The sequence below is a fragment of the Streptomyces sp. 2A115 genome (genome assembly GCF_052245575.1).
Classification (GTDB): domain Bacteria; phylum Actinomycetota; class Actinomycetes; order Streptomycetales; family Streptomycetaceae; genus Streptomyces.
Genome location: NZ_JBQQCG010000033.1, coordinates 57,672 through 112,480, shown reverse-complemented (window position 1 = coordinate 112,480; position 54,809 = coordinate 57,672). Strand labels below are relative to the sequence as shown.

The 54,809-nt window shown below is 69.6% G+C and carries 39 protein-coding genes and 3 pseudogenes (1 of these 42 only partly in view); 17 read left to right on the top strand and 25 right to left on the bottom strand.

The window, feature by feature from the left end:
• Positions 1–135: 135 nt before the first annotated feature.
• The 6 genes from ACTWQR_RS27130 to argF all read left to right on the top strand — a co-directional run bounded on the left by ACTWQR_RS27130 (position 136) and on the right by argF (position 8,459).
• Positions 136–921 carry an arsenate reductase/protein-tyrosine-phosphatase family protein gene (locus ACTWQR_RS27130; protein WP_443229783.1) on the top strand — a complete coding sequence of 262 codons (786 nt, stop codon included), beginning with the start codon at positions 136–138 and terminating at the stop codon, positions 919–921.
• The gene (locus ACTWQR_RS27125; RefSeq protein ID WP_443229782.1) at positions 918–1,301 is read left to right on the top strand and encodes a VOC family protein; all 384 of its coding nucleotides are present in this window, start codon (positions 918–920) and stop codon (positions 1,299–1,301) included. Before ACTWQR_RS27130 ends, ACTWQR_RS27125 begins: the two co-directional genes overlap by 4 nt.
• Before the next feature lie 554 nt (positions 1,302–1,855).
• Complete coding sequence (locus ACTWQR_RS27120) at positions 1,856–3,337, top strand: 3' terminal RNA ribose 2'-O-methyltransferase Hen1 (protein ID WP_443229781.1); 1,482 nt, start codon at positions 1,856–1,858, stop codon at positions 3,335–3,337.
• Complete coding sequence (locus ACTWQR_RS27115) at positions 3,334–5,946, top strand: polynucleotide kinase-phosphatase (protein WP_443229780.1); 2,613 nt, start codon at positions 3,334–3,336, stop codon at positions 5,944–5,946. Before ACTWQR_RS27120 ends, ACTWQR_RS27115 begins: the two co-directional genes overlap by 4 nt.
• Before the next feature lie 178 nt (positions 5,947–6,124).
• The gene (locus ACTWQR_RS27110; protein ID WP_443229779.1) at positions 6,125–7,351 is read left to right on the top strand and encodes an arginine deiminase; all 1,227 of its coding nucleotides are present in this window, start codon (positions 6,125–6,127) and stop codon (positions 7,349–7,351) included.
• Between the two features lie 100 nt (positions 7,352–7,451).
• Positions 7,452–8,459: an ornithine carbamoyltransferase gene (gene argF, locus ACTWQR_RS27105; protein ID WP_443229778.1), complete on the top strand. Its 1,008-nt coding sequence runs from the start codon at positions 7,452–7,454 to the stop codon at positions 8,457–8,459.
• A gap of 72 nt (positions 8,460–8,531) precedes the next feature.
• Here the strand turns inward: argF and ACTWQR_RS27100 are convergent, their stop codons facing one another.
• A complete protein-coding gene (locus tag ACTWQR_RS27100; RefSeq protein WP_443229777.1) occupies positions 8,532–8,984 on the bottom strand; it encodes an ATP-binding protein in 453 nt (150 codons plus the stop codon).
• A gap of 313 nt (positions 8,985–9,297) precedes the next feature.
• On the opposite strand from ACTWQR_RS27100, the gene ACTWQR_RS27095 reads away from it, so the two are divergent.
• Together ACTWQR_RS27095 and ACTWQR_RS27090 are read left to right on the top strand one after the other, a co-directional pair.
• Positions 9,298–10,125, top strand: coding sequence for an enoyl-CoA hydratase family protein (locus ACTWQR_RS27095; RefSeq protein ID WP_443229776.1), 828 nt, complete (start codon positions 9,298–9,300; stop codon positions 10,123–10,125).
• Positions 10,110–12,569, top strand: a complete 2,460-nt coding sequence (locus ACTWQR_RS27090) for a bifunctional salicylyl-CoA 5-hydroxylase/oxidoreductase (RefSeq protein WP_443229775.1) — start codon at positions 10,110–10,112, stop codon at positions 12,567–12,569. Before ACTWQR_RS27095 ends, ACTWQR_RS27090 begins: the two co-directional genes overlap by 16 nt.
• A 58-nt stretch (positions 12,570–12,627) precedes the next feature.
• Here ACTWQR_RS27090 and ACTWQR_RS27085 read toward each other — a convergent pair.
• The 7 genes and pseudogenes from ACTWQR_RS27085 to ACTWQR_RS27055 all read right to left on the bottom strand — a co-directional run.
• Positions 12,628–12,753: pseudogene (locus tag ACTWQR_RS27085) on the bottom strand (sulfate adenylyltransferase subunit CysD); the annotation flags it as partial.
• 15 nt (positions 12,754–12,768) lie between these two features.
• Entirely contained in the window at positions 12,769–13,320 is a 552-nt protein-coding gene (cysC, locus tag ACTWQR_RS27080; RefSeq protein WP_443229774.1) for an adenylyl-sulfate kinase, read from the bottom strand.
• Positions 13,317–14,573: a glycosyltransferase family 4 protein gene (locus ACTWQR_RS27075; RefSeq protein WP_443229773.1), complete on the bottom strand. Its 1,257-nt coding sequence runs from the start codon at positions 14,571–14,573 to the stop codon at positions 13,317–13,319. The genes cysC and ACTWQR_RS27075 overlap by 4 nt, the downstream gene beginning before the upstream one ends.
• Complete coding sequence (locus tag ACTWQR_RS27070; RefSeq protein WP_443229772.1) at positions 14,570–14,989, bottom strand: hypothetical protein; 420 nt, start codon at positions 14,987–14,989, stop codon at positions 14,570–14,572. The genes ACTWQR_RS27075 and ACTWQR_RS27070 overlap by 4 nt, the downstream gene beginning before the upstream one ends.
• Positions 14,986–15,882 (bottom strand): sulfotransferase family protein, encoded by an 897-nt coding sequence (locus ACTWQR_RS27065; protein WP_443229771.1) that lies wholly within the window; start codon positions 15,880–15,882, stop codon positions 14,986–14,988. Before ACTWQR_RS27065 ends, ACTWQR_RS27070 begins: the two co-directional genes overlap by 4 nt.
• A gap of 93 nt (positions 15,883–15,975) precedes the next feature.
• Positions 15,976–16,845: a PaaX family transcriptional regulator gene (locus tag ACTWQR_RS27060; protein ID WP_443229770.1), complete on the bottom strand. Its 870-nt coding sequence runs from the start codon at positions 16,843–16,845 to the stop codon at positions 15,976–15,978.
• Between the two features lie 15 nt (positions 16,846–16,860).
• Positions 16,861–18,666: an AMP-binding protein gene (locus tag ACTWQR_RS27055; RefSeq protein WP_443229769.1), complete on the bottom strand. Its 1,806-nt coding sequence runs from the start codon at positions 18,664–18,666 to the stop codon at positions 16,861–16,863.
• A 118-nt stretch (positions 18,667–18,784) separates the two neighbouring features.
• Here ACTWQR_RS27055 and ACTWQR_RS27050 point away from each other — a divergent pair, with 118 nt between their 5' ends.
• A complete protein-coding gene (locus ACTWQR_RS27050) occupies positions 18,785–20,059 on the top strand; it encodes an acyl-CoA dehydrogenase family protein (RefSeq protein WP_443229768.1) in 1,275 nt (424 codons plus the stop codon).
• On the top strand, positions 20,056–20,454 hold the full coding sequence (locus tag ACTWQR_RS27045; protein ID WP_443229767.1) for a RidA family protein: 399 nt from the start codon (positions 20,056–20,058) through the stop codon (positions 20,452–20,454). The genes ACTWQR_RS27050 and ACTWQR_RS27045 overlap by 4 nt, the downstream gene beginning before the upstream one ends.
• 11 nt (positions 20,455–20,465) lie before the next feature.
• Here the strand turns inward: ACTWQR_RS27045 and ACTWQR_RS27040 are convergent, their stop codons facing one another.
• Entirely contained in the window at positions 20,466–20,705 is a 240-nt protein-coding gene (locus ACTWQR_RS27040; protein WP_443229766.1) for a DUF5999 family protein, read from the bottom strand.
• Between the two features lie 308 nt (positions 20,706–21,013).
• On the opposite strand from ACTWQR_RS27040, the gene ACTWQR_RS27035 reads away from it, so the two are divergent.
• Positions 21,014–21,490 carry a DUF6299 family protein gene (locus ACTWQR_RS27035; RefSeq protein WP_443229765.1) on the top strand — a complete coding sequence of 159 codons (477 nt, stop codon included), beginning with the start codon at positions 21,014–21,016 and terminating at the stop codon, positions 21,488–21,490.
• Positions 21,491–21,610: 120 nt separating this feature from the next.
• On the opposite strand, the gene ACTWQR_RS27030 is transcribed toward ACTWQR_RS27035, so the two are convergent.
• The 4 genes from ACTWQR_RS27030 to ACTWQR_RS27015 form a co-directional block, all read right to left on the bottom strand.
• Complete coding sequence (locus tag ACTWQR_RS27030; RefSeq protein WP_443229764.1) at positions 21,611–23,374, bottom strand: hypothetical protein; 1,764 nt, start codon at positions 23,372–23,374, stop codon at positions 21,611–21,613.
• Between the two features lie 152 nt (positions 23,375–23,526).
• On the bottom strand, positions 23,527–24,849 hold the full coding sequence (locus tag ACTWQR_RS27025) for an NAD(P)/FAD-dependent oxidoreductase (protein WP_443229763.1): 1,323 nt from the start codon (positions 24,847–24,849) through the stop codon (positions 23,527–23,529).
• A 1-nt stretch (position 24,850) separates the two neighbouring features.
• Positions 24,851–26,302 (bottom strand): amidase, encoded by a 1,452-nt coding sequence (locus tag ACTWQR_RS27020; RefSeq protein WP_443229762.1) that lies wholly within the window; start codon positions 26,300–26,302, stop codon positions 24,851–24,853.
• A 26-nt stretch (positions 26,303–26,328) separates the two neighbouring features.
• Positions 26,329–27,540 (bottom strand): Nramp family divalent metal transporter, encoded by a 1,212-nt coding sequence (locus ACTWQR_RS27015; protein ID WP_443229761.1) that lies wholly within the window; start codon positions 27,538–27,540, stop codon positions 26,329–26,331.
• 233 nt (positions 27,541–27,773) lie between these two features.
• On the opposite strand from ACTWQR_RS27015, the gene ACTWQR_RS27010 reads away from it, so the two are divergent.
• Positions 27,774–28,820 carry an Lrp/AsnC family transcriptional regulator gene (locus ACTWQR_RS27010; protein ID WP_443229760.1) on the top strand — a complete coding sequence of 349 codons (1,047 nt, stop codon included), beginning with the start codon at positions 27,774–27,776 and terminating at the stop codon, positions 28,818–28,820.
• Between the two features lie 100 nt (positions 28,821–28,920).
• On the opposite strand, the pseudogene ACTWQR_RS27005 reads toward ACTWQR_RS27010, so the two are convergent.
• The 5 genes and pseudogenes from ACTWQR_RS27005 to mraY all read right to left on the bottom strand — a co-directional run.
• A pseudogene (locus ACTWQR_RS27005) lies at positions 28,921–29,096 on the bottom strand (SDR family oxidoreductase); the annotation flags it as partial.
• A 168-nt stretch (positions 29,097–29,264) separates the two neighbouring features.
• A complete protein-coding gene (locus ACTWQR_RS27000) occupies positions 29,265–30,794 on the bottom strand; it encodes a helix-turn-helix domain-containing protein (protein WP_443229759.1) in 1,530 nt (509 codons plus the stop codon).
• Positions 30,795–30,902: 108 nt separating this feature from the next.
• On the bottom strand, positions 30,903–31,100 hold the full coding sequence (locus ACTWQR_RS26995; RefSeq protein ID WP_443229758.1) for a DUF4236 domain-containing protein: 198 nt from the start codon (positions 31,098–31,100) through the stop codon (positions 30,903–30,905).
• 94 nt (positions 31,101–31,194) lie between these two features.
• A complete protein-coding gene (locus ACTWQR_RS26990) occupies positions 31,195–31,671 on the bottom strand; it encodes a hypothetical protein (protein WP_443229757.1) in 477 nt (158 codons plus the stop codon).
• Between the two features lie 118 nt (positions 31,672–31,789).
• Positions 31,790–32,857 carry a phospho-N-acetylmuramoyl-pentapeptide-transferase gene (gene mraY / locus ACTWQR_RS26985; RefSeq protein ID WP_443229756.1) on the bottom strand — a complete coding sequence of 356 codons (1,068 nt, stop codon included), beginning with the start codon at positions 32,855–32,857 and terminating at the stop codon, positions 31,790–31,792.
• A 453-nt stretch (positions 32,858–33,310) separates the two neighbouring features.
• Here mraY and acnA point away from each other — a divergent pair, with 453 nt between their 5' ends.
• Positions 33,311–36,028 (top strand): aconitate hydratase AcnA, encoded by a 2,718-nt coding sequence (gene acnA, locus ACTWQR_RS26980; RefSeq protein ID WP_443229755.1) that lies wholly within the window; start codon positions 33,311–33,313, stop codon positions 36,026–36,028.
• A gap of 102 nt (positions 36,029–36,130) precedes the next feature.
• Here acnA and ACTWQR_RS26975 read toward each other — a convergent pair whose 3' ends face one another.
• Entirely contained in the window at positions 36,131–37,150 is a 1,020-nt protein-coding gene (locus tag ACTWQR_RS26975) for a response regulator transcription factor (protein WP_443229754.1), read from the bottom strand.
• Positions 37,151–37,232: 82 nt separating this feature from the next.
• Positions 37,233–40,910, bottom strand: coding sequence for a S8 family peptidase (locus ACTWQR_RS26970; protein ID WP_443229753.1), 3,678 nt, complete (start codon positions 40,908–40,910; stop codon positions 37,233–37,235).
• Positions 40,911–41,027: 117 nt separating this feature from the next.
• On the opposite strand from ACTWQR_RS26970, the gene ACTWQR_RS26965 reads away from it, so the two are divergent.
• Complete coding sequence (locus tag ACTWQR_RS26965; protein ID WP_443229787.1) at positions 41,028–41,219, top strand: hypothetical protein; 192 nt, start codon at positions 41,028–41,030, stop codon at positions 41,217–41,219.
• A 78-nt stretch (positions 41,220–41,297) separates the two neighbouring features.
• Here ACTWQR_RS26965 and ACTWQR_RS26960 read toward each other — a convergent pair whose 3' ends face one another.
• Both ACTWQR_RS26960 and ACTWQR_RS26955 read right to left on the bottom strand, forming a co-directional pair.
• Positions 41,298–42,299 (bottom strand): response regulator transcription factor, encoded by a 1,002-nt coding sequence (locus tag ACTWQR_RS26960; protein WP_443229752.1) that lies wholly within the window; start codon positions 42,297–42,299, stop codon positions 41,298–41,300.
• A gap of 113 nt (positions 42,300–42,412) precedes the next feature.
• On the bottom strand, positions 42,413–46,111 hold the full coding sequence (locus ACTWQR_RS26955; RefSeq protein ID WP_443229751.1) for a S8 family serine peptidase: 3,699 nt from the start codon (positions 46,109–46,111) through the stop codon (positions 42,413–42,415).
• Between the two features lie 56 nt (positions 46,112–46,167).
• Between ACTWQR_RS26955 and ACTWQR_RS26950 the strand changes: the two genes are divergently transcribed.
• Both ACTWQR_RS26950 and ACTWQR_RS26945 read left to right on the top strand, forming a co-directional pair.
• The gene (locus ACTWQR_RS26950; RefSeq protein WP_443229750.1) at positions 46,168–46,701 is read left to right on the top strand and encodes an ATP-binding protein; all 534 of its coding nucleotides are present in this window, start codon (positions 46,168–46,170) and stop codon (positions 46,699–46,701) included.
• A 225-nt stretch (positions 46,702–46,926) separates the two neighbouring features.
• Positions 46,927–48,018 carry a lytic polysaccharide monooxygenase auxiliary activity family 9 protein gene (locus ACTWQR_RS26945; RefSeq protein ID WP_443229749.1) on the top strand — a complete coding sequence of 364 codons (1,092 nt, stop codon included), beginning with the start codon at positions 46,927–46,929 and terminating at the stop codon, positions 48,016–48,018.
• Between the two features lie 60 nt (positions 48,019–48,078).
• On the opposite strand, the pseudogene ACTWQR_RS26940 reads toward ACTWQR_RS26945, so the two are convergent.
• The 3 genes and pseudogenes from ACTWQR_RS26940 to ACTWQR_RS26930 all read right to left on the bottom strand — a co-directional run.
• Positions 48,079–48,258 (bottom strand): annotated as a pseudogene (locus tag ACTWQR_RS26940) (DUF397 domain-containing protein); the annotation flags it as partial.
• A 110-nt stretch (positions 48,259–48,368) separates the two neighbouring features.
• The gene (locus ACTWQR_RS26935) at positions 48,369–48,983 is read right to left on the bottom strand and encodes a Uma2 family endonuclease (RefSeq protein WP_443229748.1); all 615 of its coding nucleotides are present in this window, start codon (positions 48,981–48,983) and stop codon (positions 48,369–48,371) included.
• Between the two features lie 241 nt (positions 48,984–49,224).
• Positions 49,225–52,971, bottom strand: coding sequence for a GH92 family glycosyl hydrolase (locus ACTWQR_RS26930; RefSeq protein WP_443229786.1), 3,747 nt, complete (start codon positions 52,969–52,971; stop codon positions 49,225–49,227).
• A gap of 650 nt (positions 52,972–53,621) precedes the next feature.
• Between ACTWQR_RS26930 and ngcE the strand changes: the two genes are divergently transcribed.
• Positions 53,622–54,809, top strand: partial view of an N-acetylglucosamine/diacetylchitobiose ABC transporter substrate-binding protein gene (ngcE, locus tag ACTWQR_RS26925; RefSeq protein WP_443229747.1) — the 5' portion only. Its footprint extends 264 nt past the window's final position; the window shows 1,188 of its 1,452 coding nt (coding positions 1–1,188); its start codon is at positions 53,622–53,624; its stop codon lies beyond the right edge, outside the window.

The window sequence follows — 54,809 nt, the reverse complement described above, 5'->3', positions numbered from 1 at the left end:
GGCGGGACGGGCCGGTACGACTCGGACGCGCATTCCCGGCGTACGGCCCGAGGCGCGGGGCGCGGGGCGCCGGCCGACGGTACGGACACCATTCACCGAGGAATCCATCAAGTGGGTTTGATGTATTCTGGTGGCATGGTGCCCACAGGGCAAGTCGCCCCGGCGTTTGTGCGTCTGGCCGCCAACCCACTGCGGTGGCGGTTGCTGACCGCGCTGGCCGGAAGTGACTACCGGGTCCGTGAGCTGGTCGACCTGCTCGGCCACCCGCAGAACCTGGTCTCCTACCATCTGCGACTGCTGCGCCGCAGCGGACTGGTCACCGCCCGTCGGAGCAGCTTCGACGGGCGCGACAGCTACTACCACCTGGATCTGGAGCGCTGCGCGCACGCGCTGACAGCCGCCGGCGTCGCCCTGCACCCGGCGTTGCGCCTCGATCCCAGCCCGCCACTTCCCACGCCTGCCGAGCAGTCGGCCCGGCCCTACGTGCTGTTCGCGTGCACCGGCAACAGTGCCCGCTCACCGATCGCCGAGGCCCTGCTGCGCCACCGCACCAGCGGCCACGTGGAGGTGATCAGCGCCGGCAGCCAGCCCAAACCGCGTATCCATCCGAACGCCGTACGGGTCCTGGGCGAGCACTACGGCATCGACATCGCCGACCAGAGGCCGCGCCATCTGGACACGGTGGCCCACCACCGTTTCGATCACCTGATCAGCCTGTGCGACAAGGTTCGTGAGGTCTACCCCGAGTTCAGCGATCAGCCGCGACTGACCCACTGGAGCATCCCCGATCCCGCTGCCGACGGCGACAACGACCAGGCAAGCTACCCCGCCTTCCGGCACATGGCGGCGGAGCTAGACATCCGTGTCCGCTACCTGCTGCCCGTCCTCGTCCGCGCCACCACCCCGGAGATCCAGCCATGACAACACTCGACGAGCTCGCCAGCGTCCGCTACATCGTCGACGATGTAGCCGCCGCGGTTCGCTTCTACACCACCCACCTCGGCTTCACCCTGCACACCAATCCCGCGCCCGCCTTCGCCGACGTGGTCCGCGGCCCGCTGCGGCTGCTGCTGTCCGGTCCGGCGAGCTCCGGCGCCCGGGCCACGCCCGATGACTCCAGCGCGCCGGGCCGCAACCGCATCCATCTCATCGTCGACGACCTCGACACCGAGATCGACCGGCTGCGTACCGCCGGTCTGTCCTTCCGCGGTGATGTCGTCGCAGGACCGGGCGGACGCCAGATCCTGCTCCCCGACCCGGCGGGCAACCTCATCGAACTGTTCGAACCTGCCGCACGCTGAGCTGCCGCCGAGGACTGCCGTCTGCCGTGCCTGTGACAAACACCACCGATCCCCTGCAGGCGCGCTCACCTTCCAAGTCCCGACTGGTACGGAGTGGGGCTTCCGCCTTCCCCGCGTGACGCGACGCAGGTGCCGCGGAACCAACCGGGGCCGAGCGGACCCTTGACCCGCTTCCCTGCCCGCCGGACTGCCCGAGTTCGCCCTGGTGCCCTGGGCCGAGTGGAGACGGCGCGGTGAAAATTCCCGAATCCGCCGACGGCGTTCGCTGTACGTTGAGCAGGCGCGCCGAAGAAGGGGCGTTGCGCGGGCGGCCTACCGCAGCGCGGCGTATTCACCGCTACGAGCTTGAGGAAGGGCCAGGAGCTGTGATCACCCAAGCGCGCCATCCCACTGCTGTGCTTCAACAGCATCCGGCACATCCGGCACATCCGGCACATACGCACGCGAGCATCGGGCGCACGCGCACGCGATGCCCACAGCGCCGGTCCGCACGGTCCGCACTGTCCGAACGGTCAGTATCCGCAGCTCAGAAGGCATATCGAGGCATACCCACTGTGTTCCTGACGATCAGTACCACCGGCACCCCAGAACACCCGGCCACCGACCTCGGTTTCCTGCTGCACAAGCACCCCGACAAGGCGCAGGCGTTCTCGACCTCCTATGGCAAGGCACACGTCCTCTACCCGGAGGCGAGCCCCGAACGCTGCACGGCGGCGCTGCTGTTGGAGGTCGACGCGGTGGCACTGGTCCGGCGCGGCAAGGGCAAGGGCCGTGGCGGCGCCCCCGACGCTGCTCTCGCCCAGTACGTCAACGACCGGCCGTACGCCGCGTCGTCCCTCCTCGCCGTGGCGCTGAGCAGCGTGTTCTCCAGCGCGATGAAGGGCGTCTGCCACGCGAAACCCGAACTTCCCGCACGGCCGCTGCCCCTGCGCGTCGAGGTACCCGCACTGCCGGCACGCGGCGGCGCCGACCTCGTACGGGCGCTCTTCGAACCGCTCGGCTGGACGGTGACGGCCGAACAGGTCGCGCTGGACGCCGAGTTCCCCGAGTGGGGCGACTCCCGGTACGTACGCCTCGTACTGGAGGGTGAGCAGCGGCTCTCCGACGCGTTGCGCCACCTGTACGTCCTTCTCCCCGTGCTCGACGACGCCAAGCACTACTGGGTCTCGTCCGACGAGGTCGACAAGCTGCTGCGGGCCGGGGAGGGCTGGCTGCCGGCGCACCCGGAGCAGAAGCTGATCACCAGCCGCTATCTGTCGCGCCGTTGGTCGCTCACCCGGGAGGCCATGGAGCGGCTGGAACTCGTACGGCTGGCCGAGGCGGACGACAGTGAGGTCGAGGAGATCGACAACGCCGTCGACGAGTCGCAGGACACGGACGAGAAGCCCGTGCCGCTCGCGGTCCACCGGCGGGACGCGATCGTCGCCGCGCTGAAGGCCGCCGACGCCGGACGCGTGCTCGATCTCGGGTGCGGACAGGGCCAGTTGGTGCAGGAGCTGCTGAAGGACACGCGCTTCACCGAGATCGTCGGGGTCGACGTCTCGATGCGGGCGCTCACCATCGCCGCCCGGCGGCTCAAGCTGGAGCGGATGGGTGAGCGGCAGGCCGAGCGCGTCAAGCTCGTGCAGGGCTCGCTCGCGTACACCGACAAGCGGCTCAAGGGGTACGACGCCGCGGTGCTCAGCGAGGTCATCGAGCACCTCGACCTGCCGCGGCTGCCCGCCCTGGAGTACGCCGTGTTCGGTTCCGCACGCCCCCGGACCGTGATCGTGACGACGCCGAACGTCGAGTACAACGTCCGCTGGGAGACCCTCCCCGCCGGCCACGTCCGGCACGGCGACCACCGCTTCGAGTGGACGCGCGAGGAGTTCCGGGCCTGGGCGGGGACGGTTGCCGAACGGCACGGCTACGGCGTGGAGTTCGTGCCGGTCGGGCCGGACGACCCCGAGGTGGGGCCGCCGACGCAGATGGCCGTCTTCTCAATGAGCACAGCCACGATGACCACTCGGACCACGAAGGAGGAGAAGGCCGCATGACCGACGAGATCACCAAGGCACGTGTCCTGCCCGTCACCGACCTCTCCCTCGTGGTGCTGATCGGCGCGTCCGGCTCGGGCAAGTCCACCTTCGCGCGACGGCACTTCAAGCCGACGGAGGTCATCTCCAGCGACTTCTGCCGCGGTCTCGTCGCCGACGACGAGAACGACCAGAGCGCCAGCGGGGACGCCTTCGACGTCCTGCACTACATCGCGGGCAAGCGGCTCGCGGCGGGCCGGCGCACGGTCGTCGACGCGACCAACGTGCAGTCCGAGAGCCGTAAGCAGCTGATCGACCTCGCCAGGAAGCACGACGTGCTGCCCATCGCCATCGTGCTCGACGTACCCGAGGACGTGTGCGCCGAGCGCAACGCGTCCCGCACCGACCGGGCCGACATGCCGCGCCGCGTCATCCAGCGGCACACCCGCGAACTCAGGCGCTCGCTGCGGCACTTGGAGCGCGAGGGATTCAGGAAGGTGCACATCCTGCGGGATGTGGAGGAGATCGAGAGCGCCGGGGTCCGCACCGAGAAGCGGTTCAACGACCTGACGCACCTCACCGGCCCGTTCGACATCATCGGCGACATCCACGGCTGCGCCGCCGAACTGGAGTCCCTGCTCGGCAAATTGGGCTACGACGACGGCGTACACGCGGCGGGCCGTAAGGCGGTCTTCGTCGGCGACCTCGTCGACCGCGGCCCGGACAGCCCGGGCGTACTGCGCCGCGTGATGTCCATGGTGGCCTCGGGCGACGCGCTGTGCGTGCCGGGCAACCACGAGAACAAGTACGGGCGTTACCTCAAGGGCCGCAAGGTCCAGCACACGCACGGACTCGCCGAGACGATCGAGCAGATGGAGGGGCAGAGCGAGGAGTTCAAGCAGCGCGTACGGGAGTTCGTGGACGGACTCGTCAGTCACTACGTACTCGACGGCGGCCGCCTCGTCGTCTGCCACGCCGGGCTGCCCGAGAAGTACCACGGGCGTACGTCGGGCCGGGTGCGCTCGCACGCGCTGTACGGCGACACGACCGGCGAGACCGACGAGTTCGGCCTGCCGGTGCGCTACCCGTGGGCGGAGGACTACCGGGGCCGGGCCGCGGTCGTCTACGGACACACGCCGGTGCCGGAGGCCACCTGGCTGAACAACACCATCTGCCTGGACACCGGTGCCGTGTTCGGCGGCAAGCTCACCGCGCTGCGCTGGCCGGAGCGCGAGCTCGTCGACGTACCGGCCGAGCGGGTCTGGTACGAGCCGGTCAAGCCGTTGCGCACCGAGGCGCCCGGCGGCCACGACGGACGCCCGCTCGACCTCGCCGACGTGCACGGCCGCCGATTCGTCGAGACCCGGCACGCCGGACGGGTCTCCGTACGCGAGGAGAACGCCGCCGCGGCCCTTGAGGTCATGAGTCGCTTCGCCGTGGACCCGCGGCTGATGCCGTATCTGCCGCCGACGATGTCGCCGACCGCGACGTCGCACGTCGACGGCTACCTGGAACACCCGGCGGAGGCCTTCGCGCAGTACAAGGCGGACGGGATCGCGCGGGTCGTGTGCGAGGAGAAGCACATGGGGTCGCGGGCGGTCGCGCTGGTGTGCCGGGACGCGGAGGTCGCGCGGGAGCGGTTCGGGGTCGGGGGGACCTCTCACGCTCCTTCGAGCAGTGGGGGAGGGGTGACCGGTTCGTTGTACACCCGTACCGGGCGGCCCTTCTTCTCCGATCCCGCCGTCACCGAGGAGGTCCTCGGGCGGCTGCGGAGCGCCGTGACCGAGGCCGGGCTGTGGGACGAGCTGGAGACCGACTGGGTGCTCCTGGACGCCGAGTTGATGCCGTGGTCGCTCAAGGCGTCCGGGCTGCTGCGCACGCAGTACGCCGCTGTGGGGGCCGCCGCGGGGGCGGTGTTCCCGGGAGCGGTCGCCGCGCTCGAAGGCGCCGCGGCGCGTGGTGTCGACGTACAGGACCTGCTGGTGAAGCAGCAGGAACGGGCCGCCGACGCCGCCTCCTTCACCGACGCGTACCGGCGCTACTGCTGGACCACGTCCGGCCTCGACGGGGTGCGGCTCGCGCCCTTCCAGGTCCTTGCCGTGCGGGGACGGAGCCTGGCGGGGCTGCCGCACGACGAACAGCTCGCGCTGATCGACCGGATGGTGACGGCTGACACCACCGGGCTGCTGCAGACCACCCGGCGGCTGTTCGTCGACACCGGCGACCCCGCGTCGGTCCAGGCCGGTGTCGACTGGTGGCTGGAGATGACCGGACGCGGTGGCGAGGGCATGGTCGTCAAGCCGGTCGAGGCCGTGGTGCGGCGGGGGTCCCCCCGCTCGAGCGAAGTCGAGAGTGGGGGCGGGGCGGGGCGGCTTGTGCAGCCCGGCATCAAGTGTCGTGGGCGTGAGTACCTCCGGATCATCTACGGGCCCGAGTACACGCGTCCCGAGAACCTCGACCGGCTGCGGGGGAGGTTCCTCAACCACAAGCGGTCGCTGGCTCTTCGGGAGTACGCGCTGGGCTTGGAGGCGTTGGATCGGCTGGCGGAGGGGGAGCCGTTGTGGCGGGTGCATGAGGCGGTGTTCGGGGTGCTGGCGCTGGAGTCGGAGCCGGTGGATCCGCGGTTGTAGGGGTTTCGCCAAACGCCGGAGGGGCTGAATTTTCGCGGCCGGGGCCCGCCATTTTCAGCCCGTCCGGCGTTTGAGGACGAGGCCGTCCAGGCCGAAAGCGGGGGTCTGGGGGCGCAGCCCCCAGGGACTTCGCGGCAATCGGCGGGTGAACACGCGCCCGAATGGTCAGGATGGAGGCATGGGATTCCACGTCGACTCCGAGGCCGGGCGGCTGCGCCGCGTCATACTTCACCGGCCGGATCTAGAGCTCAAAAGGCTCACCCCCAGCAACAAGGACGCCCTGCTCTTCGACGACGTCCTGTGGGTGCGCCGGGCGCGCGCCGAGCACGACGGATTCGCGGACGTGCTGCGCGACCGCGGGGTCACCGTCCACCTCTTCGGTGACCTGCTGACCGAGGCCCTGGGGATCCCGGTGGCCAGGTCACTCGTACTGGACCGGGTCTTCGACGAGAAGGAGTACGGTCCGCTGGCCACCGACCACCTCCGGGAGGCCTTCGAGACGATGCCCGCCGCGGCACTGGCCGAGGCGCTTGTCGGCGGGATGACCAAGCGGGAGTTCCTGGACGCGCACCCGGAGCCGACGTCCGTGCGCTTCCACGTCATGGACCTCGACGACTTCCTTCTCAGACCGCTGCCCAACCACCTCTTCACCCGGGACACCTCCGCCTGGATCTACGACGGCGTCTCCATCAACGCCATGCGCTGGCCGGCGCGGCAGCGCGAGACCGTGCACTTCGAGGCGATCTACCGGCATCATCCGCTGTTCCGGGACGAGGGCTTCCACCTCTGGTCGGAGGGGCAGGCCGACTACCCGTCCACCATCGAGGGCGGCGACGTGCTGGTGATCGGCAACGGCGCCGTGCTCATCGGCATGAGCGAGCGGACGACACCCCAGGCCGTGGAGATGCTCGCGCACAAGCTGTTCGCCGCCGGGTCGGCGGAGACGATCGTGGCGCTCGACATGCCCAAGCGGCGGGCGCTGATGCACCTGGACACGGTGATGACGATGGTCGACGGCGACACCTTCACGCAGTACGCGGGGCTCGGCATGCTCCGCTCGTACACCATCGAACCGGGCGTCGGCGACAAGGAGCTGAAGGTCACCGACCATCCGCCGGAGCACATGCACCGCGCGATCGCCGCGGCTCTCGGGCTCGACCGGATCCGGGTGCTCACCGCCACGCAGGACGTGCACGCCGCCGAGCGCGAGCAGTGGGACGACGGCTGCAACGTCCTCGCGGTCGAGCCGGGTGTCGTCGTCGCGTACGAGCGGAACGCGACCACGAACACGCATCTGCGCAAGCAGGGCATCGAGGTGATCGAGATCCCGGGCAGCGAGTTGGGCCGGGGTCGGGGCGGCCCGCGCTGTATGAGCTGTCCAGTGGTGAGGGACCCGGTGGGTTAGCCGACGCCGGTGTGCCGCCTTCGAACATGGGACCGTATAGAAATGTGTGACGTCGTATAGAATTCCAGGCGTCCGTGTCCACGCAACCCTGGAGCGCCCCATGGCGACAGTCCCCCATGCCCTCGCCGGCCGCCACTTCGTGAAGGAGCTGGACTTCACGGACGAGGAGTTCCGCGGTCTGATCGAGCTCGCCGCCGAGCTGAAGGCGGCGAAGAAGGCCGGGACGGAGACCCAGTACCTGCGGGGCCGGAACATCGCGCTGATCTTCGAGAAGACCTCGACGCGTACGCGCTGCGCGTTCGAGGTCGCGGCCGCGGACCAGGGCGCGTCGACCACGTATCTCGACCCGTCGGGCTCGCAGATAGGGCACAAGGAGTCCGTGAAGGACACCGCGCGGGTGCTCGGCCGGATGTTCCACGCGATCCAGTACCGCGGGGACAGCCAGGAGAATGTCGAGGAGCTGGCCGCCCACGCGGGCGTACCCGTCTACAACGGTCTGACCGACGACTGGCACCCCACGCAGATGCTCGCCGACGTGCTCACGATGACCGAGCACTCGGAGAAGCCGCTCGGCGAGATCGCCTTCGCCTACCTGGGTGACGCGCGCCTCAACATGGGCAACTCCTACCTGGTCACGGGCGCGCTCCTCGGGATGGACGTCCGCATTGTGGCCCCGCGGGCCTACTGGCCGGCCGAGGAGGTCATCGATCACGCCCGGAAGCTCGCCGAGACCAGCGGCGGCCGCGTCACCCTCACCGAGGACGTCGCCGCGGGCGTCGCGGGCGTCGACTTCGTCGCCACCGACGTCTGGGTCTCCATGGGTGAGCCCAAGGACGTCTGGGACGAGCGCATCGCCGCCCTCGGCCCGTATGCCGTGACGATGGACGTCCTGCGCGCCACCGGCAACGCGGACGTCAAGTTCCTGCACTGCCTGCCCGCCTTCCACGACCTGGGTACCAAGGTCGGCCGTGAGATCCACGAGCGGCACGGCCTGGACTCCCTGGAGGTCACCGACGAGGTCTTCGAGTCGGCCCACTCGGTCGTCTTCGACGAGGCGGAGAACCGGCTGCACACGATCAAGGCGGTCCTGGTGGCGACGCTCGCCTGAGGGGCTCGCCCGAGAGTTCTGAAGGGCCGAGAGTTCTGAAGAAGGGCTTTACGTCCGTTGCCCGGCCGTCCGTTACACCGGCCTGCGCTGCCGGGGCACCACCGGCAGCCTGAACCAGACGGCCTTCCCGGACTCGGTCGGCCGGTGGCCGCACGACGAGCTGAGGGTGCGGATCAGCAGGAGGCCGCGTCCGTGCTCCTGCCAGGGGTCGGGCTCGCCCGACGGGTCGGGGACCGTCAGATCGCCCGGCGGGGCGGGGTCGGGGTCGTGCACCTCGACCCGGCAGCCGGTGGGCAGCAGTTCCACGACCAGCTCTATCGGCGTGTCGCCCTTGGTGTGCTCCACGGCGTTGGCCACCAGTTCGGCGGTGAGCAGCTCCGCGGTGTCGCTGTCGGCGGCGTGCTCGATCTCGGCGAGGGCGGTACGGACCAGGGCGCGGGCGACGGGCACGGCCGCTGAGGTGTGCGGCAGGGCGATACGCCAGGAGGCTGGGGCGTGGGGCTCGTGCAAGGCGGGTCCGTTCATGGAGCAGGTTGTCCTGCTTTCAACAATAGGAATGGTACGACGTGGCCGGAAAGAGTCCCTAGGCGGGCTTTTTTCGGGACGTTCGACCCGGTATTGGGCTGCGTACCCAGATGAACGGATCCACTCCCGCGGTTTGCTCCCGTGTTACGGGCTTATCGCCGAGCCGTGACTTCGCGACTGGGCTCCGTTACCGGCCTATCGCGTACTCGTGACGACAGTCACAGATGAGTGATAGCTTCGAGGTGTAGCGCGACCGACGCTCCCGCTCCGCTTCGGAGCGAGCCGCCGCCCCCGCCCGAGGAGGCCGCACGTCATGAGTCCCTTCATCGGCTCCGCGACCCGCACGCCCGACTGGCGGCATCTGCGCTGTGAGCTCGCCGACGGCGTCGCCACGGTCACCCTGGCCCGCCCCGAGAAGCTGAACGCGCTCACCTTCGGCGCGTACGCCGACCTGCGGGACCTGCTGGCCGAGCTGTCCCGGGAGAAGTCCGTACGCGCCCTGGTGCTGGCCGGCGAGGGGCGCGGGTTCTGCTCCGGCGGCGACGTCGACGAGATCATCGGCGCGACCCTGTCCATGGACACGTCCCAGCTGCTCGACTTCAACCGGATGACCGGGCAGGTCGTACGGGCCGTACGCGAATGCCCCTTCCCGGTGATCGCGGCGGTGCACGGCGTGGCGGCGGGCGCGGGCGCGGTGCTCGCCCTCGCCGCCGACTTCCGGGTGGCGGATCCGAGCGCACGCTTCGCCTTCCTCTTCACGCGGGTCGGGCTGTCCGGCGGCGACATGGGCGCCGCGTATCTGCTGCCCCGGATCGTCGGGCTCGGGCACGCGACACGGCTGCTGATGCTGGGCGAGCCGGTGCGGGCGCCCGAGGCCGAGCGGATCGGGCTGATCAGCGAGCTGACGGAGGAGGGGCGCACGGACGAGGTCGCCGGGGAACTGGCCCGCCGGCTCGCCGAGGGTCCGGCCCTCGCGTACGCCCAGACGAAGGCCCTGCTCACGGCCGAACTGGACATGCCGCTCGCCGCGAGCGTCGAGCTGGACGCCGCCACCCAGGCCTTGCTCATGAACGGCGAGGACTACGCAGAGTTCCACGCGGCGTTCAAGGACAAGCGACCTCCCAAATGGAGGGGGCGGTAGTTGTGCCTACCTCAGGGGCGCGGGGCTGTGTCGATGTGCGACTCCGCCGCGATGGGAGTCCTCCCGCTCATTGGGGTCCCCCCGCTCAAGAGAAGTCGAGAGTGGGGGCGGAGCCGAGAGTGGGGGACCGCCCAGCTCCCACCGGCCCGCAGCCGCCGGAAACGATTGGCCACCCCCAACGCATCGCAATCATCGGCGGCGGCCCCGGCGGCCTCTACGCCGCCGCCCTCCTGAAGCGTCTCCACCCGTCCCGCGAGGTCACCGTCTGGGAGCGCAACGCCCCCGACGACACCTTCGGCTTCGGTGTCGTTCTCTCCGACGAGACGCTCGGCGGCATCGAGCACGCCGACCCGGTCGTATACGCGGCCCTGCAGGGCGAGTTCGTGCGCTGGGACGACATCGACATCGTGCACCGGGGCACCCGTCACACCTCCGGCGGCCACGGCTTCGCGGCTCTCGGCCGGCGTCGGCTCCTGGAGATCCTGCACGAGCGCTGCCGCTCGCTCGGGGTCGAGTTGCGCTTCCGTACGCAGGCGCCGCATCCGGAGTGGCTCTCGGAGACGTACGACCTCGTCGTCGCGGCGAACGGTGTGAACAGCACCACCCGTGAGGCGTACACCGATGTGTTCAGGCCACATGTGGTCACGCATCAGTGCCGCTATATCTGGCTCGCCGCCGACTTCGCCTTCGACGCGTTTCGATTCGAGATCGCGGAGACCGAGCACGGCGTGATGCAGCTGCACGGCTACCCCTATGCGGCCGACGCCTCGACCGTCATCGTCGAGATGCGCGAGGAGGTGTGGGAGGCGGCCGGGTTCGCGGACCTCGACCCCCAGGAGTCCGTCGAGCGGTGCGCCAAGATCTTCGCGGACGCGCTCGGGGGACGGCCGCTCAGGTCCAACAAGTCCGCGTGGACCACCTTCCGGACCGTCGTCAACGAGCGCTGGTCGCACGGGAACGTGGTGCTGCTCGGCGACGCCGCGCACACCGCGCACTTCTCCATCGGCTCCGGTACGAAGCTCGCCGTCGAGGACGCGCTGGCGCTGGCCGCGTGTCTGGAGGAGCGGCCGGGCATCGCGGACGCCCTGGCCGCGTACGAGGAGGAGCGGCGTCCCGTCGTCGCCTCCACCCAGCGGGCGGCGCGCGCAAGCCTGGAGTGGTTCGAGAACCTGGGCCGCTATCTCGGCCAGCCCCCTCGCCAGTTCGCCTTCAACCTGCTCACCAGAAGCCGCCGGGTCACGCACGACAACCTGCGGCTGCGCGACGCCCGCTTCACCGAGTCCGTGGAGCGCGAGTTCGGCTGCCCGCCCGGTACGCCGCCGATGTTCACCCCGTTCCGGCTGCGCGGCCTGACCCTGCGCAACCGTGTCGTCGTCTCGCCGATGGACATGTACTCGGCCGAGGATGGAGTGCCCGGCGACTTCCACCTCGTCCACCTGGGCGCACGGGCGCTGGGCGGCGCCGGGCTGGTCATGACGGAGATGGTGTGCGTGAGTCCGGAGGGCCGGATCACACCGGGCTGCGCGGGGCTCTACACCGGTCAACAGGCCGAGTCCTGGCGGCGGATCACCGACTTCGTGCACAGGCGGGCGCCGGGTACCGCGATCGGTGTGCAGCTCGGTCACTCCGGCCGCAAGGGCTCGACCAAGCTGATGTGGGAGGGCATCGACGAACCCCTGGAAGAGGGCAACTGGCCGCTCGTGGCCGCGTCCCCGATCCCGTACAGGCCGGAGAACCAGACACCTCAGGAACTGACGCTGACTCAACTCGCCGAGCTTCGCGAGCAGTTCACCGCCGCCGCCTGGCGGGCGGCCCGCTGTGACTTCGATCTGCTCGAACTGCACTGCGCTCACGGTTACTTGCTGTCCGGCTTCCTGTCCCCGCTGACCAACCGACGGACGGACGCGTACGGCGGGACGCTGGAGGACAGGCTGCGCTTCCCGCTGGAAGTGTTCGACGCCGTACGGGCCGTGTGGCCGGAGCACCGGCCGATGACCGTACGGATCTCCGCCACCGACTGGGCCGACGGCGGCACCACGGGAGACGACGCCGTCACCGTCGCCCGTGCCTTCGCCGCCCACGGCGCCGACGCGATCGACGTCTCGACGGGGCAGGTGGTGGCGGACGAACGGCCGGAGTACGGGCGCTCGTACCAGACGCCGTACGCCGACCGCATCCGCAACGAGACCGGCATCCCGGTGATCGCCGTCGGCGCGATCTCCTCCTGGGACGACGTCAACTCCCTGATTCTGGCGGGGCGTACAGACCTGTGTGCCCTCGCCCGGCCGCATCTGTACGACCCCCACTGGACGGTGCACGCGGCGGCCGAGCAGGGCTACACGGGACCCGGGGTCGAGTGGCCCGCGCCCTACCGCGCGGGGCGCCGGCGTCCGCAGACCGGGCGCACCGACGCACCCAAACCCCGGCTCACACTGGGGACTTGACCGAATCCACCTCTCCTCGCCTCACCGAGGTCCGCCATTTGGGCGATGGTCGTGCTGGTCATGGTTGGAAGTACCCCTCGCGCTTGCGGTCTTCCATCGCGGCCTCGGACATCTTGTCGTCGGCGCGCGTGGCACCCCGCTCGGTGAGCCGGGACGCGGCGATCTCCGCGTTCACCTGGTCGATGAGCGCTCACCGGGTTCACACGAGCCCTCTGTCCGCCAGCACCGCGTGCACCGCGTCCGCCGACTCCTCCGGCGTCTGCGCCTGCGTCTTCAGGGTGAGGGCCGGGTCCAGCGGTGGCTCGTACGGGTCGTCGACGCCCGTGAGCCCGGTCAGCTGACCCGCGGCCTGCCGCGCGTACAGCCCCTTCACGTCACGCTCGGCGCACACCTCGACCGGAGTGGCGACATGCACCTCGAAGTACGGCGTCCCGCTCGCCTCGTGCCGCTTGCGTACCGCCTCGCGGCTGTCGGCGTACGGGGCGATGACGGGCACCACGGCCAACACCCCGTTGCGCGCGAGGACTTCGGCGACCAGGCCGATGCGCTGCACGTTGGTGTTGCGGTCCTCGCGCGAGAAGCCGAGGCCCGCGGAGAGGAACCTGCGGATCTCGTCGCCGTCGAGGACCTCCACGCGGTGGCCCTCGGAACGCAGCCGACCGGCGAGAACGCGGGCGATCGTGGTCTTGCCCGCGTTCGGCAGCCCGGTGAGCCAGATCGTGGCTCCCTGCGGCCTTGTCGAGATGGTCATGCGTGCTGTCCTTTCGCGGCGTCCCCGGCGGGGTGCCGTTGTCCGGATGGTTCGTGGAGTTCGCCGAAGAGGGCCTCCCAGCGCGGGTGCACGGCGTCGGGACCGTACGAGGCGGCCGTCAGCACCGCCGCGACGCCCATGTCCGCGCGCAGCGCCCGGTCGGCCATCAGCTTGGCCATGGCCTCGGCGAGCGCGTCGGGATCCTCGGGCGGAACCAACAGCCCGTCAACTCCATGCGTGAGTACGTCCGACGGCCCGGTCGGACAGTCGAAACTCACCACCGGCAGCGAGTGACTCATCGCCTCGATCATCACCATCGGCAGTCCCTCGAAGCGCGAACTGAGCACGTAGAAGGAGGCCTTGGCGAGTTCGTCGTCGAGCCGGTCCGTGTGGCCCATGAGGAACACGTGGTTGTAGAGGTGGTGCTCGTCGATGAGCGCCCGCAGTTCGGCCTTCTTCTCGCCGCTGCCGTAGATCCGCAGCTGCCAGTCGGGGTACGTCTCGACGAGTTTCGCCCACGCCGGGATCAACAGGTCGAAGCCCTTCTGGGGGAACAGCCGGCCGGCCGCCACCGCGATCTTCGAGTGGTGGTCGGAGGGGACCTGGTCGAGGGAGTGCACGGCGTTGGGGATGTGGACGACCCGTGTGCCGGGCAGCAGCTCCTCGTACTCCTGGCGGTCCCGTTCCGTCAGGACGGCGACCGCGTCGAAGCGCGGATAGGCCTCCCGGATGCGCTGCTGCACGTCACGCTTGTGCGTGCCGTGGTTCATGTGCTCCTGCGCGACCCGCAGCACACCGCCCTTCGCGTGCTCCGCGGCAAGGAAGTTGAGGGCGGGCCGTGTGGTCACCAGGACGCCGTCCCGCAGCGAGGACAGGTACGCGATCAGCCGCTGTTCGACGTGCCGGTTGAAGTAGCGGTAGCCGAACTCGCCCTTCGGGACATGCCGTGCGGGCTGCTCGGCCAGCCGCCCTCGGCGCCAGTCCTGCCAGCGCCCGACCATGCCGGACGGCGGGGTGTATGCCTCCTCGCGCAGGTCGACGACCGTGGAGACCGTCACACGCGGGTCGAGCGGGAACTGGATGTCGTTCCGGCGGCGCAGCGCGCTCACCAGCTCGACCTCCCAGCCCGCCTGGACCAGGGAGTTGGCCTGGTTCATCACTGTGCGGATGGTGCCGCCGCGGCCGTACGCGTGCAGGAGCAGGTAGCGGATCTTCGGCCGCTTCCGGGTCTGCCGGATCTGGTGGTCCGTCATGTCGTGGCTCCTGTACGGCACTTGCGGCACACCAGTGAAAGGTTGTCCTTCACCGTGTAGTACGGACGCACGTCGATGCCATGTACCCGCTGTTCCGGATAGACCAAGATCTTCTTCTTGCCACGGATGTCGTCGAGCTGTCGTCCGGCCCGCAACTCCACCTCACCGTCGGTGAGATGGATGTCCCACTCCTCCAGCTCGGCGGCGTCGGCCACCGCCAGGTCGGCGATGGGCAGCTCGCCCTCGAACCGGTCGCCCTTCACCTGCGCGGGGTAGTCCAGCCGCTGCCCGGCGTGGCCACGGCGGACGAGGAGCAGCCGCCAGTCGCCGTCGGCGGGTCTCCCGTGGATGCGTCCGACGAGCCGGACGCGCCCGTCGCGCGGCCACACCTCGGCTATCTCGGCGTGCGGCTTCACGAGCTGTAACCCCAGACCTCGCACATCGGCCGCAGGAGCTCCGGGATCTCGTCCTCGGCGGGCAGCGCTCGCCCGCTCTGCACCTGGCCGGTGCGGATCTTGTCCCGCCAGTCGCCGAGCCCCTTCACGACCTGGGTGTCGTCCTTCTTGCCGTACTCGAGCATCGACGGCTCGAAGTCCACGTCCAGGAAAGCGCAGAGGTCGCGCATCTCCTTCTCGGGGTCGGCGGTGATGTCCTCGTAGCGCACGACGTGGCCGCCGCTGAGCCCCTTGCGGGCGTTCTCGACGGCCTTCATGTAGCGCAGCGCGTCGGCCGCGGCCTCGTCGTAGGTCCGCTTGTCGGGGTCGCCCTCGTGCCAGGACCGGGCGATGGACACCGGGTGGCGGAGCAGGAAGACGAAGCGGGCGTCGGGCCAGCAGTCCCGGATGCGCTGGTACACGAATGCGTTGCTCGGCGTCTTCTCGACGATGAAGTCCTTGCCGGACCTGACCAGCTCGCGGTGGAGCACGCGGTCCCACAGCAGGTGCTCCAGATCGCCGCGCTCCAGGTCGAGGGCGCTCATGGCGCGCTGCGACAGCTTGGTGCCGTAGTCGACCTCCAGGCGGCGGATGTGCGTCTCGTGCGGGGAGTGCAGCCGTGAGTGCGCGTTCAGGAGCATCCGCAGCAGCGTCGAGCCGGAGCGCACCGGCGACATGATGAAGACCGGCTGCCGCAGCAGCCGGTCCGTCGCTAGGTCCTCGGGGGCAGGACATCGGTACACCGGCGTGGGCCGCTTGCCGGGTTTCGCCGCCGCGGCCTTTTTCGGCTGGGGCGGCGTGGCGGGAACGGCCCTACGCACCTGGAGACCGGTGGTGGCGGAGAGCGCCCGGTTTACATTGCGCATCAGACTCATGCGTCACAAGGCTAAGTAAGGATTATGAGAAGAGGGCCGGAGTGACCTGAGCGTTCCCTTTGAGACATCAATTGTGGCCGACGTCACGCGGATTCAGGTTTCCGGCGGGCTTTCCGGTACTCCCCCACTCTCGGCTGCGCTCGAGCGGGGGGACCCCCACGCGAAAGCCGCCCCCGCGTCCCGCAGCCGCTCGTGCAGCGCCCGGAAGACGGCCGCCGAGCGGGCGCCCGGCCAGTCCTCCGGGAGCAGTGCGGGAGGCAGCCCGGGATCGGCGTAGGGGAGATGGCGCCAGGAGTCCAGGGCGAGCAGGTAGTCGCGGTACGCCTCGTCCGGCGGGGTGTCCTTCCGGGCCTCCCAGGCGTGCAGCACGCGCGCGTGGCGGTCGAGAAACGCCTCGTGCTGCTTGGCGATCGCGGCCAGGTCCCACCAGCGCGCGACCGCCTCGACCGTCGCCGTGAAGCCCAGGTGCTCGCCGCGGAACAGCTCCACGTACGCGTCGAGACGCAGCCGTTCCAACGTGTGGCGGGTCTCTTCGTAGAGGCGGGCCGGCGCCAGCCACACCCCCGGGGCGGCCGTTCCGAAGCCGAGGCCGGCCAGCCGGGAACGCAGCACATGACGTTTCTGCCGCTCGGACTCCGGCACGGAGAACACCGCGAGCACCCAGCTGTCGTCCTCCGGGGGCTCCGCCGCGTAGACCCGGCGGTCCCCGTCGTCGAGGAGCTGGCGCGCGTCCGGCGACAGTACGTACCCGGCCGCGCCCGTCGCCGTACGCGCCGGCAGGAGCAGCCCCCGGCGTTTGAGCCGGGACACCGACGAACGCACCGCGGGCGCGTCCACGCCGACGGCGGCGAGGAGCCGGATCAGTTCGGCGACGGGCACGGGACCGGGGGTGAAGCGGCCGTACGCGCCGTAGAAGGTGACGATCAGGGACCGGGGGGCGTGCTGCTCGGACACGTTGATCATTCTAGATCGTCGGCGTCACGCGGGATCGTCGTCCGCGGGCAAGTGATCACTTTCCCCTCGCAGGGAATCGCCTTCCGCGCGCGCCGTGTTGACGTCCGTACGCAGCCGGAACCGCTGGAGCTTCCCCGTCGCCGTACGCGGCAGCGCGTCCAGGAAAAGGATCTCGCGCGGGCATTTGTACGGTGCGAGCTCGGCCTTGACGAAGGCACGCAGCGCCTCGGCGTCCTGGCGGACGCCCGCCCGCAGTACCGCGTACGCGACCACGACTTCGCCGCGTGCCGCGTCGCGCCGTCCCACGACGGCCGTCTCCACCACGTCCGGGTGACGCAGGAGCGCGTCCTCGACCTCCGGGCCGGCGATGTTGTACCCGGCGGAAATGATCATGTCGTCCGCGCGTGCCACATACCGGAAGTAGCCGTCGGGGTCGCGGACATAGGTGTCGCCTGTGATGTTCCAGCCGTCGCGTACGTACTCCCGCTGCCGTGCGTCGGCGAGGTAGCGGCATCCGACCGGGCCGCGCACGGCGAGCAGGCCGGGCGTGCCGTCGGGCACGGGCTCACCCGCGTCGTCGACCACGCGCGCGTGCCATCCCGGCACGGGGACGCCCGTGGTGCCGGGGCGGATGTGCTCGTCGGCCGCGGAGATGAAGATGTGCAGCAACTCGGTGGCGCCTATGCCGTTGATGACGCGCAGTCCGGTGCGCTCGTGCCAGGCCTGCCAGGTGGCGGCGGGGAGGTTCTCACCGGCCGATACGCAGCGCCGGAGGGAGGTGAGGTCGTACGCGTCCAGCTCGTCCAGCATCGCGCGGTACGCCGTCGGGGCGGTGAAGAGCACCGAGACGCCTTGCTCGGCGATGGCGGGCAACAGCTGCTTGGGGCCCGCCTGTTCGAGCAGCAGCGCACTGGCGCCGACGCGCATCGGGAAGACCACCAGGCCGCCGAGGCCGAAGGTGAAGCCCAGTGGGGGACTGCCCGCGAAGACATCGTCGGCATGTGGCCGCAAGACATGCTTCGCGAAGGTGTCCGCTATCGCCAACACATCACGGTGGAAGTGCATACAGCCCTTGGGACGACCGGTCGTGCCGGACGTGAACGCGATCAGCGCCACGTCGTCGGCGGCGGTGTCCACGGCGGCGTACGGCTCCTCGGGCGCGCTCCGGTTCATGAGGTCGTCGGGGGCGTCCCCTCCGTAGGTCGTGATCCGCAGCCCGGGGATCTCCGCCTTGGCGAGGTCGTCCACGGCCCGGATGTCGCACAGCGCGTGCCCGACCCGCGCGATGTCGCACATCGTGGCCAGTTCGTGCGGCCGCTGCTGGGCGAGGACCGTGACGGCGACCGCGCCCGCCTTCAGGACGGCCAGCCAGCACGCGGCCAGCCAGGGCGTCGTGGGCCCCCGCAGCAGGACGCGGTTGCCGGGCACGACACCCAGGTCGGAGGTCAGGATGTGCGCGATCCGGTCGACGCGGATCCGGAGTTCGCCGTACGTCCACGTGTCGCCGGAGGCCGTACGGAAGACCGTGCGGTCCGGGGCCGTACGGGCGAGGAGTTCGGCGGCGCAGTTCAGGCGCTCGGGGTAGCGGAGCTCCGGGAGGTCGAAGCGGAGCTCGGGCCACTGGCCGGGGGGCGGGAGGTGGTCGCGCGGGAAGGTGTCGATGTGGGCGCTTGCCGTGGTGGCGGCGGCGGTGGGCGTGGTGATGGCCGCGGTGGTCGCTTCATGAGCGGCGGCGCCCTGGGCGTAATCGTTTGCGTAAGCGCTTACGTGGGCGTCTGTCCGGGCCGAGGTCGTCGGCCGCGCGGCATCCGTGGGGTCCCTGGGGTCCATGGCGGTTCGCCCCCTTGTCGTGGTGGGCTCGCACAAGGAGCGTATCGTGTTGGTGACGACAGTCAACGGTCCGCGATAGCCTCGCAGTGCAGCCCGAACAGGGGAGAGGGGACCGGCAATGTCCGCATTCTCGCTCGATCCGGCACAGACCGCCTGGTGCGCGGAGCTGCGCGCACTCGCCGCGGACCGGCTCCGCCCGCTGGCCGAGAAGGGCGACCCGGGCCACGTCAACCGCCCGCTCGTCGCCGAACTCGGCCGACTCGGCCTCCTCGAACGCCTCTTCACCTCCGGCGCCCTCGACCTGTGCCTGATGCGGGAGTCCCTCGCGTACTCCTGCACCGAGGCGGAGACGGCCCTGGCCCTCCAAGGGCTCGGCGCCCACCCGGTCCACGCGTACGGCACTCCGGCCCAGCGTGAGCGCTGGCTGCCCCGGGTGATCGAAGGCACCGCGGTGGCCGCCTTCGCCCTGAGCGAGCCGGGAGCGGGCTCGGACGCGGCGGCGCTGGCCCTGCGGGCGGAACCGGTCGCTCGTGCCGGGGCGGGCGGCCCGGTCGGACATGAGCCTGGCGGCCCGACCAGTGCCGCCGAGCCTTCCGGCCGGTCGGGCGCCGAGCCCCCCACCTCCCTGGGCGCCGAACCCCCCGCCCCCCTGGGCGCCGAGCCCGACGGCACCCACCGCTGGCGGCTCACCGGCGAGAAGTGCTGGATCTCCAACGCCCCCGAGGCCGACTTCTACACCGTCTTCGCGCGCACCGGCCCCGACGCCGGTGCCCGTGGGGTGACCGCCTTCCTCGTCCCCGCCGACCGGCCAGGTCTCACCGGCACCCCCATCGACATGCTCTCCCCGCACCCCATCGGCGCCCTCACGTTCGACGCCGTCCCGGTGACGGCGGACGACGTGCTCGGGGAACAGGGTCGTGGATTTCGTGTCGCGATGAGCACGCTCAATCTGTTCCGGCCGAGCGTCGGAGCGTTCGCGGTCGGCATGGCGCGGGCCGCGCTGGACGCCACCCTCGCGCACACGGACCAACGCCAGGCGTTCGGCGGGGAGTTGAGGCGCCTTCAGACGGTCGCCCACCAGGTCGCGGAGATGGCCCTGCGCACCGAATCGGCCCGTCTGATGGTGTACGCGGCAGCGGCGGCGTACGACGAAAGTGATCCGGACGTGCCGAAGCGTGCCGCCATGGCGAAGCTGCTTGCCACCGAGACCGCACAGTACGTGGTCGACGCGGCCGTGCAGTTGCACGGTGCCCGGGCCCTGCGCCGCGGTCACCTGCTCGAACACCTCTACCGCGAGGTACGCGCGCCACGGATCTACGAGGGCGCGAGCGAGGTCCAGCGGGCCGTCATCGCCAAGGAGTTGTACGCCACGAAAGCCGAGGAGCCGCGATGACCACCGAGCGCGTCAACCCGCCCGAACTCTCCCCGCCCACCGGGTTCTCGCACGCCGTCACCGCCACCGGCTCCCGCCTGGTCTTCCTCGCGGGCCAGACCGCACTCGACACGGACGGAAAGATCGTCGGCGGCACCCTTCCCGAGCAGTTCGAGCGTGCCCTGGCCAATCTCCTCACCGCCCTGCACGCGGCCGGCGGCACCCCCTCCGACCTCGCCCGCGTCACCGTCTACACCACGGACGTCGAGGGCTATCGCGCCCGCGCCCCCCAACTCGGGCGTATCTGGAGGCGGTTGGCCGGACGCGAGTACCCCGCGATGGCGGTGATCGGGGTGGTCCGGCTCTGGGACACCCAGGCGCTGGTGGAGCTCGACGGGGTCGCCGTACCGGCCTGACCGGATGCGCCTCAGGCGGCGATGGCCAGCTGCTGGACCGGCACGCGGTGCGGTGCGACGACGCGGCCGTCGGGCAGCAGCGCACCGGTGTCGTCGAAGGCGATCGAGCCGTCGCACAGCAGGTACCAGCCCTGCTCGGGGTGCGAGGCGACGATGTGCGCGTCGTCGCGCCGGGAGAGGTCCGAGCGGCCGGAGAGGTCCGAGCGGTCGGAGTAGTCGGAGGACGGGCACGAAGGCTGGTGGGAACACATGGCGTACCTCCACGTGCGGTGGGTTCGGGCGGCGTTGTCGTCGCCTCGCATGGATAGACCATGCGCCCGTCGCGAACTCATCGGAACAGCCGGCCGTGAAGCGTGACAACACGCGGACAACACTCGGACGTGCCCAAGACGGACGGTGCGGACTCGCCACCAACGGACGGTGCGGACTCGCCACCGAAGGACGGTGCGGACTCGCCACCGAAGGACGGTGCGGACTCGCCACCAAAGGGTGACGATCACGCCTGCGGCGGCGCCGGGCCGGTACCTGTGGAGGCCCCCCACCCGAGGAGGTACTCCCGATGCCATTGCGCCAGGTCATGGCCACAGCCGCCGGCACCGCTCTGCTGCTGCTCGCCGCCCCGTCCGCGCACGCCCTGTCCGAGCCGTCCGTGTCCCGCGACCCCGTCGAGACGGTGACCGTCGACCCGACGGCCCAGGTCGCCGCGGACGGCACCATCACCCTCTCCGGCACCTACCGCTGTAAGGGCGGCACAGGACCCGTCTTCGTGAGCTCGTCCGTGGGCCAGCGCGCGAGCCAGGGCGTGGGCCAGGTATGGCAGGGCGTCGGCGGCACCCCCGCGCTCTGCGACGGAGCCCTGCACCGCTGGACGAACACCGACCGTGCGGAGCCGAATCGGTTCAAGTCCGGCGCGGCCCGCGTCGAGGCCACACTGATGGAGCTGCGTCCCAGCGGCGGCCTCCTGCTGCTGCCGCACTTCCACGCGGCCCAGAAGCGGGACGTCACGCTGAAGCAGGACGGCACGCTCGCCCGGTAACCAACGGCACGCCCGCCCGGTAACCATCGGTGAGAGCGCACCACGGACGGGCCCGCCCGCCGAGCCCAGAAGGCCCGGCGGGCGGGCCCGTCGCTGTCTCGGAGCTTCAGCCCTGGCTCTTCAGCCCTCCAAGAGCTCCTCACCCGGCGACGGCAGGCAACCGTCCTCAGCCGTGCGCCCCTCCACATAACTGGAATCCAGCCGGTACACACCCGCCCGTGGCACGGTCAGCTCCGTCCAGGGGCCCTTCGGGCGTACGCAGGCTCCCTCCGCCCGTAGCCACGGCGAGTACTGGACCCGTACGGTCACCGCCCCGGCGCGCGGCACCCGCAGCACCACGTCCGCCTCGCCGGCCCGGACCACCCGGGCCGGTGCCGAGGCGAGCGGTTGCGAGTCCCTGACGCGGTAGATCCGCCAGTGTGCGTCGTGCCAGACGGGCTTCAGCCAGTCCTGCCCGGAGGTGACCAGGGCGGCCTCGTGCTCGGCGGGACCGTCGGGTGTTCCGTCCGGCACGACGACGTACCCGACGGCCCAGTGACGCAGCCAGGCGTGGTAGCGCGGGGCGTCGAGCCCGTCCTCGTAGAACAGCCGCCCCCGCTCGACGTCCAGCTGCCGGTTCCAGCCCCGCATCAGCTGCGCGTGCGGGGCGAAGAGGGTGGCTTCTCGGTGGTTGCGGGCGGGCACCACCTCGACCCGGTCCCGATCGGCGTGCAACCGGTCGAGTTCGGCGAGTACGCCGGCGGTGTGCCTGGCCCAGGCCGGTACCGATGTGGTGACCCGCAGGTCGTTGACCGTGTTCATGGCGGTCCAGGTGACCGATACGGCGAGCGCGAGAGCGAGCGCGAGCAGGCGGATCCGGTGCATGGCGGCCGGGGTGGCACGCGCGGCACGCGCGGTGCCGGATCGGACGGCGTCGCATCGAGTGCTCAGCAGGGACGCGAGCAGCACCGCGGGAGCGAAGAGCGTCGCGAGCCGCTCCACATTCGTGCCGATCGGCGACGGGATCAGACAGGTCAGTACCACCCCGACGGCGTACACGGCCGCCCCGGCCCGCACCACCCGCCAGTCGCGGGGAGCCGCCCATGCCACGGCGGCGGCCAGGAGCAGCGGCAGGACCGTCCGGCCGACGGGCATGGGCTGTTCGCCCTGGAAGGGGAACAGCACGGTCGTCACGAGGCCGACGGCGACGGGCGGCAGGGCGAGCGCGAGGCACTTCGCGTACTGCCGGCGGTCGAGGAGATACCCGGCACCGGCGACCAGCAGGAAGAGCCCGGCCACCGGGCTGGCCAGGGTGGCGAGCAGCGCGCCCACGGCACCGGCGGCGAGGCGGTCCGGCTGCTCCTGGCGGCCCCCTAGGAGGCCCGCGAGTCCGAAGGCCAGCCCGAGGGCGAACGTGGTACGCCCCGACGCGACGTTGGCCCAGAGCCCGAGCGCGCCGAGCAGCGCGGGCCACAGCGGCGCCCGGCTGACGGTCCGCTCCAGCAGAGAGCCCAGCAGCCAGGTGGCGGCCACCCCGGAGAGGACGGAGACGGTACGCACGCCGAACACCGCCATCAACGGGGGCGACAGCACGCTGTAGTTGGCGGTGTGCGTGCCGCCGTACCAGAACAGTCCGTACGCCGTGTCCGGATTCCGGGCGGCGAATCCCGCCCATGCGTACTGGGCGGCGAGATCGCCGCCACCCGTCGCGAGAAACACGGCCCACACCCCGTACAGCGGGATGACGGCGAGGACTGCGACGACCGGGACCCGAGACGTCCGAAGCCGAACGGCCCAGAGCCGGAGGGGCAGAAGGGACCGGTACGCGGGCCCTGCGGAGACGTCGCGGAGGCCCGGCCCTGGCGGCTGGGCCGGGGACAGTACGGAGGACGGCGGTACGGGCATGGAGGCTGTTCCTGGGGCAGGACGGGCAGGACGGGCAGAAGGGGCCGTTGCGGAGGTGGATGCAGTTCTCGTCGGTGACGTTCACTGCTCGACGTTCCGGTCCAACGACCCGCCTCCGCGCCCGTCACGTACCGTCGCGGGCCGGGAGCGCCTCAGCGGAGTGGATGCAGGGCGGAGAGTTCGGCCGGGCTCTGCCCGGTCACGATCGATTCGGCGAGGAGTCTGCCGCTCAGCGGGCCCAGGGCGATGCCCCACATCCCGTGGCCGCCGCAGACATGGACGCGCGGTGAGCGGGTCGGGCCCACGAGGGGCAGCCCGTCCGCCGTGCACGGGCGCGGGCCCGCCCATTCGTCGGTACGGCGGCTGAAGTCGGCGCCGGGCAGCAGGGGGCGTGCCGCGTCGATGACGGCCTGGACGCGGCGCGGGTCCGCGGGCCGGTCGGGAGCGGTGAACTCCATCATTCCGGCGACCCGTACCCGGTCGCCCAGAGGTGAGCAGACCACGCGCTGGGCGGCGAAGTAGGTGGGGCCGGTGGGCAGGCCGTCGGCGGGCAGAGTGAAGCTGTAGCCGCGGCCGGACTGGACGGGGGCGCGTACGCCGAAGGGTGCCGCCAGCCGGTTCAGCCAGGCTCCGTTGGCGAGCACGGCGACGTCGGCGCGCAGCTCCGTACTGCTGGAGCCACCGGAGCCACCGAAGCCGCTGGCGTCATTGGTGCCGAGGACGGCGACTTCGCTGCCGTGGTCCCGGATACGGGTGACCCGCAGGCCCTCGACGATTTTGCCGCCCCGCTCGCGCACCGCGTCGGCGAGCGCCTCGACGTAGGCCCCAGGATTCAGGAAGCGCTGACCGTGCAGGCGTACGGCGGCGCCGGTCCGCTCGGACAGTGCCGGCTCCAGGTCTCGGGCCTCGGCACCGGTCAGGAGGTCGTAGTCGACGTGCTGGCCCGCGGCCCGTACCGCCTTCAGTTCGGCGGTGAACGGCGCGCGGGCGGACTCGGTCGTGAAGGCGATCAGGCACGGGTCGCTCGGCCGTGTCGGTTCGGCGACGCCGCCCCGGGCGAGTTCGTCGTACGCGGCGAGCGCCTGCCGGTTCAGCGGGGCCAGCGCGCTCATCGCGACCCGCCAGCGCCGAGGTGTGCTGTTGCGGCTGAGTGACAGCAGGAACCGGGCCAGGCGGGGGTCCGCGCGGGGCGGGATGTAGAGCGGCGAGGCCGGCGAGAGCAGCGAGCGCAGGCCCAGCCGCAGGGCGCCCGGCTCGGGCAGCGGCACGGCGAGGGCGGGGGAGAGCCAGCCGGCGTTCCCCCAGGACGCGCCGGCCGCGACGTGCCGGCGGTCGACGACGGTGACCTCGACGCCCGCTTCCTGGAGAAACCAGGCGGTGGCGAGTCCGGTCATGCCGGCGCCGACGACGACGGCGCTGCGCGGCGGGCGGTTGGGCGTCGCGTGGCTGGGTGTCGGGCGGCTGGGTGTCGTCACGTCAGGCTCCCTCTCGGCTCGCCCGGACGGCGGGCGGCCTGCGCTCCCCGGTCCGCGTCGCCTGCTCGAAGGCGTGCCCGGCCTGGAGGACCGCCATGTCCTGCCGGTGCGGGCCGACCACCTGAAGCCCGACGGGCAGGCCTCCCGCGGTGAAACCGGCCGGCACCGACAGCGCGGGACAACCGGTGACGGAGATCAGGTAGGCCGAGCGCATCCAGTCCAGGTAGGTCTCCATCGGGGTGCCGTCCACGGACGCGGGGTACGGGAGCCGGATGTCGAACGGGGCGACCTGGCTGACCGGCAGCAGCAGCAGGTCGTACGTCTCGAAGAACTCCCGGACCCGGTGGTAGAGGGCGGTCTGCAGCAGTTGTGCCCGGCCGAGGTCCGGGCCGGTGAGCCGGCGGCCCTCCTCGATGTTCCAGACCACGTCCGCGGCCATTCGGTGGTGGTGCTCGTCCAGCAGGGACCCGTAGGCGAGCTCCATCTGCCAGGCGCGCTGGACGAGGAAGACCTCGTCGGCGCCGGACAGGTCCGGGCACGCCTCCTCGACCTCGCAGCCGAGCGAGGCGAACACCTCGACCGCCGGACGCAGCGCGTCCCGCACCTCGGCGTCGACGGGCACGGCCCCGCCGAGGTCGGCGGACCACGCCACCCGCAGACCGCGCACATCGCCGTCCAGGGGTCCCGCGAAGGCGGAGCCAGGCGTCTCCAGGGAGAGCGGGGCGCGCGGGTCGGGGCCCGCCAGCACGGACAGGGCCAGCGCGACATCCGCGACCGTCCTTGCCATCGGACCCTTCACCGACAACTGCCCCCACGGCGCCTTGTCGGGCCAGGACGGCACCCGGCCGGGGGAGGGGCGCAGACCGACGACGTTGTTGAAGGAGGCGGGGTTGCGCAGCGACCCGCCGGTGTCACTGCCGTCGGCGATCGGCTGCATACCGCAGGCGAGCGCCGCTCCCGCGCCGCCGCTGCTCCCGCCCGCGCTGCGGGAGAGGTCGTACGGGTTGCGGGTGGGCCCGAACACCTCGTTGACGGTGTGCGAACCCATCCCGAGCTCGGGGACGTTGGTCTTGCCGATGGTGATGGCCCCGGCGTTCTTCAGACGTTCGACGGCCAGGTGGTCCAGGTCGGGGACACGGTCGGCGAAGATCGGCGAACCGTACGTCGTACGGATGCCCGCGGTGTCGTGGAGGTCCTTGTGCGCGACGGGCAGCCCGTGCAGCGGACCGATCTCCGCGCCCGCCATCAGCCGCGCGTCTGCCTTCGCGGCTTCCTCCAGCGCCTGGTCGGCGACGAGGGTGACGATGGCGTTCACCGCCGGATTGACGCGTTCGATCTGTTCCAGGTGGGCGGTGACGACCTCCCTGGCGGACACCTCGCGGCGCCGGATCGCGGCGGCGAGACCGGTGGCGCTGCGGAAGCAGACCTCATCCGTGCCGGCTGCGTCGTTCATGGGGTTCACGAAGGGATTCACGCCTCTCAGAACGTTTCCTTGACCTGTACGACGGCCAGCACCCCGAAGAGGATGAAGGCGCCGGACAGCAGCACATTCGACATGACCTTGTTGCGGTGGAGGGGCTCGATGCCCCGGCGGTTGAGCAGCACCAGCAGCGCCCCGGACAGCAGGGGCAGGATCAGGGATCCGAAGGCGGCGTACGTCAGCACCAGGGCGACCGGCTTCCCCATGAACGTGACGGCGATCGATGCGGCCGCGCAGTAGAGCACGAAGGCACGGAAGGGCCGGCTGTGCTGTGCCATATGGGGCTCTGCGTCGGACTCCGGAATGCCGCGCATGGTCCGCAGGGAGTCCGCCAGCAGGTAGCAGAGGGCGTTGAACCCGCCGACGAGGGCGCTCAGTGTCACGAAGAAGAAGGTCAGCAGGAAGAGGACGCGGGCCACCGACCCGAGGTCCGCGCCGAGCGGGTCGGCGAGTGCGGCCAGCCCGTCATTGCCGCTGATGGTGTTGCCGGTGCCGTAGAGCAGACCCGTCCCGACGATGGTGGTGCAGAGCACGAAGAGGAAGGTGACGGTGTAACTGACCGCGGAGTCCGCGCGCATGACGGGCAGCCAGCTCCGATGCTGCCAGGCCCGCTCCCGTACCCAGTAGCTGTACGAGGCGATCCCGGCCGTGCCGCCCACTCCGCCGATGAGGGCGAGCACCGTCACCACATCTCCCTCCGGCAGCCTCGGACGCATCGTGGAGACGAGGCCCGACAGATCGTCGACGGTGGCGAGCATCGCCACCGCCAGGACGACCATGCCGAGGAACTTGACGAGAATGAACGCGCTCATCACCCGCTCGAAGAGCGCGTACCGGCCGACGTACACGAGCGCGGCGGACGCCAACGCGATCGCGATGCCCAGCGGCCGCGCGGGGAGCGCGGGAAACAGCGTGGACAGTGCCAGCGAGGCCACCGAGCTCAGGGCGGCTCCGTACAGCAGTCCGATGACCAGGACGAACACGAAGAACGCCACCGGCAGCCAGCGGCCGACCGACCGCAGGCTCGCGATCACGGTCTGGCCGGTCGCCATGTACAGCCGTCCCACCGCCTCGGTGAGCGCGAACTTCAGCACGACGCCGATGAGGATCGCCCACAGCAGGGCCATCCCGTACCCGGAGGCGCCCGCGAGCGACGTCACCATGTCCCCGGCGCCCACGCTCGCGGCCGCCAGGACCAGGCCGGGGCCCATGAGGGCCAGTCGCCCTCGCCGGGTGGTGGGGGCTTGCGCGGGTTCAACCGCCGGCTGCCGGAGGGGAGTCGCCGGCGTTGTTCCTTGCGTCGCGGTCACGTCGATCATCTCCGTACGTCATGAAAGCGGGAGTCATCGGTTCGTGCGGCTCATGTCCTGCAGGTTCGGGCACGCTGACGGAAGGGAACAAGAATCTGAGCCGAAGTGACGGAATCAGCCATATGCTTGGTGCGATGAACGCACGGCAGACGGTTCCGGTGGCGGATTCGCTGGACCGACGCATCATCAGCGCACTGCAGATCGACGGCCGGGCATCGTGGCACCGCATCGCGGCGGCACTCGGCGAGGCCGAACGCACCGTCGTCCGCCGGGGAACGCGACTGCTCGACTCCGGACAGGTGCGGATCGGGGCCATGGCGCTGCACGGCCGCAGCACGGTGGTCGGGGTGCGCTGTGCCCCGGGGCAGGCGCGGATGGTCGCGAGCGCGCTGGCCCGCCGGCCCGACTGCGTCTTCACGCACGTGCTGACCGGGTCCCCGGACTGTGTCGCGGAACTGCTCTGCCCCCGGGAGCAGTTGGCGAGCCTGGTGATGGACGAACTGCCCGGGCTGCCGGGCATGGTGGAGACGTTCACCCTGCCGGTGCTGCGCCACATCCGCACGATCCGGGAATGGCACTCGGGTCTGCTCACAGAGGACGAGATCGCCGCGCTGGCGGGCCCGAGCGAGGCCTCCGTGTCACCGCTCTCGTCGCCGTCGCCGTCGCCGCCGCCGTCAACGTCGTCGTCCGTCGATGGTGATGTGATGCCCCCCGGTGACATGGCGGACGAACTCTCCCGGTCGGACCGGCTGTTGCTGAACGCGCTGGCCGAGGACGGGCGATGCACCTACGAGGAACTCGGCCGCGTCGCCGGGGTGTCGGAGGCCACCGCGCGGCGGCGGCTCGGCGCACTGCGGCGGGACGGCAGGGTACGCATCCGTGCCGTGATCGAGCCGGCCCTGCTCGGGCTGCCGGTGGAGGCGGTGCTTCGGGTACGTACCACTCCGGCCAGGGCCGAGGCGGTGGCGGCGGCGCTGGCGGACAACGTCCATGTCCGGTACGCCAGTTTCGTCACCGGAGAGCACCAGATCCTGGTGCTGGCGGCGCTGCCCAGCGAGTCGGCTCTGTACGACTTCGTCACCCGGGCGCCCTGGCTACGGGACGTGGCATCCGTGGACACCTCGCTCGTCCTCAGCTCACTGAAGCGCGGCGGGATGCCCGCACGTCGGGGGCTGGACTGAGCTTCACGACCGACTGACGCGAGCACGAGTCACGGGTGGCGGCCCGCCCGAACCGGCCGGCCGCCACCCGTAGTTGAGGCACCTGTGCCGTCGAGCCGTCTCACGAGATCTCCGTGCGCAGGGCATCGGAGATGGACTTGCGCCGCCGTGCGCGGTGAGGCCGCCGTCGACGGGGATCTCGGCGCCGGTGATGAAGGAAGCGTTGTCGGAGAGCAGGAAGACCACCAGCGGGGTGATCTCGTCGACGGTGCCGGTGCGCATCACGGGTCCCTCGCGTCCCGCCGCACGCTCGTCAAGAGACCGCCAGGTCGAAGACGTGGATCGAAGACGTAGGACGAAGGAGCGTAATCATCACGGTAGTTGGAGCAGTGCGGCAGGCTGTTCCCGTCGAGCGGGTGGCCCCGCTTTCCCGCAGGCCGCATGGGGTGCGACGGCACCGGCTCCTCAGATGTCCCGGAAGATCTCGATCTGCGCCCCGACCGTGTTGAGCCGCTCGGCCAGATCCTCGTACCCGCGGTTGATGACGTACACGTTCCGGAGTACGGACGTGCCCTCGGCCGCCATCATCGCCAGCAGGACGACCACGGCGGGCCGCAGCGCGGGCGGGCACATCATCTCGGCGGCCCGCCAGCGGGTCGGGCCCTCGACCAACACCCGGTGCGGGTCGAGGAGTTGGAGGCGCCCGCCGAGCCGGTTCAGATCGGTCAGGTAGATCGCGCGGTTGTCGTAGACCCAGTCGTGGATCAGCGTCTTGCCCTGAGCGGAGGCGGCGATGGCCGCGAAGAAGGGGACGTTGTCGATGTTCAGGCCCGGGAACGGCATCGGGTGGATCTTGTCGATCGGCGCCTCCAGCTTGGAGGGCCGGACGGTGAGGTCCACCAGGCGCGTACGGCCGTTGTCGGCGAAGTACTCGGGCGTACGGTCGTGGTCGAGGCCCATCTCCTCCAGGACCGCCAGCTCGATCTCCAGGAACTCGATCGGCACGCGGCGCACGGTGAGTTCGGACTCGGTGACGACGGCGGCGGCCAGCAGGCTCATCGCCTCGACCGGGTCCTCGGAGGGCGAGTAGTCCACGTCCACGTCGATGTTCGGTACGCCGTGCACGGTGAGCGTCGTGGTGCCGATGCCGTCGACCCGTACGCCCAGCGCCTCGAGGAAGAAGCACAGGTCCTGGACCATGTAGTTGGAGGACGCGTTGCGGATGACGGTCGTGCCGTCGTGGCGCGCGGCGGCGAGCAGCGCGTTCTCGGTCACGGTGTCGCCGCGCTCGGTCAGCACGATGGGGCGGCCCGGGGTCACGTCGCGGTCCACCCGCGCGTGGTAGAGGCCCTCGGTCGCCGCGATGTCCAGTCCGAACCGGCGCAGCGCGATCATGTGCGGCTCGATCGTGCGTGTGCCCAGGTCACAACCGCCCGCGTACGGCAGCGTGAAGCTGTCCATACGATGCAGCAGCGGGCCGAGGAACATGATGATCGAGCGCGTACGGCGGGCCGCCGCCGCGTCGATCGCCGCCATCTCCAGCTCGGCCGGCGGCACGATCTCCAGGTCCACACCGCCGTTGATCCACCGGGTGCGTACGCCGATGGAGCCGAGCACCTCCAGAAGGCGGTACACCTCCTCGATGCGGGCGACGCGGCGCAGCACCGTGCGGCCCCTGTTCAGGAGCGAGGCGCAGAGCAGCGCCACACAGGCGTTCTTGCTGGTTTTCACGTCGATGGCACCGGAGAGCCGACGGCCGCCCACCACTCGTAGATGCATCGGACCCGCGTACCCGAGCGAGACGATCTCACTGTCCAGGGCCTCACCAATTCGAGCGATCATCTCAAGGCTGATGTTCTGGTTCCCGCGCTCAATGCGGTTCACAGCACTCTGACTGGTGCCGAGCGCCTCGGCCAACTGCGTCTGTGTCCAGCCCCGGTGCTGACGGGCGTCACGGATGAGCTTGCCGATGCGTACGAGGTAGTCGTCTGCCATAGCGCGACCGTATATCGGATGTGAGATAAACGAAAAGTGGAGTTAGCCCTTCCGGGTGACGGTGACCGACTTCGGAGCTGTCACGGGGGAGTTCGGAGTGGCCTGGCTTCAGCGGCGTCGTGTGCGCGTCGTGCGGCGCCAGCCGAAGGGGCCCGGCAGGTCCATGGACGTCGTACGTCGGCCCGTACTGCTGTGGGTGCGCCGCGGTCCGTGCCGGCCGCCCGTCGTGATCGACCAGGACCGGCGGTTGATGTTCAGCCGCACCCCCGGCAGGATCCGGAAGCTCTTGCGGAACGTGAGGGGCATCCGTGTCTCCTTTCGTCGGCGGCCGGGTACCCCGAGTGCCGGCGGACACGCCGAGTGCGCGTACTTGAGATGCGTACCCCCCTTGTGGGGCACGTCAGTTGGGGGGCGAGTTCTCTGCCGGGCCACTCGGGGCCTGTGTGGTCGTGACCGGATCGGCCGGAATCTCTCCTCTGAGCAAGCCAATGAAGGCGTCGGCGAACCTCAGCAGCAGGCTCGTCTCCAGGTCGCCGCCGAAGGACTCCTTCTCACCGCCGGTCCCGAAGGCGTTCGCAACGTCCTTGGGGATCACGGGCGCCCGCTGTACCAACCGCTGTCGGACCCGCTCCGACAGGGCGACGACCAAGGCGACTCGATCGGGATCCGTGCCGAGGTGCTCATCCAGGCACGAAGAGACGCACCCTGTGAAGCCCACTGTCGCCTGCAGCTCCCAGTCGGCGCGGGCACCGTCCAGCCAAGCGGGACGGCCGACGACGCCGCCCGCCTCCTCGGACAGTAGGTGGAGCCACACCTCTGCCTGGAAGTCCCGGGCCCAGAACCCGGACCCGCCGTAGTCCATGTAGGAACTTCCCATGGGCCCAGTAGAGCACCTTGACGCGGCACGGGGATGGTCACGGAAACCGCGGGCGGCGGCCGGCCTCGGAGCCGGTTCGGTCGTCGAGCGTGTGCTTCTGCCGCTGGGGCCCAGGGCCTCAGCTCGCGGCCCAGCCCGCGTAGAACAGGCCGAGACCGACGATGACGAACATGCCCTGGATGGTCCAGAAACGGACCACGACCAGGACTTCGGACCAGCCCTTGAGTTCGAAATGGTGCTGGAGGGGGGCCATTTTGAAGACCCGCTTGCCGGTCATCTTGAACCCGCCGACCTGGATGACCACGGACAGGGTGATCAGGACGAAGAGCCCGCCCAGCAGGGCGAGCAGCAGTTGGGTGCGGGAGCAGATGGCCAGTCCCGCCAGGGCACCGCCGAGGGCGAGCGAACCGGTGTCGCCCATGAAGATCTTGGCGGGTGAGGTGTTCCACCAGAGGAACCCGAGGCAGGAGCCCATGAGCGCGGAGGCGATGACGGCGAGGTCGAGCGGATCACGTACCTCCATGCAGGAGGCGGGGTTGGTGAGGATCATCGCGTTGGCGCACGAGTTCTGGAACTGCCACAGGCCGATGAAGGTGTAGCCGCCGAAGACCATGACCGACGCGCCGGTCGCCAGCCCGTCAAGACCGTCGGTCAGGTTCACTCCGTTCGACATGGCGAGGATCATGAACAGTGCCCACGCGATGAACAGCACCGGCCCGATGGTCCAGCCGAAGTCGGACACGAACGACAGCTTCAGCGAAGCCGGCGTCTGGCCGCGGTCGTCCGCGAACCGGACGGCCAGGAGGGCGAACACGACCCCGACGATCAGCTGGCCGGACAGCTTCGCTCCGGCCCGTAACCCCAGCGAACGCCGCTTGACGATCTTGATGTAGTCGTCGAGGAAACCGACGACGCCCATGCCCGCCATCAGGAACAGCACCAGCACACCGGGAAACGTCGGACCCTCACCGGTGATGACCTTGGTCAGGGCGTACGCCATGAGGGTGGCCAGGATGAAAGCGATGCCGCCCATGGTGGGTGTGCCGCGCTTGCTGTGGTGGCCGCGCGGGCCGTCGTCACGGATGAACTGCCCGTAGCCCTTGCGGGCCAGCAGCTTGATCAGCAGCGGTGTGCCGATGAGGGTCAGGAACAGGCCGATGGCCCCGGCAAACAGGATCTGGTTCATCGGGCGGCTGTCTCCCCCTCGGCTGCGTTCCGGTACGAGGCGGCCGCACTGGTGTCGCCGGCCGCCACAGCCCACACCCTATTCGGACGGCCGATCTCCGTAAGCCGGTGGGTAGTTGGCGCGAACGACCGGTGGGTAGTTGGCGCGAACGAACAGCGCAGCGAGGCAATTTCGATCACGGTCTCGGGAGAGGGGGCGGCGCTCAAGGGCGACCGAAGGCCGTTCCTTCGCGATGCCGGACGCCGCCGAAGATGAGAGCGGACAGACACCCTCCGGGCATGACCGGACAGCTGTCATGTACTAGAGTTATCTCGACATCGAGATATCTGCCGAGGCGTACCGCAGCCGCCAAACCGGTAAGGGTTACCTAACTTAGCCTTACCTTAGCGGATCGGCCAGGAGGGCGTGGCGGCAGGATGCGGTGGTACGCGCACATGAATGAAGGAGACTGTCGTGTCGGCGAACAGCTTCGACGCCCGTAGCACGCTGAGTGTGGGCGACGAGTCGTACGAGATCTTCCGGCTGGACAAGGTGGAAGGCTCGGCCCGCCTTCCGTACAGCCTCAAGGTCCTGCTGGAGAACCTGCTCCGTACCGAGGACGGCGCGAACATCACCGCCGACCACATCCGTGCTCTTGGCGGCTGGGATTCGCAGGCCCAGCCCAGCCAGGAGATCCAGTTCACGCCGGCCCGCGTGATCATGCAGGACTTCACCGGCGTGCCGTGCGTCGTGGACCTCGCCACCATGCGTGAGGCCGTGAAGGAGCTCGGCGGTGACCCGGCGAAGATCAACCCGCTGGCCCCGGCCGAGCTGGTCATCGACCACTCTGTCATCGCCGACAAGTTCGGCACCAACGAGGCCTTCGCGCAGAACGTCGAGCTGGAGTACGGCCGCAACCGCGAGCGCTACCAGTTCCTGCGCTGGGGCCAGACCGCGTTCGACGAGTTCAAGGTCGTCCCGCCGGGCACCGGCATCGTCCACCAGGTCAACATCGAGCACCTGGCCCGTACCGTCATGGTCCGCAACGGCCAGGCGTACCCCGACACCCTCGTCGGCACCGACTCCCACACCACCATGGTCAACGGCCTCGGAGTGCTGGGCTGGGGCGTCGGCGGCATCGAGGCCGAGGCCGCGATGCTCGGCCAGCCGGTCTCGATGCTCATCCCGCGCGTCGTCGGCTTCAAGCTGACCGGCGAGCTCAAGCCGGGCACGACCGCCACGGACCTCGTGCTCACGATCACCGAGATGCTGCGCAAGCACGGTGTCGTCGGCAAGTTCGTCGAGTTCTACGGCGAGGGTGTCTCCGCGACCTCGCTCGCCAACCGCGCCACCATCGGCAACATGTCGCCGGAGTTCGGCTCCACCGCCGCGATCTTCCCGATCGACGGCGAGACCATCAAGTACCTGAAGCTGACGGGGCGTTCCGAGCAGCAGCTCGCGCTCGTCGAGGCGTACGCCAAGGAGCAGGGCCTCTGGCTCGACCCGGCCGCCGAGCCCGACTTCTCCGAGAAGCTGGAGCTGGACCTCTCGACGGTCGTCCCGTCGATCGCCGGTCCCAAGCGCCCGCAGGACCGGATCGTCCTGGCGAACGCCGCCGAGCAGTTCAAGACCGACGTACGCAACTACGTCGACGACGTGGATGAGGCGGGCCAGGAGTCCTTCCCGGCCTCCGACGCCCCGGCCGTCGCGCCCAACGGCGCCCCGAGCCGCCCCACCACCGTCACCGCCCCCGACGGCTCGACCTACGAGATCGACCACGGCGCCGTCACCGTCGCCGCGATCACCTCCTGCACCAACACCTCGAACCCGTACGTCATGGTCGCCGCCGCGCTCGTCGCGAAGAAGGCCGTGGAGAAGGGCCTGACCCGCAAGCCGTGGGTCAAGACCACCCTCGCCCCGGGTTCCAAGGTCGTCACCGACTACTTCGACAAGGCGGGGCTCACCCCCTACCTCGACAAGGTCGGCTTCAACCTCGTCGGCTACGGCTGCACCACCTGCATCGGCAACTCCGGCCCGCTGCCGGAGGAGGTCTCCAAGGCCGTCAACGAGCATGACCTGGCCGTGACCTCGGTGCTCTCCGGCAACCGCAACTTCGAGGGTCGGATCAACCCCGACGTCAAGATGAACTACCTGGCCTCCCCGCCGCTGGTCGTCGCGTACGCCATCGCGGGCTCCATGAAGGTGGACATCACCAAGGACGCGCTCGGCGTCGACCAGGACGGCAAGCCCGTCTACCTGGAAGACATCTGGCCGACCGAGGCCGAGGTCAACGACGTCGTGGCGAACGCCATCGGCGAGGACATGTTCAACAAGTCCTACCAGGACGTCTTCGCGGGCGACGCCCAGTGGCAGGCGCTGCCGATCCCGACCGGCAACACCTTCGAGTGGGACCCGCAGTCCACCTACGTGCGCAAGCCCCCGTACTTCGAGGGCATGCAGATGGAGACCACCCCGGTCTCGGACATCACCGGCGCGCGCGTGCTGGCCAAGCTGGGCGACTCGGTCACCACCGACCACATCTCCCCGGCCGGCGCCATCAAGGCCGACACCCCGGCCGGCAAGTACCTCACCGAGCACGGTGTGGAGCGTCGTGACTTCAACAGCTACGGCTCGCGCCGCGGCAACCACGAGGTCATGATCCGCGGCACGTTCGCCAACATCCGCCTGCGCAACCAGATCGCGCCGGGCACCGAGGGCGGCTACACCCGCGACTTCACCCAGCCGGACGCGCCCGTGTCGTTCATCTACGACGCCTCGCGCAACTACATCGAGCAGGGCGTCCCGCTGGCCATCCTGGCCGGCAAGGAGTACGGCTCCGGCTCGTCCCGCGACTGGGCCGCCAAGGGCACCGCGCTGCTCGGCGTCAAGGCCGTCATCGCCGAGTCGTACGAGCGCATCCACCGCTCGAACCTCATCGGCATGGGCGTGCTGCCGCTCCAGTTCCCGGAGGGCCAGACCGCCGAGACCCTTGGCCTCACCGGCGAGGAGGCCTTCTCCTTCACCGGAGTCACCGAGCTGAACGAGGGCCGTACGCCGCGCACGGTGAAGGTCACCACCGACACCGGCGTCGAGTTCGACGCGGTCGTCCGCATCGACACCCCCGGCGAGGCGGACTACTACCGCAACGGCGGCATCATGCAGTACGTGCTGCGCAGCCTGATCCGCAAGTAGGGCATCAGCAAGGCATCAAGTAAGCGGTCCGGTACGGCAGTCGAGGGGCCGCATCCCTGGAGGGACACAGGGGTGCGGCCCCTCGCGTCATACCGTCACCTGTCACACCCAGCCGCGCTGCGCCGCCCGTACCCCCAGCTGGAAACGGCTCGCCGCGCCCAGCCGCTCCTGCAGATCGCTCACCCGCCGACGCAGCGTCCGCAGGCTCACGCCGAGGTGCCGGGCCACCGCCTCGTCCTTCATCCCGGCGGCGAGAAGCCGCGTCAACGCCCGCTCCCCCTCGGTGAGTTCACCGTCGGCGACCGGCTGACCGAGGGGTGTCGCCTGCTGCCAGGCCAGCTCGAAGAGCTTCTGCAGCGCCTCGGTCACCGCCGAGTGCCGTACGACGACGGCGCAGTAGCCGCCCGCGGCCGACGCGGTCAGCGGCAGCATCGCCGTGCGGCCGTCGACCACCAGCAGTTTGACCGGCACGGTGGGCAACACCCGGGCCTGCTCGCCCAGTTCGACCATCTTCCAGGCGTGGTACAGCACGTCCGGGTCCTCCAGGGCGGTGGCCGCGTACACCGTGCGGTAGACGACGCCGCGGCTCAGCAGATCCGCCTGGAGGTCCAACTGCGGGGTGCGCGGGGCGAGATACGGGGGACTGTCGAAGACGCACACCTCGCGCTCGGCGCGCGCGTACAGCTCCTCCAGCCGCGCGGCGTTGGCACCCTCGCCCGACACGACGTCGAGTAGACGCGACGGCTCCTCGCGCAGCAACCCCGCCTCGTACGCCGTCGCCATCTCCTCGGCGGTGGCGGCGAGCAGCTCGGACTCGGTCTCGCGCCGCCGGATCAGGGCCCGGATCGCCACCCGCGGATCCACGGCCCGTAACCCGCCGGTGGAATCGGGCGGTTGGAGCAGACCGAGCGTGAGCAGCCGCTCGCAGGCCTCGCGCACCCGGGCCGGGGACGCGTCGGTGAGCCGTGCCCAGCCGGCCGCGCCCGCATCGGGCTGATGGAGAATCGCCTGGTACAGCAGCTCGTCGAAGGCGGAGACCCCCACCGCGGCCCAGGGGCTCGCGGCAGGGGTCTGTCTGAGTGCCGTCTGTCTGAGTGCCGAGTCGTATGCCGTGTTCACCATGGCTCGGCACGCTAGAGGATCTTTGTTAAGGCTGCCGCACCGCTTTTGGCGGCGCTCCTGCTTCAGCCATGCCCTCAGGCCATCACTTCAGGCCGTACGCTCGCAGCACGGTCTGATCGACCTGGTTTCCGGCACCGTCGGAGGCCTGTACGCGCAGCGACACGAACTCCGCGCCCTTCGGGTGCTTGATCTCGGCCTCGCCGTGCCGGACCTTCGTCTCCTTCCAGGACTTACCGTCGTCGTACGAGACCCAGGCCTTGAGGGCCTTGGCCTTGACGCTTCCCTCCTGATCACGGACGGAGAGTTCGAGCTCCAACTCCCCCTTTGACTCAGCACGGTTGAGGAGGTCGAGCTCGTCCAGGTCGTAGTCGACGGAGAGCAGGGGCAGCGCCGTCTCCTTCTCGGTGCGCGCCGAGGCGAAGGACCATTCGGTGTGGGTGCTCGTCGAATACGGCGTCCAGCCGGCCTTGCGCTGGGTGTCGAGCACGAAGCGGTACGAGGCCTTCGCCGCCGGGACGTCGAAGACGCCGTATCCGCCGATCGTCGAGTCGCCGACCAGCTGACCGTCCGCGTAGAGCTTGCCCTGCGCGGTGTCGCTGACGTCTCTGACGTACCCATAGTGACCGGGCATCGAGTCGCTCAACTCCGCCACCTGGAAAGTGAGTTTGTCGCCGGTGCGCTCCGAGAGGCCGTACTCGGCGCTCGTCGCCGGACGTACCACCTGGCCCAGCCAGTCCTCGCTCGGCTGGGTGCCCGCCTTGCCGTAGGTCCGCAAGGTGTTCCACTGGCCCCCGTATGCCTCCCAGGACGGGTAGACGGTGTGCCAGACGCGGGTGTCGGGGCTCACGTTGAAGTACTCGGTGCGTTCCCGACCGAGTTGCATGTAGTCGCTGGTCTCGACCGCGACCAGCTGCCAGGGGCGGAAGGTGTAGACGGTGTCGGCCCCCAACTCGCCCGCCCGCCCCGCGTGGTAACGACTCGTCACCTTCGCCGTGGTGGAGCGGTCCAGGGTGTACGTCTGGTCCGGCGAGATCGCTCCGGACTGCGGGAGGGTCACGTTGTAGACGTACGGGCTGACCTCTGTGCCGCCCAGCTTGAGCGTGACCTTCTTGCCGCTCTTCAGCAGGGTGGTGAGCTTCTCGCCGTCCTCGCCGGTGGCGACCATCACGGGCATCGTCGCCCTGTCCACGGCCGTGAGCCAGTGGCCGGCCTTCTTGCGGTACGCGATCAGATAACTCGCGCCTGCCTCGGCCGCGTTGGCCATCGCCTCGTCCGGCCCCCACGTGTCGGCGGGGACCCCGACCACCACCGCCTTGCCCTTGACGTCGAGCCCCTCGAAGTCGGCCGCCGTGCCGGCGCCCGCGTCCACCGCCTGCACCTTCCGGTCACCGGTGATCTTCACCGGGAAGTCGTTGTACGTGTTGGCGTATTCGAGTGGCAGCGCGTACTTCTCGGGACTCGTGACGCTCGCCGTCAACTCCTTGGCGTACAAACGGAACTTGGCGTAGAACTCGAGGGATCCCTCGGTGACCTTCTCGGTCGGCGTCACATAGACGTGCTCGGTCCAGGGGCCCTGGCTGTACGTCAACCCCCAGGAGCTGCCCGGCCCTTCGCGGTGCCAGGAGGTACTGAAGCCCTGGTGCTCGGTGTCCTCCTTGGTCTTCGGTTTGATCTCCACCGCCTTGCGGGCGTCGAGCGTCACCTCGGTGTCCCCGTCGACCTTGATCTCGGGATTACCGACGACCGACGTGCCGACGGCCACGCCGCCCGCGTCCGCGTCGTAGATCCAGGTGGCCATGGAGTACGTACCGGCCGGGACCTCCCAGGTCCCGGTGGCGCCCACGTTGCCGTAGGCGTTGGCGTAGGCGCCATTGAGCTCCTGCAACGTGTAGAGCGACGCCCTGGTGGTCGGCTTGCCGTCGCGGCCCACCAGGGAGACCTTCAGGTCGTACTTCTTCGGCTGCTTCTCGAAGCCGACGCCCGTCGTGACCAGGACGCCGTCGGCGGTGGCGGTGATGTGGCCCGCGTACCGGCCCTGCGCCTGCTTCGCCGGGTCGACGCCGACCGGGACGGTGGCGGTGCCCTTCGCGGGCACGGTCACGGTGCCGGCCCCCAGGGTGACACCGGCGAGGGACGACGAGAGCTTCAACTCCACTGGCGCGTCAGTGGTGTTGGTGTACGTGATGTCCTTGCTGTCGACCTCCGTGTCGCCGTCCTCGTACTTGCCGAAGCTCAGCGTCGAGGTCCCGAAGACGCTCTGCGTGACCGCCCGCACGGCGTCGACGCGGCCGTCTCCCTGCTGGAACGCGGAGTTGTCGGCGTTCGTCTTCGCGGTACTGGCCAGGGCCTGCTTGATCTGCTCGCCCGTCCAGTCCGGATGGGCCTGCGCGACCAGCGCCGCCGCACCCGCCACGTGCGGGGTCGCCATCGAAGTGCCGTTGGCCGCCGTGTAGTTGTCGTCGAGCGGCGTGCCCATGGAGGTGCCGGCGGCGCGGGCCGCCGTGATGCTCACGCCGGGCGCGGTGATCTCCGGCTTGACCGCGTAGTCGCCGAGGCGCGGGCCACGACTGGAGAACGAGGCGAGCTTGTCTGACTTGTCGACCGCGCCGACCGTGAGCGCCGAGTCGGCGATGCCCGGCGTACCGACGGTCTGCTCCCGGGGACCCGAGTTGCCCGAGGCGATCACGAAGAGAGTGCCGGTCGACGCGGACAGCTCGTCCACCGTCTCGCTCATCGGGTCCGAGGGGCCGGAAGCCGTACCGCCGAGGGACATGGAGACGATGTCCGCGCCGGAGTCCGCCGCCCACTGCATGCCGGCGATGATCCACGACGTCTGGCCGGAGCCCGCGTTGTTGAGGACCTTGCCGACCATGAGCTCCGCGCCCGGCGCCACTCCCTTGCGCTTGCCGTCGGAGGCAGCGCCCGAGCCTGCGATCGTGGACGCGACATGGGTGCCGTGGCCGTGGCCGTCCTGTACCGCCTGATCGGGCACGAAGGTCTTCGATTCCGTGATCTTGCCCGCGAGGTCCGGGTGTCCGGTGTCAGCGCCGGTGTCCAGGACGGCGATCTTGACGCCCTTGCCGTCGTAGCCCGCCTGCCACACCTCGGGGGCGCCGATCTGCGGGACGCTGACGTCGAGGGACGCCTTGACCTTGGCGTCCAGCCAGAGCTTGTCGAGGCCGCCTTCGAGCTGCCTGGCCGCCTTGGCCGTGGGCTCGGCGGCCGTGTTCTCGGCGTCGGGGGCGACGTCCGCCCAGAACTTCTCGGCGGTCGACTTCTTCGCGGTGAGCGCGGCGCCGTCGATGCCGGGCAGGGACAGCGTCCTGCGCGCGCCTTCGGGGGTCGTGTTCCCCTGACGATAGGTGGCGATCAGCGGGATGGCGCCGGTCTTCGAGTCCGCGTACCCCTGCTTGACGAGCTGGGTGACGTTGAACAGGGCCGGGTCGAGACGGCCCGCCTGAAGCAGCGGGATCGCGTCGTTCGGTACGACGCTGACCTCGCCCTTCTGCTCGCTCGACAGGAAGGTGGCGGACGCGCGGCCCTTGCCGCGCCGGACGTCGACGGCGGACTTGCCGTCGGCGGCGGTGGTGAGGGTGACCGTGTCACCGGTGATGAGGGTGACGGTCTGCGTGGTCGTGGTGCCGGGCTTGTTGCCCGGCTGGGTGACCGGGGTCGTGGGATCGGCCGCCGAGGGCGTGACGGCCCCCGCGAGCAGACCGGCCGAGGCCGCCACGGCCCAGAGGGCGTGGAGTCTTCGCATGGGTGGACTTCCTCCCCTGAACGCTGAACGCTCCCACCCTGTTGAGCGGGAGCCAGTGATCAGAGTGAGCGCTGGGTGGAAAGCGACTCAAGGGAATCCTGTGGCCGAGGCGTGCCAATGCCCTCTTCGGCCAGGGCCGTTGACGGTCTGCGCGAGGGCTCCGCGCAGGTCGAGGTCACCACCGACACGGTCCCCGGCGAAGCCGACGATGTACGCCGTGAGTTCGACGCGGTCGTCCGCATCGCCGCCCCGGCGAGGCGGACGACTACCGCGACGGCGGCATCATGCAGTACGTGCTGCGCAGCCTGATCCGCAAGTGATCCCGCAAGTAGACGCTCTCGTACGGAAGTTGGGCCGCACTCCGGCACGGGGTGCGGCCCTTCGCGATCAGAGCCAGCCGCGTTGTGAGGCCCGCACCCCCAGCTGGAACCGGCTCGCCGCCCCCAGCCGCTCCTGCAGCTCACTCACCCGCCGCCGCAGGGTCCGCAGGCTCACCCCCAGATGGCGGGCCACGGCCTCGTCCTTCATCCCGGCCGCCAGCAGCCTGATCAACGTCCGTTCGCCCTCGGTGAGTTCACCGTCGCCGACCGGCTGGCCGAGCGGTGTCGCCTGCTGCCAGGCCATCTCGAAAAGCTTCTGCAAGGCTTCGGTCACCGCCGAGTGCCACACCACGACGGCGCAGTAGCCGCCCGCCACGGAGGAGGTCAGCGGGAGCATCGCCCTGCGGCCGTCGACCACCAGCAGTTTGACCGGCACGGTGGGCAACACCCGGGCCTGCTCACCGAGTTCGACCATCCTCCAGGTGCGGGAGAGGACGTTCGGATCTTCGAGGCCGGTCGCCGCGTAGATCCCGCGAGAGGCGATCCCGCGGCTGAGCAGATCGGTCTGGAGATCCAACTGCCGTGTGGGCGGTGCGAGATACGGAGGCGTGTCGAAGAGGCACACCTCGTGCTCGGCGCGCGCGTACATCTCCTCCAGGCGGGCGGCGATGGCACCCTCGCCGGAAGCGACCTCGATCAGCCGGGACGGCTCCTCGCGCAGCAGCCCGGCCTCGTACGCGGTAGCCATCTCCTCGGCGGTGGCGGCGAGCAGTTCGGACACCGTCTCGCGCCGTCTGATCAGCCCGCGGACCGCCACTCTCGGGTCGATCGCGCGTAATCCCCCCATGGAATCCGGCGGCTGGAGCAACCCGACCGTGAGCAGCTGGGTGCAGGATTCGCGCACCCGGGCCGGCGAGGCGCCGGTCAGGAGCGCCCAGCCGGCCGCGCCGGCATCGGGCTGGTGGAGGATCGCCCGGTATACAAGCTCGTCGAAGGCGGAGACCCCCACCGCGGCCCAGGGGCTCGCGGCAGGGGTCTGGTCTGCCGTGTCGTATGCCGTGTTCGCCATGGCTCGGCACGGTAGGCGATCTTTGTTAAGGCTGTTTGTACCGGCCTGGGACGCCGTTCACTTCAGGCCGTTCACTTCAGGCCATCTCCTTCAGGTCATCTCCTTCGGGCCGTCTACTTCAGACCGAACGCCCGCAGCACGGTCTGGTCGACGGCGTTGCCGTTCCGGTCGGCGGCCCGCACGCGCAGCGACACGAACTCGGCGCCCTTCGGGTGCTTGAGTTCCGCCTTGCCGTGCTTCACCTTCACCGCCTTCCAGGACGTGCCGTCGTCGTACGAGACCCATGCCTTCAGGTCACCGGCCGTGACGCCGCCCGACTGATTCCGGACGGAGAGTCCGAGCTTCGACGTGTGCCTCGCTTTGGCACGGCCCAGGAGGTCGAGCCCGTCCACGTCATAGTCGACCGAGAGCAGCGGCAGCGCCGTCTGCTGGTCCGTGTGCGCCGAGGCGAAGGACCATTCGGTGCGGGTGCTGGTGGAGTACGCGGCCCAGTCGGCCGTGCGCCGAGCGTCGAGCACGAGGCGGTACGAGGCCTTCGCCGCCGGGACGTCGAAGGAGCCGTATCCGCCGAGTGCGGTGTCGCCGACCGGCTGTCCGTCGGCGTACAGCGTGCCCTTCGCGGTGTCCTGGACGCTGTCCACGGACCCGTAGTGACCCGGCGTGGCGTCGCTCAACTCCGGGATCCTGAAGGTGAGTTTGTCGCCGGTGCGCTGGGAGAGGCCGTACTGCTCACTGGTCGCCGGGTGGACGACCTGGCGCAGCCAGTCCTCGGCGGGCAGCTTGCCCGCCTTGTCGAAGGTCTGGAGGGAATCCCACTGGGGCTTGTTCGCCGTCGTGTCGGGATAGACGGCGTGCCAGATCCGGGTGTCGGAGACGTTGTAGTACTCGGTGCGTTCCGTGCCGAGCGGCACATTGTTGGTGGTCGCGATGTCGTTGTTCTGCCTGGGACGGTACCTGTACACGGCGTCCTTGCCGACCTGACCGGCCTTGGCACCGTGATAGCGAACCGTCTGCTTGACCGTGTTGGAGCTGTTCAGGTTGTACGTCTGGTTGTCCGAGACGGCGTCCGTCTGCGGGAACATCACGCTGTACACGTACGGGCTGACGGCGGTGCCGTCCAGCTTCAGCGTGACCTTCTTCCCGCTCTTGAGCAGGGCCCCGAGCTTCGCGCCGTCCTCGCCGGTGGCGATCATCAGCGGGATGGTCGCGCTCTTCACGGAGGCGATCCAGTACCCGGGCGTCTCGCGGTAGGCGAGGACGTAACCGGCCCCGGCCGCGGTCGCGTTGGCCAGTGCCTCGTCCGGCGTCTCACCGGCGCCCACCCGGACGACCGCTGCCTTGCCCCTGACGTCGAGCCCCGCGAAGTCGGCCGCGGTGCCGCTGCCCGCGTCCACCGCCCGGACCGTGCGGCCACCGCTGAACTTCACCGGAAACCCGCTGGAGGTCTGCGCGTAGTCGAGGGGCAGCGCGTACTTCTCGGGGCTGGTGACGCTCGCCGTCAGCTCCTTGGCGTACAGACGGAACTTCGAGGAGAACTCGAACGTGCCCTCGGTGACCTTCTCGGTGGGCGCCACGTAGACGTGGTCGGTCCACCAGCCCTGGCTGTAGGTCAGGCCCCAGTTGCTGCCCGGGCCTTGCCGCCGCCAGGTGGTGGTGAAGCCCTGGAACTCGGAGTCCTCCTTGGTCTTCGGCTTGATCTCGACCGCCGTGCGGGCGTCGAGGACGAGCTCGGTGTTCTTGTCGACCTTGACCTGCGGATCGCCGACGATCGAGGTGTTGACCTCCGGACCGGCCGCGTCCCGCTTCGAGATCCAGGACGCCATGTTGTACGTACCGGCCGGCACCTTGAAGGTGTAGCCGCTGCCGAGGAAGCCGTACGTCTCCGGGTACGCGCCGTTCAGTTCCTGCAGCATGAAGATCGACGCCGACGTGGACGGCTTGCCGTCCCGGCCCACCAGCGACACCTTCAGGTCGTAGGTCTGCGGCAGCTTCTCGAAGCCGATGGCGGTGGTGATCTGGACGCCGTCGGCGCTCGCGGTGATGTGGCCCGTGTACCGGCCCGTCGCCTCCTCGGCCGGGTCGACCGTGACGCCGACGGTGGCGGTGCCCTTCGCCGGGACGGTCACGTTGTCCGCGTTCAGGGCGGCGTCGGGGAGTGACGAGGAGATCTTCAACTCCACCGCCTTGTCGGTGGTGTTGGTGTACGTGATGTCCTTGCTGTCGGCCTCGGTGTCGCTCTCCTCGTACGTGCCGAAGCTCAGCGTCGGCGTCGCGAAGACGCCCTGCTGGACAGCCCGTACGGCGTCGACCCGGCCGTCGCCCTGCTCGAACACGGAGTTGACGGCATTCGCCTTCCCGGTGGTCGCCAGCGCCTGCTTGATCTGCTGTCCCGTCCAGTCCGGATGGGCCTGCGCGACCAGCGCCGCGGTGCCCGAGACATGCGGGGTGGCCATCGACGTACCGCTCGCCGTCGTGTAGTAGTCGTCGACCGGCGTGCCCATGCCGGTGCCGGCGGCGCGGGCCGCGGTGATGGCCACGCCCGGAGCGGTGATCTCCGGCTTGATCGCGTAGTCGCCGATGCGCGGACCGCGGCTCGAGGACGAGGCCAGCCTGTCGGACTTGTCGACCGAGCCCACCGTCAGCGCCGAGTCGGCGATGCCCGGGGTGCCGACGGTCTGCTCGGACGGGCCCGAGTTGCCCGAGGCGATCACGAAGAGGGTGCCGGTCGATGCGGACAGCTCGTCGACCGTCTCACTCAGCACGTCCGAGGGGCCCGACGCGTCACCGCCCAGCGACATCGACACGATCTTCGCGCCGGAGTTCGCCGCCCACTCCATGCCCGCGATGATCCACGACGCCTGGCCGGAGCCCGCGTTGTTGAGGACCTTGCCGACCATCAGCTCCGCGCCCGGCGCCACTCCCTTGCGCTTGCCGTCGGAGGCAGCGCCCGAGCCGACGATCGTGGACGCCACATGGGTGCCGTGGCCGTGGCCGTCCTGCACCGTCTCGTCCGGCACGAAGCTCTGTGTCTCCCCGATCTTCCCGGCCAGATCCGGGTGGCCGGTGTCCACGCCAGTGTCCAGGACCGCGACCTTGACGCCCTTGCCGTCGTAGCCCGCCTGCCACACCTCGGGGGCGTCGATCTGCGGGACGCTGACGTCGAGGGACGCCTTGACCTTGCCGTCGAGCCAGATCTTGTCGATGCCCTCGCCGAGCTGCCGGGCGGCCTTCGCCGTGGGTTCGGTGCCGAGCGCGGGGGCGATGTCCGCCCAGAAGGCGGTCGACTTCTTCGCGCTCAGCGCGGCGCCGTCGATCGTGGGCAGCTTGAGCGTCCGGCGCGCGCCGTCGGGGGTCGCACTGCCCTTCTGGTACGTCGCGATCACCGGGGTGGCGCCGGACTTCGAGTCCGCGTATCCCTGCTTCACCAGCTGGGTGACGTTGAACAGGGCCGGGTCGAGGCGGCCCGCCTTCAGCAGCGGGATCGCGTCCGCCGGCAGGACGCTGACCTCGCCGTCCCGCTCGCTCGACACGAAGGTGGCGGCCTCACGGCCCTCGCCGCGCTGGACGTCGACGGCGTACTTGCCGTCCGGGCCTTCGCTGAGCGAAACGGTGTCGCCGGTGATGAGGGTGACGGTCTGCGTGTTCGCGGCACCCGTCTTGGCGTTCGTGGCACCGGTCTTGGCGCCGCTCCGCACAGGCGGGGCGTCCGGCGTGGTGACCGATGATCCGGAACCGGCTGCCGCGGGCGTGATCGCGCCCGTGAGCAGTCCCGCCGCTCCTGCCACGGCCCAAAGGGCGTGGAGTCTTCGCATGTGTGGCGTCCTCCCCTGAACGCTGACGACGCTTCCGGCCTGGTGAGCGGAAGCCAGTGATCAGAGTGAGCGCTGCGCGGAAAGCGGCTCAAGGGAATCCTGTGGCCAAAGAGTGCCAAGGCCCCCTTTGGCCACCTGAATTGGCGGTTTCCGTAGGGCTTGTCGTCAGGTCTCGTCGTCAAACTCCCGTCGTTTGCCTCGAGGGGCGGCCGCCCGCCCGCCGCGACCGCGTACGGGACGACGGGCCCGGCATCCCGCCGCACCTGCTGCCCTCGGTCTTCGACCGGTTCACGAGGGGCGACGCCTCCCGCGCCCGAAGTGTCCCCACGGAGGGCGGCGCCGGCCCCCGGCTCGCCATCGTCGCGGTCTTCGCTGCCGCGCACGGCGGTCGCATCGATGGCGAGAGCGAGCCGGGGCGCACGGAGTTCACCCTGCCGCTGCCGCCGTTGGGCGGGGCCTCGGGTGGGGCTTCGGACAGGGCTTCGGGTCGGGTTGCGGACGGGGATTCGGACGAGGCCACGGCCGAGGTCTCGGCCGCACGCGCTCCCGCGACAGCGACTTCTGACGTCGCCTCATCACCAGTGAGCTGACAGCCCATTCGGTTTTCCCAGTCATCAAGCGGCCGCACCCACCCGGGTGCGGCCCTCTTGCGTCAGGCGTTTACAGGGGTACGGGTCCGCGCTAGCTTCAAAGCCACGTGAGGTGGGAGCGCTCCCACGCCTGGTGGACCGGAACCCGCCCGGGATCGCTCCCGCCTCACGCATCCGCACACAGACACCACACGGCCTACGAGTGATGGGACGGATAGATCTGTCATGATCCTGACAACCTCAGCACCTCCCCACCTCCCACGGCGATTACCGCTTCCCAGCCGAGGCAGAGCCTTCCTTCTCGTCCTGCTGGCCCTGCTGGTCACGGTCCCGGCCCTCGGCCTGGTCGTCACGGCCGGCGGCGAGGCGGAAGCCCACGGCACCCCCATGAAGCCCGGCAGCCGCACCTTCCTGTGCTGGCAGGACGGGCTGACCGACACCGGTGAGATCAAGCCGGTCAACCCGGCCTGCAAGACCGCACAGCAGGTCAGCGGCACGACGCCGTTCTACAACTGGTTCTCGGTGCTCCGCTCCGACGGCGCCGGCCGCACCCGGGGCTTCGTACCCGACGGCGAGCTGTGCAGCGGCGGCAACACGAACTTCACCGGCTTCAACACGCCCAGCAGCGACTGGCCGTTGACCCATCTGACCTCGGGCGCGACGGTCGACTTCTCGTACAACGCGTGGGCCGCGCACCCGGGTTGGTTCTACGTCTACATCACCAAGGACGGCTTTGACCCAACCAAGGCGCTCACGTGGAACGACATGGAGGAGCAGCCGTTCCTGAGTGTCGACCACCCGCCGCTCAACGGCTCCCCGGGCACGGTCGAGGCCAACTACTCCTGGTCCGGCCGGCTTCCGGAGGGTAAGGACGGGCGCCACATCATCTACATGGTCTGGCAGCGCTCCGACAGCCAGGAGACCTTCTACTCCTGCTCCGACGTCGTCTTCGACGGCGGAAACGGAGAGGTGACGGGCATCAAGGACCCGGGCAACCCGACCGATCCCCCGCCCGGCGCGTGCTCCGCGACCCGCAAAACCACCGGTAGTTGGAACGGCGGCTACCAGTCCGAGGTGACCGTCACCAACACCGGCGACGTGCCGATGCTCGGCTGGATGGTCGACTGGACGCTGCCGGGCGGACAGTCCGTCGCCAGCCTCTGGAGCGGCAACGCCACGTACAGCGGTCAGGAGGTGATGGTGCACAACGCCGACTGGAACGGGGCGTTGGATCCGGGCAAGAGCGCGACGTTCGGTTACACCGTCGAGGGCTCCGGGGGCGACTCCGCAACCGACCTGACATGTCAGGTCGGTTGACGGGAGCGGCCTTCCGTCTGCTCTAGAGGGGCTCCAGAGGGACCCGTCCTTCACAACGCCCACGAACACGGCCCATCCGCGGGCGGGGAACAGGAGGGCGGGTCCTTGCGGCGTCTTGCTGTCGCGGACGGGCAGGATGCCGGGGTATTTGTCGGCTACCTCGACCCAGCTGCCGCCGTCACCGTTGCTGTAGGACGACTTGCGCCATGCGGCGGCGCTCAGGCCAGGTGCGGTGCTCACAGGTCGCGCAGCCCTTTCTCCGAACCAGCGATTGGAAGATTTGGGACGGCGTACCGAGGCCGTGAGTGTCCCAAATCTTCCACTTCCCCTCGCGGCGGAGCAGAGCCGGATCAGAAGCCGGCGAGTGCGTTGATGTCGAGCTCGACCGGGAACGGGACCTCGGTGACCAGCTTGTCGTGGTGCACGGGGTGCATGGGCGCGGGGATGTACGACCGGGTCTCGGCGTGGAGCCAGTACTCGTGCACCGCGAGCCGCTGATCCCGGTCCAGCTCCACGCGCCAGTAGCAGGGCACCTTGGCCTCGGCGAAGAGCGCGGGCTTGCGCACCCGGTCGTCCTGCCGGGATCCGGGGGAGACCACCTCGACCACGAGGGTGACCTTCTCATCCGGGACACACTCCAGCTCGAAGAAATCCAGCTTCCGGGGGTCGAACACGATCACATCGGGTTTGGGGGTGTTCCGGTCGTCGAACATCACGCACTGCTCGGTCACGACTGCGTACGGCTCGATACTCGCTGCTTCCAGGGCGTGGGAGATCCTGTCCCGGACGCGGTTGTGCCAGTACCTGGTCTGCCCACGCGCCACGATCACTCCGTCCACGAGTTCCCAGTCGAAGGGCAGCTCCAAGTGCTTGACCTGGTCGAAGGTCCAGCCGTCTGCCGGCGGGAACATCCAGGTTTCCTCTGTGGCCCGTGCCTGCCCGGGGTTGGTCATCACTGCTCCCATGGGCGAGAGTGTGGACGCCGCTGCGCGTCGTGGTCTTGTGTACGAAGGTAGCGTCACTCGAAGTGAGACTGCCACGGCACGCCGTTGACGCGCTCGTTCTTCTGATCAACGCCGCCGACCTCACGGCGACCGCCCGCACGGGCTCGGACCGCTTCAAAAACGGGGGCGGGCGCGGAGTGTTCCGCGCCCGCCCCTCTTCCCCACGGGCTTCCCTTTGGGGTGTGAAGCCCGTGGGGTTGCCTCAGGCCAGCAGTTCCACTTCTGCCAGCGTCGCCTCACCGTCAAGCACCAGCCGGTACTTCTCGTACGTCCCGGGTGCCGCGACCGAGAACGCCCGCGTCTGCTTGTCCCACGCGAAGGACTGCCCCGACCGTTCGTCGAGGTCCTTCCACGTACTGCCGTCGGACGAGCCTTGCAGGACCCATCCCTTCGGCGCCTTCGCGCGGTCGGACGACGACGTCAGCGTGTACTGAACCACCTTGCTCTCCTTGGCGGTTGGCAGATCAACGGCAGCCGAAACGGCCCCGTCCGTCGCCGACGTGTTGTCGAACAACGCCCCCTCGCCCTCGATGACATCGCCGCGCGGCGACGGCACCTCGTCGTCCTGCGTGATCGACACGGGCGCCGCGTTCTTTCCGGTGCCCCACGAGGACGGCTTCGGCCCCATGTCGAACTCCAGGGCCCCGCCGCGCGCGATCAGCGAGTGTGGCAGCGAAGTCGACGTCCACGTACGGCCGTTGACCTTGAGGCCCTGCACGTACACGTTCTTCGCGCTGTTCTTCGGAGCCTTGACCACCAGCTCCTTGCCGTTCTCCAGATGGACGGTCGCCTTGGTGAACAGCGGTGAGCCGACGGCGTATTCACCGCTGCCCATCACCAGCGGATAGAAGCCGAGCGCCGAGAAGAGGTACCAGGCCGATTGCTCGCCGTTGTCCTCGTCGCCGTGGTAGCCCTGCCCGATCTCGCTGCCGGTGTAGAGGCGGGCGAGGACCTCGCGGACGTTCTTCTGCGTCTTCCAGGGCTGACCGGCCGCGTCGTACATGTAATTGACGTGGTGGGCCACCTGGTTGGAGTGCCCGTACATGCCCATCCGTACGTCCCGCGCCTCGGTCATCTCGTGGATGACACCGGTGTACGAGCCCTTGAACTCGGGCGAGGCGGTCTCCGGAGTCGCGAAGTAAGTGTCGAGCTTCTCCGCCAGCCCCGGCCGGCCGCCGTACAGGTTCGCGAGGCCGCGTGAGTCCTGGGGTGCGGTGAAGGCGTACCCCCAGCCGTTCGTCTCGGTGTAGTCGTAACCCCACACCCGCGGGTCGTACTTGGACGACTCGACCCGCCAGTCGCCCTTCTCGTCACGGCCCTGGAAGAAGCCAGCCTTGTCGTCGAACAACTTCACATAATCCTGGGCGCGGTTGAGGAAGTAGTCGGACTCCTCCTTGTAGCGCTTCTCGCCCGTCTTCTTGTAGAGGGCCTGGCCCATCTTCGCGATGCCGTAGTCGTTGAGGTAGCCCTCAAGGGCCCACGACAGACCCTCGTGCGTGTCGGTGCTCGTGTAGCCGAGGAACGGGGAGGTCGTCATGCCCTTGCGGCCGACGCCCGAGGAGGGCGGGACGACGGTCGCGTTCTTCAGCGCCGCGTCGTACGCCGATTTCTCGTCGAAGTCGACACCCTTCACGTACGCGTCCGCGAAGGCCACGTCCGACGAGGTGCCGGTCATCAGGTCCGCGTAACCGGGCGAGGACCAGCGCGAGGTCCAGCCGCCGTCCTTGTACTGCTGCACGAAACCGTCGACCATCTCGCCCGCCTGACCAGGCGTCAGGAGCGAGTACGCCGGCCAGGTCGTCCGATACGTGTCCCAGAAGCCGTTGTTGACGTACACCTTGCCGTCGACGATCTTCGCGCCGGTGTGCGTCGGCGTGTCAGGACCGGGCATCGGCGAGAACGGCGACGCGTACTGGTACTTCGAACCGACCTTCTCGAAGCCGGAGTTGGGGTACAGGTACAGCCGGTAGAGGCCGGAATAGAGCGTCGTCAGCTGGTCCGGTGTCGCGCCCTCGATCTCGACCTTGCCGAGCAGCTTGTCCCACTGCTTCTGGGCGCGCGACTTGACCGTCTCGAAGGACGTGCCGTCCGGGATCTCCTGGCGGAGGTTGTCCTTGGCCTGGTCGATGCTGATCAGGGATGTGGCGAGCTTGAGCGTGACCGTGCGGTCCGCGCCCGGCTTGAACCGCAGGTGGCCCTTCACCCCGGCAGAGCTTCCCTCGACGACCGGTGCGTCGAAGACCCCGTACACGAAGAGCCGGGTCGCGCCCGTCGACAGCCCGGACTTCACGTCCGAGTAGCCGGTGACGATCCCGTTCTCCTTGTCGAGCGTCAGCCCGGCCTGGTCCGTGACGTTGTCGAAGAGCACGCTCGCGTCGTCACCGGGATAGGTGAACCGCAGGGCCGCCGCGTGGTCCGTCGGCGTCATCTCCGCCTTCAGCCCGTTCTCGAACCGCACCCCGTAGTAGTAGGGGCGGGCCGTCTCGTTCTCGTGCCTGAAGGCCAGCGCGCGGGCGGTGCGGCCCGTGTCGGGTGTGCCGGACGCGGCCGACGGCATCACCTGGAAGGTCTGCCGGTCGCCCATCCAGGGGCTGGGCTCATGGCTCGCGCTGAACGCCTGGATGGTGGGCAGGTTGTCGTCGTTGTTGGCGCGCGCGTAGTCGTAGAGCCAGCTGAGCGAACCCGCGTTCGTCACCGGCGTCCAGAAGTTGAAGCCGTGCGGCACGGCCGTCGCGGGGAAGTTGTTGCCGCGCGAGAAGCCGCCGCTGGAGTTCGTGCCGCGGGTGGTGGACGCGTAGTCCGACAGATGGGCCTTGGGCTTCTCGGGCTTCGCGACCTTCAGCGACACGTCGTCGAGCCAGCCGCGGAACTTCGCCGGGCCCTTCGGGGAGTCGTACGCGACCAGGATCCGGTCGACCGTCCTGCCGGCCGCGACCGAGCCGATCCGCGATTCGACGTTGTTCCACTGGTTGACGTACAGCACCTTGGCCGCGCCCTGCCCCTGCGGCGTCAGCGGGAAGCCGTGCTGGTCGGCCGCGCGCAGGTCACTCAGATAGGTGCCGTCCGTGAAGACCAGGTCCACGGACACGTTCGTGGCGTCGTAGGCCCGGTCGTCGTCCGCCATCGACGGGTAGATCCGGTAGGCCAGTTCGGTGTCGCGGCCGACGGCGACGTTCACGTCGAAGACCTTGTTGTACGAGTAGGCGCGGCCGTCCGCCTTGTGGGTGCCCGCGTACCGCAGGGCCCGCTTGCCGGTGAAGCCCGCGCCCGCCTTCGCGGTCGGGGAGCCGTACGGCCCGCGGTCCACGAGCGAGAGCATGTCCTTGGGTACGGGGCCCTCGTCACCGCCCGTCGAGAACTGCACGTCGGCCAGCTGAAGCGCGTCCGAGGCGCCGTTGTTCTTGGTGACGTCGAGCCGGAAGCGCTGGTATTCGGCCGGTTCGGCCAGGTCGTACGACTTCGTCTGGAAACGCTTGTCGAAGGACTCGCCGGTGCGGCTGTCGAGGGTCTTCCAGTCCTTGCCGTCGGTGGAGCCCTGGAGGGTCCAGTCGACCGGGTCGCGCTCGTCGTGGTCGTTGGCCGAGGTCAGCGCGTACGTGACGAGCTTGACGGGGGCGTCCAGGTCGAACTCCACCCAGCCGGTGGGCGCGAAGGTCAGCCATTTGGTGCCCGATTCGACGTCGACGAGGTTCTCCTTCACCTCGCCGCCGCCGGAGTTCTCGCCGCTCGCGCGGACGTCCGTGACGTGGTCGGTCACATTGCCGGGGATGCCGGTGCTGTAGCCGCCGTCCACGCCGGACGAGCGTTTCGTACCGTCGGGCGATGTATCGACTGTATTGAGCCAGTCGGGTGCGGGTTCACCCGTTTCGAACGAGGAGTCGAACCCCCGGTCCACGGCCGCCGCTTCACCGGGCCGCGCGACGGCGGCGCCCTGCGAGGCCACCACCAGCGCGAAGGCGACCGTTCCGAGGGCCGCCGTGGAACCCCATCCGTGCCGTATTCCGTGCTGTAATCCGTGCCGTGCTCCGTGCCGGGATCTGAGCCGAGATCTGCGGTGCATACGCGAGCACCCTCCCTGCGCCTGGACAACGTTGTCAGCTTCGCTGCGCAAGGTCCAGTAGGGCGTCAAGTGACCAGTGATGTCAAGGGTGTTGAGTGTGGCGTATGGGGGTACTGTCGTGGCTCACCTGTCGCTTCGCCCACCAGGTCACCCGCGGGGCGATCTGTGGTCCACCTGCGGAGCGACCTGTCGGCTTCCTGTGCGCGTCTCGGGCACGTCCTGTGCGGCCGACGTGCGGGGAACCTGTCGGCGGCTCATATTTCCGCGAGGTCTCACTTCGGGAAAGAACGTCGGCCAACACTGCATTCGATCTTGCTCCCCCGGCCGGAAGTGGACTATACCTGTCGGCGTCTGCCCCAGTCGTTCGACCGGTCGCGGACAGGCAATGGCCACAGGGACGAGGGGGCGCGGCAAACACCGAATGCCGTACATTCCCGCTGATCCCGGTCCTGAAAGTGCACGACCCCAGCTTCACCAACCGCGGTGCCGGGGAGGGTCCGGTTCACCGCCTGAGTCCTGATGAAGGCGAGGACTTGAGCATGGGATCCACTTCCGCCCACAACAACCGTGAGGGCGTCGGCCGCCGCGATCTGATCAAGCGGTCCGCTGCGCTCGGCCTGATTTCCGTACCCACGATGAGTTTCCTGTCGGCGTGTGCCACCGGCGGTGGGGGTGACGACAAGGAGACCAAGGCGCCCGGTGGCGAGAAGTCCGCGGCGAACCCGCTGGGAGTGAAGAAGGGCGCCGCGATGGAGGCGTTCATCTTCAAGGGCGGCCTGGGCGACCAGTACGCCAGGGACGCCGAGGCCGACTACAACAAGACGTACGGCGTCACGGTCAAACACACCGGTACGCAGCAGGTCGGCCCCAAGCTGACCCCGCGTTTCGCGGGCGGCAACCCGCCGGATGTCATCGACAACTCCGGCGCCGACCACCTCGACATGAACAAGCTGTCCTCGCAGGGCCAGTTGCAGGACCTTCAGAGCCTGCTCGACGCCCCCTCCATGGACGACGCCGACAAGAAGATCTCGGACGTCATCCACCCGAGCACCATCGAGAAGGGTATGCACGGCGACGTCTTCGACGTGCTCTATTACGCCTTCACGATCTACGGCACCTGGTTCTCGCAGAAGGCCCTGGACGACAACGGCTGGGAATACCCGAAGACCCTCGACGAGATGGTCACGCTCTGCGGCGAGATCAAGAAGGAGGGCATCGCGCCCTGGACGTACGCGGGCAAATACCCGTACTACGTCCACTTCAACCTGTTCGCCCAGATCGCCAAGATCGGCGGTATGGACAGCTGGATCGAGATCGACAACTTGGAGCCCAACGCCTGGACCAAGAACGACGCGGTCAAGCAGGTCGTCGAGCACTACGAGGAACTGGCCGCCAAGAAGTACTTCCTGCAGGGCAGTCAGGGCCTGACCCACATCCAGTCGCAGACCGCCTGGAACAAGGGCAAGGCCATCTTCATCCCCAACGGCTCCTGGGTGGAGAACGAGGCCGCCCCGACCACGCCGAAGGATTTCCAGATGGCGGTCGGCGCCCTCTTCGACGGCGGCTCCGGCGACAAGATGCCGCACGGCACGCTGCGCGGCGAGCCGAGTGAGCCGTACATCGTGGCCGGCAAGGGGAAGAACCCCGCAGGTGGCATGGAGCTCCTTCGCATCATGCTCTCCAAGAAGCACGCGCAGAACTTCGCGACGAAGGTCAAGTCGTTGACC

Bases quoted from the DNA above. Each gene is read 5' to 3' on its own strand.
- ACTWQR_RS26990 (WP_443229757.1), bottom strand. From the start codon at position 31,671: ATGGGAAGTTCCTACATGGACTACGGCGGGTCCGGGTTCTGGGCCCGG.
- cysC (WP_443229774.1), bottom strand. From the start codon at position 13,320: ATGACCATCTCGACAAGGCCGCAGGGAGCCACGATCTGGCTCACCGGG.
- ACTWQR_RS27125 (WP_443229782.1), top strand. From the start codon at position 918: ATGACAACACTCGACGAGCTCGCCAGCGTCCGCTACATCGTCGACGAT.
- ACTWQR_RS27035 (WP_443229765.1), top strand. From the start codon at position 21,014: ATGCCATTGCGCCAGGTCATGGCCACAGCCGCCGGCACCGCTCTGCTG.
- ACTWQR_RS27130 (WP_443229783.1), top strand. From the start codon at position 136: ATGGTGCCCACAGGGCAAGTCGCCCCGGCGTTTGTGCGTCTGGCCGCC.
- ACTWQR_RS27030 (WP_443229764.1), bottom strand. From the start codon at position 23,374: ATGCCCGTACCGCCGTCCTCCGTACTGTCCCCGGCCCAGCCGCCAGGG.
- ACTWQR_RS27095 (WP_443229776.1), top strand. From the start codon at position 9,298: ATGAGTCCCTTCATCGGCTCCGCGACCCGCACGCCCGACTGGCGGCAT.
- ACTWQR_RS27115 (WP_443229780.1), top strand. From the start codon at position 3,334: ATGACCGACGAGATCACCAAGGCACGTGTCCTGCCCGTCACCGACCTC.
- ACTWQR_RS27065 (WP_443229771.1), bottom strand. From the start codon at position 15,882: ATGAGTCTGATGCGCAATGTAAACCGGGCGCTCTCCGCCACCACCGGT.
- ACTWQR_RS27110 (WP_443229779.1), top strand. From the start codon at position 6,125: ATGGGATTCCACGTCGACTCCGAGGCCGGGCGGCTGCGCCGCGTCATA.
- ACTWQR_RS27015 (WP_443229761.1), bottom strand. From the start codon at position 27,540: ATGGGCCCCGGCCTGGTCCTGGCGGCCGCGAGCGTGGGCGCCGGGGAC.
- ACTWQR_RS26955 (WP_443229751.1), bottom strand. From the start codon at position 46,111: ATGCGAAGACTCCACGCCCTTTGGGCCGTGGCAGGAGCGGCGGGACTG.
- ACTWQR_RS27055 (WP_443229769.1), bottom strand. From the start codon at position 18,666: ATGGACCCCAGGGACCCCACGGATGCCGCGCGGCCGACGACCTCGGCC.
- ACTWQR_RS26995 (WP_443229758.1), bottom strand. From the start codon at position 31,100: ATGCCCCTCACGTTCCGCAAGAGCTTCCGGATCCTGCCGGGGGTGCGG.
- ACTWQR_RS26975 (WP_443229754.1), bottom strand. From the start codon at position 37,150: ATGGTGAACACGGCATACGACTCGGCACTCAGACAGACGGCACTCAGA.
- ACTWQR_RS27045 (WP_443229767.1), top strand. From the start codon at position 20,056: ATGACCACCGAGCGCGTCAACCCGCCCGAACTCTCCCCGCCCACCGGG.
- ACTWQR_RS26935 (WP_443229748.1), bottom strand. From the start codon at position 48,983: ATGGGAGCAGTGATGACCAACCCCGGGCAGGCACGGGCCACAGAGGAA.
- ACTWQR_RS27090 (WP_443229775.1), top strand. From the start codon at position 10,110: ATGGAGGGGGCGGTAGTTGTGCCTACCTCAGGGGCGCGGGGCTGTGTC.
- ACTWQR_RS26965 (WP_443229787.1), top strand. From the start codon at position 41,028: ATGCCCTCTTCGGCCAGGGCCGTTGACGGTCTGCGCGAGGGCTCCGCG.
- ACTWQR_RS26970 (WP_443229753.1), bottom strand. From the start codon at position 40,910: ATGCGAAGACTCCACGCCCTCTGGGCCGTGGCGGCCTCGGCCGGTCTG.
- ACTWQR_RS27100 (WP_443229777.1), bottom strand. From the start codon at position 8,984: ATGAACGGACCCGCCTTGCACGAGCCCCACGCCCCAGCCTCCTGGCGT.
- ACTWQR_RS27040 (WP_443229766.1), bottom strand. From the start codon at position 20,705: ATGTGTTCCCACCAGCCTTCGTGCCCGTCCTCCGACTACTCCGACCGC.
- ACTWQR_RS27010 (WP_443229760.1), top strand. From the start codon at position 27,774: ATGAACGCACGGCAGACGGTTCCGGTGGCGGATTCGCTGGACCGACGC.
- ACTWQR_RS26960 (WP_443229752.1), bottom strand. From the start codon at position 42,299: ATGGCGAACACGGCATACGACACGGCAGACCAGACCCCTGCCGCGAGC.
- ACTWQR_RS27050 (WP_443229768.1), top strand. From the start codon at position 18,785: ATGTCCGCATTCTCGCTCGATCCGGCACAGACCGCCTGGTGCGCGGAG.
- ACTWQR_RS27000 (WP_443229759.1), bottom strand. From the start codon at position 30,794: ATGGCAGACGACTACCTCGTACGCATCGGCAAGCTCATCCGTGACGCC.
- ACTWQR_RS27020 (WP_443229762.1), bottom strand. From the start codon at position 26,302: ATGAACGACGCAGCCGGCACGGATGAGGTCTGCTTCCGCAGCGCCACC.
- argF (WP_443229778.1), top strand. From the start codon at position 7,452: ATGGCGACAGTCCCCCATGCCCTCGCCGGCCGCCACTTCGTGAAGGAG.
- mraY (WP_443229756.1), bottom strand. From the start codon at position 32,857: ATGAACCAGATCCTGTTTGCCGGGGCCATCGGCCTGTTCCTGACCCTC.
- ACTWQR_RS26945 (WP_443229749.1), top strand. From the start codon at position 46,927: ATGATCCTGACAACCTCAGCACCTCCCCACCTCCCACGGCGATTACCG.
- ACTWQR_RS27075 (WP_443229773.1), bottom strand. From the start codon at position 14,573: ATGACGGACCACCAGATCCGGCAGACCCGGAAGCGGCCGAAGATCCGC.
- ACTWQR_RS27060 (WP_443229770.1), bottom strand. From the start codon at position 16,845: ATGATCAACGTGTCCGAGCAGCACGCCCCCCGGTCCCTGATCGTCACC.